This is a genomic window from Hadarchaeum sp. (SeqCode), assembly GCF_038871235.1.
GTDB lineage: Archaea > Hadarchaeota > Hadarchaeia > Hadarchaeales > Hadarchaeaceae > Hadarchaeum.
In genome coordinates, this window is sequence record NZ_JAVZIN010000006.1 from 57,192 (window position 1) to 107,315 (window position 50,124).

Sequence of the window (50,124 nt, forward strand, 5' to 3'; positions counted from 1 at the left end):
GGTCCGTGGTTTCTCTCAACCTGCTGCAGAGTTCAGTGAAGGCATCGTAAGAGGCATAGGATGATTTGGTCGCCTCGTGGATGTCCATCAAATCTCTGCCCAGAACCGCACGCACCCCAACATCAGTTACCGCCTTTGCCGCCGAGTCCTCCATTGTCTGAATGGTGCCGCAGTCGCAGAAAGTGGTTGTTCCAGTCTTGAGCCCCTCGATCAGGTTCTTAACTGCGGCGTAGTAGTAGTTCTCCTTGGTCAGGTTCATGTAGGTCCAGGAGAAATATCGCTCACACCAAGGTACAACCGGAACATCGTCCAACATGCTCTTGTCGTAGGCAGATTCCAAGTGGATGTGGCCGTTGATCAGTCCCGGGGTCACAAGATAGTTCTTGGCGTCGATTACGCGGTCCGCCCTATATTTCTTTTTCAGCGCCGCCGTGTTGCCGATGTCGATGATTTTTCCGTCGTCAACGGCAATGGCGGCATTCTCAAGAAGTCTTCTCTTCGGGTCCATGGTAAGGACAAATCTCGCATTCACGATAAGGGTATCCACCATGTGTCTCAGTATGCTTAAGAGCCGACCGTTAAAAAGATTTTTGGTCAAAATTCAATTTTACCTTTCCGATAATCGGCGTTGAGATTATTGATATATACGAAAAACGAACTTTTCAAAAATAGCTTACTAAATACATTAAAGTTGGGCTGGGTTCGGACTGTCTGGCTTATATTGAACTAACCCGATAATTTCATGATGCTTAAAGATAGAGTCAGGAGGTTAGCCCTAAAACTGGGGGCTGATTTGGTTGGATTTGGGCCCGCTGAGGCCATTGAGGAGGCGCCCGCCGGACATAGGGCGCAGGATTTTCTCCCTAGCGCCAAAACCGTCTTTTCAACGGCGGCACGCATAAATTATTCCGCTGTTGACGGCCTCCCCCTGACAAGACGGGAATATATCAATGCCAATGATAGCTCCCGTGCTCTACTCAACGGTGTCATCTGCGGAATCTCGAGATATCTTGAGGAAGAAGGCTATTCTGCGATACCCTTCCTCCAAGGGACAGATCGTAAGGTGTTGATGGGAGACCTTTCCCTGAAACACGCGGCAGTAGTGGCCGGTCTGGGTGAGTTCGGATTGAACAATCTACTTCTGACACCTCGTTTTGGACCTAGAGTGCTATTGGGTGCCGTGGTCACAGATGCTTTGATTGTTCCAGATCCACCACTAAGAGAGCAGCTCTGCGATCTATGTGGGGCTTGCTTGAAAGCCTGCCCTGTTGGTGCGATAAAGGAATTAAAGGATTTTGATAGAAAAAAAGGTGGAGCCATGGATAAGTACAAATGTTCTCATTATATAAACGAAATTTTGGAGCCAGAGTACGGCCACCACAGCTGCGGCCTTTGTATCAAAGCTTGCCACGTTGGAAAAGTGGAAAAGGTGCAAAAAAGTATACAGGCGAAGTTAAAATGAGGACATGAAGAATATTATGAGCGAGAACGCAAGGAAACTCTACCGAATTTAGCCGTTTAGTAAATTATTTTTTCTTTGGCTGGTACTGTTTTCTCCTCTCAAGAACCTCCGGAGTGATCTTCGTCGCTAGGTCGATGATTTTCTGCTCGTCAACATTTTTCAGGACACGATTTTCCATCACAATCTTTCCATCCACGAAAACAGTATCAACATCATCGCCGTGGCAGGCATAGACGAGGTGGGAAATCACATTGAAGAACTCCCCGAACAGGACGGGCGTGGTGCGCAGCTTATTCAGGTCGACTAGAATCAGGTCTGCTTTTTTGCCTACCTCTAAGGAACCGATTTCCTTGTCCCATCCCAAGGACTTGGCGCCCTTAATCGTGGCCATCTCGAGAACTTGGTAGGCTGGCAGCACGGTGGCGTCTAGCCTAGTGACTTTCTGTAGTAGCGAGGCGAACTTCATCACTTCAAACATATCAGCAGTGTTGTTTTCCTTCAGGCCATCTGTGCCCAAGCTTACGTTTGCTCCGTATTCTATCAGCTCCGGTACCGGACAGACACCGTCGGCAAGCTTCTGGTTGCTTACAGAGCAGTGGGCGATGTTGGTCTTGGTTTGACCCAGCAGCCGCCTTTCCCTTTCGGTGAGCCAGCAGGCATGGGCAATTAACGTGTTCTTGCCCAGCAGACCAAAGTCGGCAAAGGCCTCTATGGAGTGTTTACCGAACCTTTTCATTGCCAGTTCCCACTCGTCCTTCACCTCGCTGGAGTGAATGTGTATCCCTGTCTTGTATTTCCTGGCGCCCTCGACCACCTTGTGGATGTGATCATCAGAACTGTAGAATGCCCACTCCATCCCAAACCACACTCTCACCCTGCCTTGAGCATACCCGTTTCTGGACTTGACCAGTTTTTCATTATCCCCGTACGACTCATATTTGTGAACCGGTGAATCGGCAGCCATGGGGGCAAGGACAGCCCGGAGCCCGATTTCCCTTGCGGCGTCGGCGCACCGGTGCATGTATCGGAACATGTCCGCAACACAGGTTGTCCCCGACTTCAGGGCCTCGGAGTAGGTCAACATGGCAGCAGCATGAGCTATATCTGGAGTGACTACCCAATGCCATGGTGAGATGTAGTAGTCCAGCCACTCGATTAGGGGCATATCGTCTGCGGTGCCCCTGATCAGATCTGAGTGAATGTGGGTATTTACCAAACCAGGGATGACAGCTTTCTTTCTGGCGTCGATAACCCGATCAACTTTATACTTCTTTTTCATAATCTCGTAAGTCTTTCCCAAATCAACTATTCTGTCGTCCTTGATGAGTACGGTGCCATCTTCAAAAATTCTTCCGCGTTTGTCCATGGTGACGACGATACCGTTTTTTATTAGGGTAGTTTCTGACACAGTATCAACCTCAGGTTTCAACAAACATTACTGTTCACAAACTTTTATCGTTGACTCTGTCATAAATCAAACCACTCCCGTGTTGCACAGTTGTTTCATAAAAGTTTAATAGCTTCGCCACCCATCCTCAACAGAGGTGGATAGTATTAGCGAAATCGTGGCAATTGAGAATATAGGTAAGCTAGTTTCTGGAGACATAAATCAACCCATCTTGGATGCCGACACGATATTGATCAAAGATGGGAAAATAGCTGAGGTTGGATGGAAGGGAGAAGTTGACGTAGAAGCTGCCAAGACGCGCATCGACGCCATGGGACTGGTGGTGACGCCGGGTTTCATCGACCCACACACCCACATGGTCATCGGCGATTGGACCCCGATTCAGAAGGCGATCGGCTGGATGGAGGGTGCTCTTCTGGCCGGAGTTACGACGATGATCTCCCAGGGTGAAAACAATATCGGCGGTCTACCTATGGACCCAGCGGGCAACAAAGCGCTGGCAATTCTCGCTGCCAAGACCTACAAAAAGTACCGCCCCGGCGGTGCCCTGAAGGTCCACGGTGGGGCTTTGATGCTGGTCGAGGGGCTGACGGAGCAGGACTTCAAGGAGATGGCCGAGGCCGGCGTCTGGTTGATTGCCGAAATAGGCGGCTGTGGCCTCTATAAACCGAAAGATGTGGTGCCGATGGTGAAGTGGGCCAGGAAATATGGTTTCAAGGTATCGGCCCATCTGGGACCGGTTTCAATACCGCTGTCCGCGCCGCTGATGGCTGACGAGATAATTGAGATAAACCCGGATCTGGCCGTACACGTGAATGGCGGCTCAACCTCAGTTCCCTTCGCCGAGGTGAAAAAACTCGTTGACAACGCTGATTTTCATCTTGAGGCAGTCTTCAACGGAAACCCAAGAGCGGCCGTGGAAATGGTTGATTACATGAGAAAAAAGGATGCACTGGATAGGCTGGTTATAGGTTCTGACACACCCACTGGAAACGGCATGATCCCGGTGGCGATCCTTCGAATGGTGGTCCAGATAGCATCTCTGAATCGGCTGCCAGCCGCGGAGGTCATTGCTGCAGCCACGGGAAACACCGCCGATACTTTTGGTTTGAATGTGGGCAAAATTGAGGTCGGCCGGGAGGCGGACATAATAATACTGGATCGTCCGGCGGGGTCTCAAGGAAGAGACGCACTGGAGGCCATAGAGATAGGCGACATTCCAGGGACGACCTTGATAATGGTTGATGGTCAGATAGTTGCCCTCAGGGGGAGGGATACTAGGCAGACGGCGGGCTGCGTCAAGATCAACGGCGTCGAGAGAAAGATAACCACGATGGAGGATTACCTCTGGGGTCCATGGAAGTTTGCCATCGACAGGCTGATCTGAACGCAGTGAGTGCGCAAGCTATAAATCAAATGGGACTTAGAAAGGTTGTGGTGGAATGGCTGAGGTGAAGAGAACCATCTGTATGGGTTGCCACTGTGAGTGCGGCGTCTTGGTAACAGTTGAGAATGGAAAGGTAACTAAAATAATTGGTGATCCGGATCATCCCCAGAATGAAGGGGCCATTTGTGTAAGAGGAATGTCTTATCAGCAGCTTCTTTATCACCCCGACCGGCTGCGCCACCCGATGGAGCGTCAGCCCAACGGAGAATGGAAGAGGATCTCTTGGGACGAGGCGATGGATAAGATCGCCAGCAAGTTCAAGGAGCTGATTGACAAATACGGTCCGGAGTCGCTGGCCTTCGTTTTCTGCGACGGCGACCGGGATAACATAGTCTTCAACGTCGATTGGTTGACAGCGATCCAGAGCCCCCATCTGTTGGGAACCGACGCCCAGTACTGCATTCGGCCCAACTGGATTGCCGATGGCGTGACGTTTGGCCAGGCGCTGACTTGGGAAAAAGGGCCGGACTACAAGAACAGCAAATGCATCCTGATCTGGGGCGGAAACCCGCTTGAGACTCACCTCGGTTCCAAAGGACAGGAGATACTCCAAGCAAAATACAACAGAGGTGCCAAGCTCATAGTTGTCGACCCGCGATTCACCAATCTGGCTTCCAAAGCTGACATCTGGCTACAGGTGAGGCCGGCGACTGATGCGGCTCTTGCCTTGGGAATGCTCAACGTTATCATCAACGAGGAACTTTACGACAAGGACTTTGTCGCCGAGTGGACGGTGGGATTTGATAAACTTCGGGAGAGAGTTCAGGAATATCCTCCTGATAAGGTTGCTGAGATCACTTGGGTGCCGGAGGAGAAGATCAAGGAAGCGGCCCGGATGTATGCCACGAACAAGCCCGCTTCAGTACATCACAGAATGGGCGTCACCATGAACACCAACGGGCTCCAGACCTGCCGAGCCGTGGACATGTTGATAGCGATCACCGGCAACTTGGATATTCCTGGAGGCAACCTCCTGCCTTTTCCGTCACCCACCAGCAGGGTTAGGTCGGCCTATGTGGAGTTTCCCAAACTTTACGCGGAAAGATTGCCTAAGGAAGTGAAGCAGAGGAGATACGGGGTGAAGGAGTTTCCCTTCGGTTATGATAAGGCCAATCCCTGGAACGATTCCCATCCTGTGCTAGCTTTTGACTCAATTCCTCAGGGAGGAATAAGGGGTATGTTTATCGTCAACGATCCAGTAATGGGCATGCAGGGGAGCAAGCAGACGGCCAAGGACTTAGAACATCTGGAGTTTCTGGTGGTGATGGACTTCTGGATGACACCCACCGCCAGCTTTGCCAACATTGTCCTTCCGGCCGCGACTTGGCTGGAGAGGGACTTGGTTCATGAGCTGCACTACCCAAGCTACGTCGGCGTGGCACCCAAGGTAATTGACCCAATCCCCGAGTGCCGAGACGAAAGGGAGGTTTCGATCGAACTGAGAAAGAGGCTAGGTCTGAAGAGCGCCTATCCGGTGGAAAGTGTGAAGGAATGGAACGATTACCGCTTGGAAAGGCTGGGCGTGACCTTCGAGGAATTTTATCAGAAATATGGCACAGTTTTGAAGTTCCAGTTTGAGACTGAGAAATATAAGAAGTTCAAAAAGTTCCCGGGGACTCCCAGCGGAAAGGTCGAGCTGTATTCAAAGACGCTTGAGGAAAATGGAATAGATCCACTTCCCCACCACGAGGAGCCGCCAGTTGGTCCAGTAACCACGCCGGAGCTGATGGAAGAGTATCCTTTCATCTTCATCTCTGGAAGCAGAAAGGTGCTTTACTTCCACGGCTATGGGAGGCAACTGCCCTGGCTTCGCGAGATACAGCCGGATCCCGAAGTTGAGATAAACCCTGAGGCCGCCGAGAAGCTAGGAATCAAGGATGGCGATTGGGTCTGGATCGAGACCCCACAGGCCAAGGGAGAGCGGGTGAAGTTCAAGGCCAGGTTGACGTGGGGGATTCATCCCAAGGTAGTCAACGCCGATTCCCACTGGTGGTTCCCCGAGCGGAAGGACGATCCACATCGGGCCTGTTTTGAGTCCAACGTTAACGTGGTAGTGCCCAGATATCCACCCTATGACCCCGTCTTCGGCTGCCCGATCATTCGCGGGGCCATCTGCAAGATCACAAAGGTGGAGGCGTAAAGATGGCAAAATACAAACTGCAGGCCGACGTAAAGAAGTGTATCGGCTGTCATTCCTGTGAGATCGCCTGTAAGCAGGAGTTCAACCTGCCTGTGGGCCCAATGCCCATCCGCGTGGTTAAGATAGGGCCAAGGAAGATCGATGGCGGGCTCAGGACTGATTATGTGCCTGTTTTCTGCAAACATTGTGAGGACGCCCCGTGTATCAAAGCTTGTCCTGAGCACGCGCTGTACAAGAGACCTGATGGCATTGTTATGGTGGACAAGGAAAAATGCATCGGCTGTCAGCTTTGCATTGATGTCTGTCCGATAAACGCCCCCCAGTTTAATCCTGAGCTGGGGAAGATTGAGCTCTGTAATCTCTGCGCCCACAGAATTGACCGCGGCGAGAAACCTCTCTGCGTTTTGGTCTGTCCAGCCAGGTGTCTTTACTTCGGCGAAACAACGGAGATCAACAAAAAGATGCAGGAGATAAAGGTGAAGGACACCCTCGCCATTGAATAGTCAAGTGATTTAGACGGTCGGTTCATTCCAATAAAAGCAGCACAAAGCTCTTGTAGGGTTCTCTATCCTTTATCACGTTGATTTCAAACCCTGCTTTTCTCGCCGTCTTATAAACATCGATTCCAACGGCTTCCATTGATGGCCTAGCTTTCCGCGGATACAGACAATCGGCCTTGCTCAATAGGCTGCGGTTCTCCGACTTTTCCGCCACACAAGGGTTGCAGTATCTGCACGGTCCTGAGACGAGCAGCAAAGCCCGGTAGAAGCCCATAAAGAAGGCTTCCCTCTCCAGCTCCAAGCTTTTTTCGTGGACCTGCCTCTGGTCTTCTTCATCTTTCATGTTTCTAAACTCCATGAGCAGACCATATTTGTAGCCCCTCAACCACTTTCTGGTTTCTTCAGGGGTTGGTGTGTGGGGCGGGCAGGTGAGGCGAATTCCGTACATCCTGCAACCGTACTGGCATTTTATTCTTACATAATCCTCGATGAAGACATTGTCAGTTGAGATCATTTTGACGGAGCTTGCCCCCGTTTCCTTTGCCCTTTCAATCAACACCTGCAATGGCTCTGTAACATCTGCCATATGGAATCTACCAGCTGCCAAAAATCATCATCGGCCCTTGATAAAAATCTTGTCCTGAAAGTGCTGGGAATTCATTGGTACTGTCTGGGGTAAAATCTTCCGAAGCCCTCCCTGCCCCAGAAACTTCCCTCTCTTGCCACTATTTCTCCTCTGAGCATAGTCAATCTGGGAATGCCCTTGACCTTGAAACCTTCGAACGGTGACCAGTCGGCCCTATGGTGTAGCTTCTCAGCCCTTATCGTCATTTCCTCGTTCAAATCGATTATCGTGAGGTCGGCGTCTGATCCTATCTGAATCGCACCTTTAGCGGGATAGAGTCCGAATATCTTCGCTGGCATGGTGGAGATTACTTCGACTATCCTCTCCAATGGTAGTTTTCTCCTGTGATAGCCCTCGCTGATCATCAGCATGACTCTAGTTTCAACTCCTGGGACTCCACCCTCGACCTCCCAGATGTTTTCCCAGCCCTTTTCTTTCTCTGCCTGCAGCGGTGCATAGTGATCCGTGACTAGCACGTCCAAAACTCCATCAGCCAATGCCTTCCACAGCGCTTCAGAATCGGCCTTGGTCCTTAGAGGCGGGTTTACCTGAAGATAGGGGCCGAATTTTTTCAGATCTTCTTGGTTAAAGATGAGATGGTGGGGGCAGGTTTCCCCGGACACCGGTAATCCCATTTTTTTAGCCCCTCTGATTAAGTCTGCCCCGGGACCAGACGAGACGTGGAAAATGTGGAGCGGCGTGCTCGTTTCCGAGGCCAGAAGTATTGCTCTAGAGATGGCCTCGACCTCAGCAATGATCGGTCTAGATAGTGCGTGTGCGATGGGATCGCTTCTTCCCAGTTTCTTGAGTTCATTCATCTGACGGAGTCTAATGCTTTCATTTTCGGCGTGAACGGTGGCCAATGATTTGGCTTCTCTGATTTTTCTGAAGGAATCAAACATAATCCCGCTGTCCAAGGGCTGCAGACCATCAGGGTTGGCCATGAAATGTTTGAAGGAAACGGCACCCATTTTTGAAACATCAGGTATTTCTTCGATGTGTTTTTCCAGACAAATGGCAGCGTGAAGGGCGAAATCTATTGCACACATTTTTTCCCCATCTGCTTTCATCTGGACAAATGTTTTTTCCAACTCGCCCTTTCTAGGTACGGCAAAATCGATGACCGTGGTAGTTCCCCCAATTGCGGCCGCTTTAGTACCGTTGGCAAAGTCTTCCCTGTGCAGGCTACCCGGTATGTGTAGATGAACGTGAGCATCCACGGCACCAGGGATTACTATGTTCCCTTTCGCGTCGATTTTCTCATCGGCTGGTGGTAGGCTGGGTTCCTTGGCTATCGAGATAATTTTGCCCGCGTCGATGGCTAGACCGGCTTCAAAGAAATTCCCTTGACTGAAGATTTTTCCATTGATCACAACGGTATCTACCGTCATCGTTGTAGCCTCTTTGATGATGCTACCCCAGCAAGCAGATATAATATGGTCCAAGTGGTGATCCAGTAAAGGGGCCAAGCAGGCAACTGGTAGGGCTGCCAAGCCGGGGTCGGGATCCACTCTACGTTGAAAGCGGTCACCATATTTTTGCCGACTTCATGGACGATTTTGAGCAGATCGGTTGTAGTGATTCCCAGTGGCTCATCAAGTCCTGGGGCGGCCCCGAGATCCAAGACGTCCAGATCCAAGTTGAGGAAGAGGTGATCAACTCCTGCCCCTGCTTTTTTAATAGCTTCTCCAGTGATAGCTATGATTCCATTTTTTTCTATTTCAGTGTAAGTATATACAGTAGCTCCCTTCTTACGGTACCATTCCATCTGTTCCCTGAAGTTCCTCGGCCCCCTCATACCGATCTGGATAAAATTTTTCATGTTCACTCCATCTAGCTCTGACACACGGGCTACCCAGCAGGCGAGAGACCATTTACTATTTTGGTGAGATTCCATGTTGTCAGCGTGGGCGTCCAGATGGATGATGCCTAAATTACCACCAAGCCGGCATATGGATTTTGCAACAAGGTACGGGTGTGCCCCGACTGTCAGCGGGATGCATCCGGCTTCCAAAATTTCGAAAATTCTCTTCTCCGCAAGTTGAAAGTATTCTTCGATGTCCACCTGGTCTAAGGGATAAAATCCGGTAACGTCGCCGCAATCGACAAGGTTAACCTGGCCGAGGACATCCATGTCAAGTTCGGGCAGATACCCTCCATATTTTATAGAGGCCTTTCTCAAGCGCATGGTGTCCATTATATTTACGCCAACTTCCCTACCGACCAGCATCTCGGCGCCTTGAGATGGCAAGCCTAAAAATGCCGCATCTGCACCCTTCAGCTCTCCCTTCTTCCTTGCTGCTGGAACCCCAAGAAAAGTTGGAACATCGCCGTAAATGGTGGGGATGAGCATTTTTTGAAATTTTTCCATGGATTTCCTATACTTGATTTTACTCACAAAACCACGCCTTAATTTTGGGCGGTTATCATAAAAGTTTTCAGTTTTAAGCCGAATGTTTAAAGATACCTTAGTTAGAGTTAATTCTCAGGAGTGAGATTTTTATGCAACAGATAGAGGTGTCAGTAGTTTACCTGTCTTTTTTCCAGGAGCTCACAGGGACAAGAGAGGAAAGAGTGAAGGTTCAGAAGGGGATGACGCTAAGAGAGTTTCTGGAACTACTGTGCGTCAGACACGGTGAAGTCTTTAGAAAAACCATTTTTGATCCGAAGACCGGTCGTGTTTTCAGTCATAACCACATAACTCTGAACGGGCAGCTGGCCCATCTCTTGGATAAAAACCTCGGAGTTAACCTGAGAGAGGGAGACCGCGTGGTTATAGCCCACGCTGTTTCTGGCGGCGAGTAGTCCCGGTTCAAAATGGAATTTTGCCCAGCTTTTCCAGCTCTTCAGCCACATAGTCCAAGGCGAGTTCTTCCAGCTTTTTCCGGGGGATAAAACCAGTTTTCGGATCCCATCCTCTCAGGTTATAGTATTCATCTAACATTTTATCCAGTTCTACCACGTGCCCTTTGCTTACACCCTCCGGGGCAGGCGTTTTCGTAAATCTTTCAGGCAGAGTGTCGTCCTCCTTGCTCAAACCTTCTCGGATATTGAAGGCCCTTTGGAGGTTGACTATCCTCTCGCCAATTCTTCTCAAATCCCCGCCGTTTACCTTCATCCCAGTAGCCAGCCTCAGGATTTTAGCCATATCTTCAAAATAAATCTGCCCCGTGTACAGCGGCAGGCAGGTTCCGGAGCTTTTGCATAGCGATAAACTGTCGCAGAGGGCGCAGAGTTCCTCGCCGTCTTTTACTTCGTAGGCCTTGTATTTAGGGCTCAGCGGCCGGGCCATCTCGGGAAGATATTTTTCGCCGAACCTTGCCTTGATTGGCTCCTCCCTGCCGAGTTCGTCCAGCAACGGAAAGGCCTTGAGATGATCGCCCCCACGATTGGCAACCGCGTGAGCCAGACCCATAGATTTCTGAGCCCTGCCATCCTGTGCGGCTATTTCCAGCTTTTTCACGGTCATCAGATATTTTTCCGAGCCACGGCCAATTTTTTGTGCCGCCCGGTAACTGCCCTCGGCTAGAAGGGCGCCAAATCCTTCCCTATGAGCAATTTTAGGAATCAACTTAATCACTGCCTCGTAGTTACCCCAATTCAGCTCTATGCCATCGGTGTCCTCTTTGGTGAGAATGCCATTTTCGTAGCATTCCATGGCCCAAGATATAGTTCCTCCAGTGGAGATGGTATCTAAGCCCAGCTCATCGCAAAGCTCGTTAGCATAGATAATCGCATCCAAGTTTTTGATCCCCAACCTAGCGCCCAATGCTGATAGGGTTTCATACTCTGGCTGTTTACCATATATTCCAGCGTAAGGCGGGTTTTTGACACGAACCGGTTTTTCACAGGTGGCCCAGCAACCGAACCCGCCCCGATCCTTTATCCGGTACTCCTTTCTGATCCTTTCCCCGCCGATTTCCTTGGCGAAGGGAAATACACCGGTTTGAAAGTTCCTTACAGGCCACCGAGCGATCTCGTTCATCAGCTCCACAAGAATGGGAGTGCCGAATTTTATTCTGTCGAGAATGTAAAAGTCGTTCTTATAAACTTCGATAATACTTTTCATGAATTCATAAAACTCTACTGGATTTTCCGTTTTCACATCTTTTGTGCCTCTAACCGCAACGGCTTTTAAGTTCTTAGATCCCATCACAGTGCCGAGCCCGCAACGAGCCGCGGCCCTTCTCTGGCTGATAATTGAGGCATACTTGACCAGATTTTCGCCAGCGGGTCCGCAGCAAGCAACTTGAATTCTGTAGTCACCAAGGTCCTTTCTTATTATCTCCTCAGCTTCGCCGGTGGTCTTGTTCCAGATATCTTCAGCGTCCATGATCTTGACGTTGTCATCGTCAATCCAGAGATAAACAGGGCTACTGGCTTTCCCTTGAAAGACGATGGCGTCGTAACCAGCAAACTTTAGTTCCGGACCCCAGTGGCCGCAGCAGCTGGAGTCGCCGTAAATCCCGGTAAGCGGGGACTTGGCGCCGACCTCAAATCTGCAGCTGACTGGCCAGCCCGTGCCGCAAAGCGGTCCCACGGCAAAGATGAGCCGATTTTCAGGGGAGAGTGGATCGATAGCTGGGCCGACTTCATCCCACAAAATCTTGGTGACGAATCCCGCACCACCGAGAAAGCTTTCGGCAAGTCCAGCATCCAAAGGCTGCTTGGTGACCACTTTGTTCGTCAGGTCCACCCGGATTATTTTTCCCCCATAGGCTTTGTACTTAAAGCTCATTTTTTTCCTCCGTTATCTCCTTAAGTTTCAACGCACGTTTTATTCCTGTTTCATAGGCAATGTCGTTAGGATCAACAAATCTCAACTTCCCCGGGGGGCAGTGTTTCACGCAGTTTCCGCACTGATCGCACTTTATCGCTGTTCCCTTGTCCGGGTGAAGCCAGATGGCACCGAAGGGACATTCTTGAACACAGACGCCGCAGCCGATACACTTTTGGGAGTCGACCACCCACACCCGGCCTCTTCTTTCTATGGCGTCCACCGGGCAGCTTTGGGCGCAGGGCGCGTTCTCACATTGCCGGCAGACGATCGGGTTGTCGTAGGCGGCGCCGATTCTGACGACGCGTATTCTGGATTTCTGAGGATTCATCAGACCTTCCTTGATGTAGCTGCAGGCTATCTCGCAGTTTCTGCATCCGGTGCATTCGAGCGGGTCTATATACAATATTCTCCTTGACATTTTCAATCAACTCAAATTTATCGCGTTGACTGGGCAAAGCGTGGCGCAGAGACCGCAGCCGAAGCAGGCAGTTTCATCCACCCTCGCCACGCCACCTTGCACTTTTATCGCCGCATAGGCACAAGCCCGTTGGCAGAGACCGCAACCGTTGCACAGATCGTGATTAATGCTTGGAATTATTCGGGAAAATAACGGTTCTTCATTGAGAAGTTTCAATGATAAGCCTCGAATTTCCTCCAAACTATTATAACCAAGCGCTTTGATTACCTCACTAATTTCTTCTACTATTTTTGAGAAAACCCCCAATCCTCTGAGGATTGCCGCGGTGTGAAGGTGAATGCAGGTGGCTCCCGCCATCAGGAATTCGATTGCGTCCTTACCGTTGCTGATGCCCCCACCCCCGACAACAGGTATTCTTACACTTTTGGCCATTTCAGCGACGCATCTCAGCGCCAGCGGTTTTATGGCTGGTCCGGAGAGATAGCCGTACCCGAATTTTGAGCCCAGCAATGGTCTGCCCGTCCTCGCGTCGATGGCCAGCACCGGCCCCAGCGTGTTGATTCCGGAGATATAGTCTGCCCCAGCTCTTTCAATCCCCTTAGCGTATCGCGGGATGTCTGATATATTTGGGCCAATTTTGACTCCGAGGGGGATGACAACCGCTTCCTTGATTTTGCGGATGTTTTCCTGTAGCTGTTCAAGCGAGGGGTTGCTGATGGGCAATTCCAGCATGTCGGCGCCGGCCTCTTCCAGAAGCTTGGCCATTCTCACTTCCTCATCAATGTCACCAAGAATGCTGACTATTACCGGCTTCTTTCCCTCTTTGGCGATCTTCATCTGTCTGCAAATCTGTTCGGCGCTGAGGGCGGACCAATCGTGATTGATCATGGTACCTCCTTGGAGAGCAATCATGCAAGGTCGGGGGGTATCCTCCTCTCTTGGATACACAGTTTTAGCCACGATTGCTCCGATGCCATAATGTTCCGCGGCCCTCTTGATCGCAGGACCATCCTTGCTCAAAGGTCCCGGTGCCAGAACGGTTGGGAATTCCAGCCTTAGGTCCGCGAGTTTTACCGTAAGATCCAGCGTTTTTTCACCCTCAGCGCTCGGGCAGTGTCCAGACGGGATTTATCGGCGTTTCGATGGCGCGCCTCTGATACTTCTCTGCTTGGCGCTGTGCTCTTTCGAGCAGTTTTTCCTCATCGACGGTTAGAATCTTTTTGTTGTCCACCACAATTTTACCATCCACGATGACGGTATCAACATCAGAACCTCGGCAACTAAAAGCTAAAACTTCAAGCTTGTTCAGAGCCGGAGTCAGTTTTGCCTTACCAGAAAAATCAACGATAATTATGTCGGCTTTCTTGTTAGGTTCCAAGGATCCGATTTCCTTCTCCCGGCCCAGAACCTTGGCGCCGCCCATAGTGGCCAGATGGAGGGCTTGTGTAGCTGGCAAGAGCCCGTCGTCGAGGTAGTAAAGACGGAGCATGGCCATCGAGAAGGTCATCAGCTCAAACATGTCATAGATGTTGACGCCGTCTATACCGAGGCCGACTTTGCCGTTCCTTTTGATCAGCTCCACAGCCGGGGCCAGCCCATTGGCGTAAAAGGCATTACTTTTGATGTTGAAGGACAGGCCAACGTTGTTTCGCCGCCAGATCTCCAGTTCATTCTTAGAAATGTAGATTCCGTGGGCGGCATCAACGTCCGAACCCAGAAAGCCGATTGAGTCGAGAAACTCAACTGAGCCACCAACTTGGTATTTCTTTTTTATCATCTCAACCTCATAGGTGCTCTGGGCGATGTGAATCTGGATACCACAGTTGTGCTTATCAGCTATCTCCCGCGCTTTTTTCAGCGTTTCCGGAGTGCAGGAGAAGCAGGTGTGTACCCCCATCATTCCTTGGACGCGGGCGTCTTTCTTGTAATTTCTTTTTTTGATGAAATTTTCATTTTCCTTGAGTCCCATTTTCCCTTTGGCGAGACTTACCCGGTCGGTGGTTTCAAAGGAAAGGAAGGCTCGAATTCCGGCTTCGTCGCAGGCCCTGCCCGCCGAGTCAAGCGCCCCAGGAAGAAGATTCTGTCCTTCTTGAAGATCCGCGGTGCAGGTAATTCCATTTTTCAGCATCTCCACCGAGGCGAGGAGGATTCCGGTGTAGACATCCTCCTTGGTGCATGTATCCTCAATTTTAGGCCACCACCAGCGCGTGAGAAGGCTGCCGAAATCAGAAGCTATCTCTGGTGGTAAAGGGATATTCATGTAACGGGTTAAAGAGTTATACATGTGGTTGTGAGGTGTTACGAAACCGGGCATTATTGCTTTACCCTTGGCGTCAATAATTTCTTCAGCATGATATTTTTTCTTGATCTCCGAAGTCGTACCCACGGCCAAGATTCGGTTTCCCTCAACGACCAAAGCGCCGTCTTCTATAACCCTGTTCATCTGATCCATGGTGACCAAAAATCCATGCTCTATGATGAAATCTGCCATAGTTCCTGTTGAATATAAGCAAAATTCAATAAAAACTTTTTGAAAATCAGCATCTATGAATAATTGGTCAGAACCTGTGTTGTATCGAAAGATAGTGTTCAAACAAAAAAGTAAAAAAATCCTCTAGAGGTTAGAATTTTCTCTAGAGGGTGATGCTCTGGACTAGTTCTTTTACATTTATTTTGCCGGATATGATGTCCTGTTTTGCCTGTTCCATTTCATCCAGAACGGTTTGTGGTATTTTGTCCTTGAGGGCATAGAACGGAGTCAACGTGACACCACCTGTCTTTAGATCAGCCGGGTAAATCGACTTGAATTGACCTGCTTTGATATCGAGCATTATTGTCTTGTAGTGTGAGTATGAGTCCCATATTGCGCTGGTCACGATAATGTTGGGGTTGATTGAGTGGGTGTCTCCTTCACAGCCAAAGACATAAGCCTTACCAGTTTCTTGCGCGGCCATGATGGCTCCCAGCACCGGACCGTCGGTCATGGGGGCGAGAAAGTCCGCACCTGATTCGATCTGCGCCATTGCTGCTTCCTTACCCAGAGTTGCGTCCATGAAGCTACCGGTGACTGCATAGAGGACGGTAGCGTGCGGGTTCACGCTTAGGACCCCTGCCTTAAACCCTTTAGACCATTCGACGATTCCCGGAACTTCAAGTGGACAAAGGGTGCCGACAATATTGGTCTTGGTCATTCTGCCTGCTAGAATTCCAAGCAGGTAGTAGGCCTCTTCCAAGTATGACCAGACAACCGAAGCATTTGACGGGAAATCCGGAGCCAGCAAAGCCGTGGTGACAAAGTACGAATTGGGGTATTTTTGGGCAGCTTCTCTAGTGGTGTCAACAAACTGAGCGCCATGTTGGATTATCAGATCATAGCCTTCCGCAGCATATCCGCTTGCAATTCTCACGGCGTCTGGTACCGCAACCTGTTCCGTGTAGGAGAATTTGTCAGCTACTCCCTCGGCCACCAGCCTCGAAACGGCCTGGTAAGCAGGACCGTTCCAGGTAAGATCGGTTATCACGTCCGGCAGCAGTAGGGCTATTTTCCACTGCTTGGTCGGTTGCGAAGTTGTGGTAGTAGTGCCTCCGGGCTGGGTTGCAACGTAAGCGGCTGCCACTGCGATAATTGCTATCACTAAAATAACTCCGGCAATCATTCCAGTTTTTGGCATTCTTAACCTCCACCTGGAAACTTAAAGTTAAGTCAATATAAATGTTTGGCTAATTTTTAATTTCAGCAACATGGGTTAGTTAAGTTGGTCTATTTGCAAGTAGCTTTTGAGCTGGGATTAGACTAGAAAGTAATCGTTTATTAGCATGTGGAAGAGTAGATAGGGGGTGAATCGTGTTCAAAAATATGGTTCTCTGCATAACCGAAGCGACACCGGAGGAAGTGGTCCAGGTTGCCATAAAGCTCTCTTCAAAGGAAACTAAAGTTTACGCGTTACATGTGGTGCGGCTCCTGACTGAGTTCTCCAAAAAGGAGGCCCTTGAAAGATTTTCTTGGGTCATCGATGCCTTTGAGAAGAAGGGATTGAAGAGCCAGCTGGAAATTATTGAGTCCACGGACGTTGGCCGGGCCATCGTTTCCTTTGCCAAGAAAAACTCATGTGACGTGATCGTTACCGGTACCATTCCAAAGAGAGGGCTGCTCGGCGCTTTTTCCGAGAGCATTTCGGATTATATAGTAAAGTATGCTCCCTGCACTGTGATATTAGTGAGAAAAGCAAGCCTCCCGGTATAGTTATAACTTGATGATGACCAACAGCAGGTAATCTTATGAACTTGCTTTCGATAGCGCCCATCTTAGTCTTTGCTGCAACAATTTTTCTTGTCTTCAAACATCCCATTGTCAGAATTCCCTTTACTCGGAGGCATATCCACATAGATTATGGTTTGGCCCCGCTGCTGGGTGTGCTTGTTTTATTGGTGGTTGGTTCCATCAATCTCGATACCATTTCTCGAGGAATATTTGGCTCGGATATGGTGACTCCGTATGCGATAATAATACTGATCATCACGCTGTCCTACATCTGCGTTTCCTTGGACTATACCGGGCTTTTTGAATACGTTTCGCTTCACTTCGCTCGCGCTTCAAAGGGATACGGAAGGAGGCTCTTCATCTATTTTTTCCTCCTCAGCAGTTTGCTCACCTTGGTAACCGACAATGATATAGTGATACTGACAATGACGCCGATAATATTTTACTACAGCCAGCGCGCAAGAGTGAATCCGGTTCCCTATCTCATCGCTCAGTTCTTTGCCGCGAACATCCTGAGCATGACTTTATACATCGGCAACCCGGCCAACATCATAGCAGCCGATTCCGTAGGGGTGACCTTCTTGGAGTTTTCAAAATGGATGCTGATTCCTTCGGTTGTGGCGATGATTACCTGCTTGGCTTTCCTGGTCTTGGTTTTCTGGAAGAATCTACCGGTGAAGACGGAGATGCCCGATGTAGACCCAAAGTTGGCCATAAAGAACAAGTGGGGAGCAATTTTTGGCACGGTTCTGTTTATCACCACCATTGTTTTGATGAGCATCCCTACCAGTATTCTTAGGATGCCGCTGTGGGTATTAACTTCTATCTCAGCAGGAATAATGGTTCTCTTTGACATTTTGTACTATCATTTCGTTGGACCTAATATGGCTGGGCATCGATCCAGCATTTCCATCATAGGTTCAAGGATGCCTTGGAAGACGATACCATTTGTCCTAGGCCTGTTCATAATTGTTGAGGATCTGGTTTCAAAAGGGTGGACAGATTTCCTCGCCTCACAGTTTACTCCGTTCACCGGAAACCTGTTTGCTTCAGTAGTGGGGTTCATGTTTTTGACATCCTTTGCCGCGAGCTTCATGAACAATCATCCGATGACCATATTTTTTGTAAGGATATTCCAGAGTTCTTCATTCAACGGTTCAGCCGTGGCGCGGATGGGGTCAACCTTAGCATTGATAGCCGGGGCCAATTTTGGTGCCAATTTGACGTTGGTGGGGGCGCTCGCAGGAATCATGTGGGTCAGCATTTTATCTGAAAAGGGCATCCAGATTTCATTTTCACAGTTCTCCAAATACGGTGTTTTGGTGATGCCATTTGTCATCTTTTCAGCAGGATTGGCCCTGGCTCTTGAACTAATGTTGTGGACTTGATTATCATCGGTGTGCTAGCGGTAGCAGGGCATCACGAAGCAGGGTAATATTTTATATACTATTTCGCAATTTGGCAGTTGAAAATTTGCCTTGTTTTAAACACGTGTTGTTCAAATTTTTGGCGGGTGTGATGTCCTCTGGTTTGGCAGCGTCCGATGTTGTAAGGGCAATGATGCGAGCCGGTTATCAGCGAGGGGAAATATACGATTTGTTGGTTGAAACTGGTTTAAAAGGGGAACAGGCCCAGCTCTTGATAGAAAGGGTAGCGGTTGAGCTTCATCAAACAAACATAGAATCTAGGCCATCACGCATCGCAGCGGAGGTAAGCAAGTTGTTTTTGGATTCATTTAATAACTTTGTCCAAGAAACACGATCTCGGGATGACTTATTTTCACTAAAGCAGGACATAATAAAAAATGAGTTAGAGAAACTGGAGCAAGCCTTAACCCAGCTAGCGCAACGAGCGCGGAAGAAAAATCGAAAGAGAACGAAAAAACCAGCGAAAAGATAACAGGAGCCATGTTTATAGGACAATTATCAGAAAAGGTTCGGGACTGACGATGGTGATGACGGTGGTAAACTTCTTTTCTGAGAATACCCAGCGATAAGCGAGTGGAAGGTGGGCACAAAAACTACCGTAAATAACGGGGATGGTTGGGTAATCAAAGTCGAATATTTCCTCGATCGGTTCTTCCTCGGTTTCAAGGGTAATTTCCCATTGGCCCCACCAGACAGTGGCTCCAGAGGTTCCCAGAGGAATTGGCGTGGCGGTGGGCAAGCCCATCAATCCTGCAGGGTCTTGGCGTTGAAAGATAATGTCCTTGGACCTGAGGTCGCGGTAAACCGATATTCCTGGAATTTCTTTCAACGGAGCAGGTGGTAAGAGTTCGTAGATATTTTCACGGCAAAGGATTCCAAAATTATCACCACGCCCCGCCGACGAATCGATGCCAGTCAGGATTTCAGTGAACACCGTTGCCCAGTAGTCGGTTGATCCAAAGGTTTCGAGTTCTTGAATGGCCCAAGCGGCTTCAAACGCCGTTTTGGTTTTGGAGCGGTCAAGTACTACTTTTTTAGATAAGATTAAATCAGTCAAAACTTTGGAGTACTCCAGCGTTGTCCAGAGTCCAATGAGGTTTCCTTTTTTCTTGACAAATTCATCCATCTTTCGTGCCAAAAGAAAATATCTTGAGTCCACCAGAAGATCAACATTATCAAATGGAATTGAAATCTTGGCGTTGCTGTCCCACGTAGTAATTTTTATCCTCGCCTCTTTGGGCAGAGAGACCGTGGCGTGCACGAAGCCACCAGCGGCCTCTGAAATTTTTACCAGAGACCGCTCCGCTTCTTCAGGGACAATGAGTTCAATTCTGGCGTCATGTTCACTGAATTTAATCTCCGATATTAGTGTGTGAAAATATTTTGTCGCCCGGATTTCGATTTCCTGCAGCCTGTTTTCGGGGTAATCACTGGCTACCTTGCTTACCTCCCATAGGGCTTGATAAACCGCACGTTTGGCAATCAATTGCAGATTGCCGTGAATCTCCGCGGCAGTCGTAACAAGGAAGGACAGCGAGGAGTCATAGGCGATGCCCAGCGATTCTTGATGCCGGAAAAACTCTGCCTGAGCAACTACAGCGATGATGACAATCACTATGATTGCCCCAGCAGCGCTGAAGGGGACGAAGCCCTTTTCTTTCATCAGGACCAAAGCTCCAGTTTAACTTCGATGGTGGTGTCCGTTTCCAGCGGCAATGATAAGGTGAACCCAACCCTATTCCTGAGTAGATTCATCAGCTCAGCCCCTGAAACGGGCAGTGAAAGCAGCACGGTTTCGGAGCATAGTCTGACCCCAGATGGGGAGAGGTTCTCGATAGTGAGGTTAAAATCAAGCCCGAAAAGATAAGCTTCTGCTGGCTTGGCTGCTGCCGAAAATCGATATCCAAATCTCTTGCCCACGATGTTGTCGAGCGTAGATTTAAGAAAAGCGGTCAGCAGCTGGTGCATACCTTCGTTGGACCAAATGGTGACAGTAGTTTTATCACCGATTCTCAGTTGCATGTTTAGCATGACATCTTCGATTAGCAATTGGCCGATGCTTTTGTGGCGAAATTTTTTCAGGATTAAATGTTGGATCATCGGTAGCTCCGGTTCCGGGTGCTGGAAACCGGCACGGTAGCTGAATCCTCCGAATTGATCAGCGGTACAATTCAGCAGGGCGAGAAGAGTATTTCGGGCAAAGCTGGCAGCATATCTTTCTGTAATTATTCCAGCATCCGCTTGGTTGAAGTTTAATAGGATCACAAAGGACAATGAGACCAAAATCGCGAATATTAACAAGTCGGCGGTATATCCCAGTCCCTGCTCTTTCAGGTTATTCCCTCCTGAAGTGAACAACCATTTCGCAGAGCTGCACTGATTCATTATCGCAGTAAAGGGCAACTGGAATACTTACATTTAGTTTGAAATTTCCGTTCAGTCCTTGGGATTGATGCTTTTTGGGATAGAGCAATTCACCAGTAAGTGAGCGGATCTCGACCTGTATCTCTACACCTCTTGAAGATAAAATTTTTGAAAAGTTTTCTAGGCGTTCTGGTAAAACTGCGATTAGGCCGGGGCTGTTTTCAGGTGCAGCCAGAACGCTGCTGATGAGCGTTTCCGCCGTGTTCAGCGCCAGTTCGAAGTCTTCAATTTCTTGCCTTTTTTCCGAATAGTTTTGATATGAATTGATCATCGCTGTCGTCAGCATTAGCAGCAACATGGTGGTGAAAAGGGTGGAGATTAAATCCTCATCCACCTGAAGGGTCATCCAACCAACTCTAGCTCCACCACATCAGATTTTCGGATGATAATCCCCTGAGGGCTTCGCATCGAGAGATGAAAGTTCCCATTGTTGACGGTTGAGCTTAGGACAAGTGAGCGCTCAATTTTATCCACTGAGATGAGTTGAACGGAGATCATTTGGAGACCGTCGATTAGCTCTCCAGTAATTGAAACTTCAACTTCTTTCGCAACTTGGGGAAGTTCTCGGTAACACTCCGTCTCGCCGGGAAAATCAGCTATTTTTTCTATAGTGTTAGTCAAGGTTTTTGCGATCAACTCCAGATCTTCCCTGTCAGTCAATCGACCGGCAGCCGAGCCTATCGCGAGGGCAAAACCGATGAAAGCGATGGCGGCAAAACCGATGCCCACCTTACCTAGAAGAAAGACGACCGATGATCCATTCCTTTCCATTTCAGACCGCCTCAATTTTTATAAAGAAAACTCCGTTCTGTTGACAAATTCTTAAAAGGTAACTGCCGCTCCTGAGTTCATTTTCTCCCCCAAATATTGGGAGCGGTAGCAGCTCGGTCCTGACCGTTCCTTCAATGAAAAGCTGAACCAGATTTCCCTTTAGCGCGATTTTTCCATCCCCCAGTTCTATTTCAACCAACCTTGAGTCACTCAGTCCGCCAGCGCAGAGGAGACGGCATTGTTCCACGAAGAGATCGAAGCTTTCAACTGCCCGCTGGAAGTGAGATATGCGTTGCGCCCTGCTAATTGTCTCAATTCCAAGAGCAACAGTGCCTGCGGCCATGATGGCCCCGAGCATCACAACCACCGGCAGAGATTCCACACCACGACTCTCTTTCCCATGATGGATCATCTTACCGCGACCTGACCTTGCCAAGGAATGTAACCGTTTCTGGTGACCTGGACCGTGACGAGGACGACCTTAGCGCCGTTCATCGGGATGGTGAAGGTGTATTGGTTGGTTTCCTTTCCCAGTGTGCGGGCGTCAGTTCCTCCGGGATACTTCAACACAATCGTCACACCGCCCAGCGCATCACCGCTGGCTGCATCGTAGACCTTCACCGTGAGCTTTTTGCCGGAAATTGAGAATCGGACATCCATGTCACGGAACACGTTTCGTTCCGCCGTGCCGACGAACTGCATCAGGATACTCATCGTCATCGCTCCGATTACGAGCGCCATAATCAATTTGATCGGGACGCCCATCAGCTGACCTTTTTCCTCCACCTAACCCGCCGGTCAGTTGCGGGCAGCTTCTTTATATCAAAATAAAAATCGTGGCTCAAAATCACAGCGGAGGTCGCAATTGGGGTTTGTTTTTATAAGGAGGTAATTTTGTTTTTAGAAGTGAGCACGATGGCAAAGACATACTATGTGTATATACTGCGGAGCCTGAAGGACGATAACTTCTACACGGGACACACCGCCGACCTCAAGGAGCGATTGGCCCAGCACAACCGTGGCGATGTCCGATCGACTAAGGCGAGAAGGCCGCTGGTCCTGATCTACTGGGAATCTTTCAAGACGCGCAGCGAGGCGATGAAACGGGAGCGCAAGATAAAGTCGATGTGCCGTGAAGCCAAGTTGAGGCTGATCGAGAATTTCAAGAAATTGGAATAGTCTTTTTAGTATCTTTATTATAGCTTTATTGGGATTTAATGCGAGATGGAGCGCTGAAGTGGTCGTTGAGGCTGCTAGGAATCGCTCTGGTGGTGGTCCCGATACTCGTGGCCTTTTCTGCCAGCAATTGGGACCCTAAGGAGGCGGTGCTGCCCAGCGAGCAGGAACTAAACCAGATTTCAGGAAGAGTAGGTGAAATCTTCGGCGGCGGATTCTCTGAGGATACCATAGTTCTTGGTCAACCTACTTTTAGCGGAAATAGCGTCAGCGTCCCAGCGACTTTCAAATCTCCCTTCAAAGTGCCGGTTAAGCTTGAGGAGTTCACCCTGACAGTTTCTGATCAGGGTATGCAGCCCATTAAGCTTCAGATGGAGGAGGACGAGTTGGAGATCCCAGCGAACGGGACGGTTACTTTCACGCTGGTTGGGGCCATTCCAACGACTCCGCCAAGTAATCCACGAGTGACTGCCGTCAGCGTTACCCTTGAGATTTATGGAGTCATTATAAACTTTAGCCGAGGTTCGGGAGGCCAGCTATGAAGCCCAGCAGTACTTCAGCCACGCGTTCCATGAATTTCATCGGCCTAGCTGCCGGGGTTCTGATGGTGGCTCTTCCTTTTCTCGGTCCATGGTGGATGGCCACCGTGGGAACAGGGGCGATGGAGATAGCCCTTTCTCCATTTGATTTATCGATATCGGTACTGGGACAGCCCATTCACTCGCAGCTGGTGGACCTCTTTCTGCTGGCGAGCAAGATAGCTATGATAATCGCTGGGGCCTTCTTGGTCTTGGGGTCGCTGTTTCCGAACAGCTGGTGGTCCAGTCGCCTGGTGAGGTTTGGAGTGATGAAGCCTTTCTGGGCGGTTGTAGGAATAGTTGTTGTGCTGATTGTGGGGTCGTTTTTAGTTAATAATGTTCTGCCCCACCTGCTGGCCAACATCATCCCTGATGGAGCCTCAGTGGAGATAATGGTTCCTTACCTAGTTGGCTCAGCAAGTGCTACAATTCAGATAGGTTCGCAGGCATCAATAGTTGCCCCCATCAATCTATCGTTAACGCCTGCTTTCTGGGTAGCCATTGTCGCCGCGGTGCTAGGCATCGCGGCTAGGATCAGTTACCGTCGCTTCAAAAAGCATAGAGAGCAGCAGTGAATAACGGCCCCCCACGGCTTTTACTGTGGATTTTTGTGGTGCTAGTTTAAGTCCGGCTAGTTGATTATTTCAGGTTTTAAATCGATTTCGCTGTGTAAGAAGATTTTATTGTAGTAGATTCAGTGTGAAATCTTCTTCAGATTTCAACCGAATCGAATTCACAAGTTATTTAAATAGAATATAGTAAGAAAATCTGTATGACTAAAATTTCTCAGGAAGCTGAACAAGAGCGCTGCGTGGTACAAGAGAATTCAACTAAAAATTTATTTAACTTTCATATCAAAATTCCCAATCCATTTTTAAGACATGATAAAAGCGGTGAGGGTGGAGATGGCAAGGGCAGATTTCGGATAGTTAGTTCTCGTAGATCAAGAATCGTTTTCCCCGTGTTATCAGTAGTGGGCGCACTTCTATTGGGAGCATTTTTCATCGCTCTGTCGGGCCATGATCCGGTGGCGGCCTACGCCTCGCTGTTCATGGAGGCCTTTGGGAGCGTAAATGGTATAACCGACACATTGGTTAAAGCAGCCCCGCTGTTGTTGGCCGGAGTTGGTCTGGTAGTGGCCTATAAATCGTCCATCTGGACTATAGGTGCCGAGGGTCAGATTTTATTTGGAGCGCTTGCGGCCGTCTGGTTAGGCCTGAACTTTAAAGGAGTTCCGAGTTTTCTGCTGATTCCCACTATCATGGTGGCCAGTTTTTTGGCGGGAGCGGGGTTGGCTATGATAGCCGGAGTGCTCAAGGCAAAGATAGGTGTTAACGAAATTATCACCACGCTCATGTTGAACAACATCGCTTCTTACTTCATCCTTTACTTGGTCAGCGGTCCAATGAAGACTCCGGAAGTCGGTTACAACCAGACCCGGATTATCACCTCCGAGGCCTTTTTGCCGATATTAGTTCAGGACACGAGGCTACATGCAGGAGTCTTGCTGGCAATTCTGGCTGCTATCTTTGTTTACATTCTGGTAGAAAAGACATCTTTGGGTTACAAGATTAAGGCCGTCGGACACAGCCCCAAGGCAGCCAAGTATGCAGGGATTAGCATGTCGCGGAATATCTTAATAGTAATGTTTGTGAGCGGAGGTCTCGCCGGCCTAGCAGGCATGGGCGAGGTCTTGGGCGTCCACCACCTGCTGATGCTCGACATCTCTCCTGGCTATGGTTACACCGCCATTCTGGTGGCCCTGCTGGCTAGGTTGAACCCCATCGCAACCATTGCCTCGGCCTTTCTCTTTGCCGGGCTGCTGAACGGCTCGGTGGCCATGCAGCGTGGGGCTGGGGTACCGTCTTCTCTGGTACTGATTATTCAGGCCCTAGTCGTCGTATTTGTGCTGGCGAGCGAATATGCGACTCGGGAGAAAAGGTGAGGTGGGCAGATGGTCACTGAGGCAGAAATCATCACCGGGCTCTTGTCGAGCGCGGTGAAGCTGGCCGTACCCCTGCTGCTGGCAGCCATTGGTGAAATTTTCTCCGAGCGTTCCGGTGTCCTTAATCTCGGGATGGAGGGGATGATGCTGGGTGGAGCCTCGGCCGCCTTCATCGGAGCCTATTTCTTCAACTTGTGGGTCGGTCTGCTGCTGGGGATGCTGGTCGGCGGAATCATCGGAGTGATCATGGCTTTCATGAGCGTAATCCTGAGGCGGAACCAGATTGTGGTCGGCGTGGTGCTGACGATTTTCGGCGCTGGGTTGAGTTCTTTCTTGTTTCGAATGTGTTTTGGTACCGCGACTTCCTATCCTACCATAAGCGGCTTTCAGGGAGTGGAGATACCGGTTCTGGGCCAGATACCTTGGCTGGGCCCGATTCTCTTCCAGAACAACATCTTGGTTTACCTGGCCCTTTTAGCGGTGCCCGTGGCGGGAATTTTCCTTTACAAGACGACGCACGGCTTGAGGATCAGGGCGGTTGGTGAGAACCCGAGGGCCGCCGATTCCCTCGGCGTGAACGTGGTTCGGATCCGCTTCATTTGCGTCGTCTTCGCCGGCGTGATGGGCGGGTTGGCTGGGGCTTATCTCTCCATAGGGCACATGAATATATTTCGGGAGGGAATGACCGCGGGCAGGGGCTACATCGTCCTCGCCCTGGTCATCTTTGGAACTTGGTCTCCCTACCGGGTTTTGGCGGGCTCACTGCTCTTCGGAGGAATAGATGCGCTGGGCTCACGCTTTCAGATTTTCAAAGTGGGTATTCCCTACCAGTTTGTGCTGATGTTGCCCTATGTGTTCACCATCATCGTTCTCATTCTCGTCTCGTTGAGAAAGGGCCTGACCAGAGGTGCACCGGCGGCCCTAGGAACTCCCTACGAACGTTGAGGGAAAGTTTTATTGTAATGGATGATTTCCGGTATCTATAGATTGGCATGCTTTTTCTCATACCTTATCTCTCCACATACCTCGATCTTGATAATTCTATGATAGGGGATGTAGGTCTCGCCTTCGGGCATCATTACTTTCATGAATCCGGAGCCCAGCTCTATGATGTTCTTTCCGTGAATTTCACGCCTGTTTTCGGGTGCGCCGCGGTGGATGATTGTTATCCTGACATCACCGAGTTTTTCCTTACCAGCCCATTTGATTTTATTTAGAACTTCTCTGGCCCCCATAGGATCACCCGGGCACTGCTAGTTTCAAATCAATTCAATAGCTGAAAGGATCACTTCGTGGGCACCGTCATCCGCGGACGGGCCGTGTCCTGGATAGAGACTTTTTGGTCTTAGCTCGGCCAGCTTTTTCAGAGACTTGGCGAGGGCACGGTAATCCCCTGTGGGCAGGTCGGTTCTACCCACATCTCCGTAGAAGACGGTGTCTCCGGAGAAAAGTGCGCCGAGGCGGGGCTCGTATAAGCAGATGCTGCCCTGCGTGTGGCCGGGAGTGTGGATAACCTCGAGCACAGAGCTTCCCAGTTCTATCCTATCACCATCGTGGAGTTCCCGCGCTACCTCCAGTGGTTCGGGATGGACGCCAAAAAAGTGAGCCATTGTGACATGCCGGTCCCCCTTCCGAAGCAAAGCGGCTTCGGATTCATAGATGGCTATCTCGCATCCCGCCTTGAGGAAATCCACATCCCCTCCAGTATGATCAAAATGACAGTGGGTATTGATCAGGAGCTCGATATCGCTCGGCTTCAATCCCAGTTTCTCCAGATTTTGGCGGACGATTTTAAAGTTCTGTCCCGTCCCGGCATCTATTAAGGTGACGACATCATCGATAATCAGGTACATGTTGGAGTCATAACCTAGGCCGCCAATTTGATGCAACATCATAGAAATCATCTTTGATCATCGCCAGTAAAAATAAACTCCACGAGATAAAAAATCAATCGGGCAGCAAGTTGATGAGATCGTGGGACTTGCAGAGAGGACAAAAACGAGGGGCAGGTAATCCACATCTCTATGAGTGATAGCTGTATCTTCTGCGGTCTTCCTCTAAATGTAGCCCAAAAACAAGGCAAATAGAGAGGATTGCGACTAAGTGATCACGTTTTTCAGACCAACTTCTTCGGCAATTCCCAGCGCTTTGGAGAATTCTTCCCGCGTCAGATGTCTGTTTATTTCTTCAAACTGATCAGCACGGTAGCAAGGTCGATATTGATCCATGATATTGACTCTGACCATGGAGCCCAAGTTGTCGGCGATCCATTTTAAAACTGGCCGGGTGCAGCATTCGAGATGGTTGGGTAGCACGAGGTGGCGGATGATTAACTCCGCATCCTTAAAGGCCAGCCGGTGATTGCGTGCCACGATTTCAAAGTAGCGAGGAACTTTTGAGTAGCGTTGGGCACATTTATCGTTGCCATACTTGAAATCTGCTAAATAAATGTCCTGGGTCCCGGAGAGAAGTTCCATTGATTCAAGGGAGAGATACATGTTTGAGTTCCACACGCTCGGGATATTAGCTTGGCAAAGTTTCAGCGCCTCTAAGATGGTGGGTAGGTTTGGGGTTGGTTCTCCTCCTACAAAGTTTACGTTTCTGGCTCCCTCTTCAGCGGCATTTTCGATCAGCCTAGCTACAGAAGTTGGCGAAACCGGTACTCCCTCCTCCGGATACTGTGAGATGTCCCAGTTCTGGCAGTACTGGCATTTGAAGGTACAACCGTTAAAGAAGATGGTGTAGCTTGGTACAAGCTCCGGCTCCTCACCATGGTGCATGAATTCTGAGGAGATTCGAGAAGTTTCACCGACACCACAGGTTCCCTTTTCCCCAGCAACTCTATTGGCCTCGCATCTTCGCTCGCAGAATCTGCAGGATTTCAGAATTCTGCGGGCCAGCTCTATTTTTAGGTCCAGAAGTGAAATCTTCGGCTTGTTCAGAGTTTCCAATTCCAGCTGGTTTGAGTCTAACTTGGACAGGATAGCACGCAGTTCCTTCAATCCTTGGGCGTGGGCCTGCCAGAGATCATCCGTGTCTGAGGAGAGATCCACGCCAACATCCACGTGTTTACAAACTTGGAACCTAGCGGGAAGCTTTTTTTCCATCACGGCAAAATAGCGGTGCAGCGCTGACCTCGCTCTCTCGTCCTTGAGCACCTCGACAGCATCAGGTCGAAGAATGCGCCACAAAGGAGCCACCAATTAGCATTAAATAAGCTACAGTGTTAAAGAATTTCGCAGAGGATGATATGATCGTCATATCCGGTTCTGCCTCGCCAAAGCTCTCGGCAAAGGTGGCGGACCTGCTCGGCGCCGAGTTGGTCAGTGCTGAGGTTAGACGTTTTCCTGATGGAGAAATTTACGTTAGGGTGGATGCGGAGCTGAGGAGAAAGCCGGTAGCGGTCATCCAGTCGACCTGCCCACCCCAGAACGATAATTTGATTGAACTGCTGCTTCTGCTGGACGCTGCTAAGGATCTCGGAGCGAAGAGGATCATAGCGGTCGTGCCCTACCTCGCCTATTCCCGTCAGGACAAACGGTTCAAGCCCGGGGAGGCCATAAGCCTGCGCACGGTGAGCAAGTTAATTAGCCAGTCTGGAGCGGAGGAATTGATCACCGTGGATATTCACCAGGAGGAGACGCTCGGCAATTTCTCCATTCCGGCGTTCAACCAGAGCGCCATGCCCTTGATTGGACGTTACCTGAGGGGTCTGAATCTCAAGAACCCACTCATCATCGGTGCCGACCAGGGATCCATAAAGCGTGCTACTAAAGTTGCGCTTGAGCTGGGGGCCGAGCATTATTTCCTAGAGAAGCGGAGGATCTCGCCAGAGAATGTGGTGGTTTATCCCAAGAATCTGGAAGTTCAGGGACGTGATGTCGTGATGGTCGACGATATTGTCAGCACTGGCGGAACCATAATCGGCGCGGCCAAGATTCTCCAAGAACAAGGAGCCCGAGATGTTTACGTTGCCTGCGCGCACCCGGTCTTGGCTGGAAATGCTGCGCAGAGGTTGAGGGAGGCCGGCATTAAGCAGATAATCGCCACCGACACCATAGAGAAGGATGTGAGCGTGGTTTCGGTTGCGCCCTTGATCGCAGAGCTTTTGAAGTAGGGTTTTTGGATGTCAAGACTAATGTTCGTGCTCTCCGGTGAGCATAGGACGTTGCCGGCGGCGGAGGTTGAGGCAGCCATCAAGGCCGAGCGCAGGTCTTTCAAGGAGGTGGAGCAGCTTGATCAGGTCCTCGTGCTGGAAACGAAGGCAAAGCCGGAAATCTTGGCGTCGCGTTTGGCCCTGTGTCGCGAGATCTGCTACCACCTTTGCACCTCTGGAGCCGCCGAGAAGGAGATACTGGAGGCGGTGGGTAGCTCTGACATAGTCGACCTCCTTCCCCATGGAAAGAGCTTCGCGGTCAGGATTGAGCGGGTGAAGCGAAGTGCCCCATCAATTGACACAGTTGAGCTGGCAAAAAAAGTTGCTGGCATGATTGCTGCGGAGATTGATTTCAAGGTTGATCTACTCAACCCTCAGCTGGAGCTACTTGGTGTGTTAACCGAGGATTCCTGTGTTTTCGGAATTACTGTAGCGGCGGTGGATAGGAGACAGTTCACCAAGAGAAAACCCACGGCAAGGCCAGCTTTTCATCCAGGCACGCTAAAGCCAGCGTTGGCTAGATGCATGGTGAACCTAGCCCGTACACCCAGAGGCGGAACCTTTTTGGATCCCTTTTGCGGTGTTGGCGGCATATTGCTTGAGGCAGGCATCATCGGCGCTAGGCCCATTGGTGTGGATATTGATGGAGAGATGGTCAATGGGGCTAGGGCCAACCTTGAGTCCATGGGCATCAAGGATTTTCAGCTCATGGTTGGTGATGCCCGCAAGCTGCCGGCACTGGAGGCGGATGCTGTCGCGACCGATCCTCCATACGGTCGTCAGTCAAGCACCGCCGGGATGAAGCTTGAGGAGCTCTACCGCGAGGCGCTGCCATCGATCGCCGGGGCGCTGAAGGAGCGTGGATACTTATGCATAACCTCGCCTGCCGGACTTGAGCTGAATGATCTAGCTGCAAGCGCTGGTTTGGTTGAAGTGGAGCAGCATGAGCAGAGAGTACACCGTAGCCTGACGCGGCAGATTTATGTTTTCAGAAGAAAGTAGCCGTACCTATTTAGCCCTATGCCGCGCTTTAATTTTCAGGTAGCCATGAAGTTAATCTTTTTGGGAACCAGCGGTAGCATCCCGACTTCGAGGCGCAACATTCCATCGATAGCTTTGAAGATGAACGGAGAACTGTTGCTTTTCGACGTTGCCGAGGGAACGCAGCGCCAGATGGCCATTGCCCATCTCAGCCCCATGAAGGTATCCTCAATTTTCATTACACACCTTCACGGCGATCACTTCCTTGGACTGGCTGGCTTGGTGCAGACGATGGCACTACTCTTTCGTAGCGATCCGTTAGAGGTCTATTGTCCAGCGGGAGAGCGGGAGAGACTGGAGACTTACCTGAGCATACCACACTATACCCTTACTTTCGATGTTATCGTTCGGGAGCTTAACCCGGGTGATGAAATCCGCCGCAGAGGCTACCGGATACTGACCTCCGAAGTCGACCATCCTGTGCCTTCCTTGGCTTATGCGGTAGTCGAGGATGACCGCCCTGGCCACATTGATGTTAAAAAGGCAGAGGCGTTGGGGCTGAAACCCGGCCCGGATTTTGCGCGTCTGAAGGCGGGACAGAGCGTTAGGTTGAAGGACGGAACAGTAGTGAAACCGGAACAGGTGGTGGGACCACCCCGTCCCGGCAGGAAAATCGTGTATACTGGAGACACTAAACCGACCGAACGAATAGTCAATTTAGCTAGGGGGGCCGATGTTCTCATTCATGACTGCACTTTGGACGATGAACTCGCGGACAAAGCCGAGGAGAATTCCCACTCGACTCCGAGCCGCGCGGCCGAGGTGGCCAAGCGCGCTGGAGTCAAGCTGCTAATTTTGATGCACATCAGCCCGCGGTATGAGGATGATTCTACCTTGCAGGAGCAGGCAAAAAAGATCTTTCCGAATACATTGGTGGCACGTGATCTAATGGTTATTGAAGTCCCGTTTCACAACAATACTTAGGCAACCTCGTTTTTAGGGACAATTTTTTCAATGGGGTAACTTTATATGCTGGCAGCTTAAATAAAATGAGAAGTTCTAGGATGTTGCGGGAAAAGTTTTTGGAGGGCCTTTCTACCGTTTTTGATTTTCTAGAACTTGGTGAGAAGTATGAAAAGCAGAAGAACAGGGGGCACAGGCAAGCAGTCCGGTTTACCTTTAGTTCTGAATCTCATAAAGACTACGCCGCTGTCCATCGTAGTCCATGATCCCAAAGGGAAAATCGTGGCATGGAGCCGGGGAGCTGAAAAGCTTTTGGGTTACTCGGCAAATGAAATGGTTGGCACCAGTTTTTACAACCTTCTCTCCAGCGATGCTGGAGTGAAAGAAGAAAAGATTGTCGCTAAGATGTCATGTGGCGAACTGGGTCGCTGTGAGTCTCGATTGGTTACAAAGGATGGCCGCATTCTTGACGTATGGACAATAGTTTCACCTTGGTGCGACGTTTCAGGTCAAGTGATTGCTATCTTTAGGTTTATCGAGGACATCAGCGAGCGCAAGGAAATTGAGAGTAAAATTATGATGTCCGAGAAGGAAAAACGTTTGATTCTAGACGGAATTCAAGAACTGATTGCTTACCAAGATCTGGATAACCGCGTTCTTTGGGTAAACGCGGCGGCGGCTAGATCGGTTAGCCAGACGTCAGAAGAATTGGTGGGAAGGTTCTGTTACGAGATATGGCACCAGCGAAAGGCGCCCTGTGAGGGCTGTCCTGTGGTGATGGCCAGAGTAACAGGACGGCCACAGGAGGCCGAAATAGCTTCTCCCGATGGTAGGTTTTGGCACATCCGTGGCTATCCGGTTCAGGATAAAAGCGGCCAAGTTTCTGGAGTGATTGAAATTACATCGGAAATCACCGAGCGCAAGCTGGCTGAAAGGGAACGTCACGAATTTGAGAAAAGGTATCGGGACATCATTAACGGCACTTCAGATGTCGTGTTACAGATAGATTTGGAGGGCAACTTTATCTACATGAATAAAAGCTTCGAAACGGAAACCGGTTATTCCTTTGAGGAGATTAGAGGCAGAAATATCAAAGAGTTCCTCGTTGGGGAATCTTATCAAAAAGCGATGGAAAGATTGGAGAAGAGGAAAAAGGGAGAGAAGTCTTTGCCTCCATTTGAAGTGCAGGTAAAGGCCAAAGACGGCAGGATAATATTTTTCGAATTAAACACCTCACCAATATTTAAGGAAAAAAAGCTTGTTGCTATAAATATCGTAGCCAGAAATATCACTATGCGCAAAGAGATGGAGGAAATGTTGCGCGTGAGCGAAGAGAAATACCACTCTTTGATCGAATCGTCAGGCGATCCGATATTTCTGCTCGACAGGGAGCTAAAATTTCTTTACGCCAACAAAGCATTTTTGGCTCGTTTGGGCCTTTCGTGGGACGAAGTAGTAGGCAGATCCTTTGCTGACCTTTACCCAGCCCAAGCGGTGGAAAGACTTAGTGAGGCCGTAAACAATATCTTGGAAACGGGAAAGCTGGTACAACAGGAGTTTTGGAGCGAGAAACTTCAAGGAGTTTTCCTCCGGACGATTAGTCCGGTTAAGAATCCAATGACGGACGAAATCACAGCATTTACCGTTGTTTCTAAGGACATAACAGCACTCAAGACGATGGAGGCTTCCCTGCGCGAGTACGGGGAAAAATTGAGAGCGATAGTCGATTTCTCCCCTGATGGCATTCTGATCACTGATTTAAGGCATAAGATAATTGATTGCAACCGAGCCGCGCTCAAAATGCTTGGAATTACAAATAGGGATGAGCTGATCGGTAAGGATATTCTGGACATGATCTCACCAGAGACAAAAAATAAGATGGAAGGCGATATTGAGGAAACCAAAAAATTGGGAATTAAACGAGATATGAGGTATGGTTTAATGAACGGCATTGAAATCCCTGCCGAGATTTCCATTTCCACTATCCCCGATTCAACAGGCAAACCGCAGTCCCTATTGTTCGTGATAAAGGACATCACGGAACGGCTGAGAATGGAGGAGAGGATGAGGGAGTTTATCTACAAGGTGAACAACATCTTGCCCGGAGATCTTTGCCTTCACAGCTCCCATAGAGCGACCTACAACATCTTCACGCAATTAGTGATGCATGGAATCGCTGGGCTCTGTTTTACTAGAGAGAAACCTGATGAATTAGTCAACTATGGCATCCCTAAGGATAAGATCATAGTTATCTCGACGATTCCTGTGCAAGGGTATGAGAACGTTGATGGACTTCAGCAGGTTAGTCTGAGGATTTCTGAATTTCTCAAGGAACATGAAAATTCCGTGGTCTTGCTAGATGGCCTTGAGTACTTGGTTAGTAGGTCGGGATTTGATTTGGTTTATCGGTTCCTACAGGAAAAGCGCTTCAACTTCCTAGAGAGCAAATCAGTAATGCTCATTCCTGTTAACCTATCCGTTTTCACCGACAAGGAACGTGCTCTCATTTCTGCCGAGGCCAACATAATCGGATAGAAGAAACATGAAGTACTGGGCGGGCTCAGGCTGAAGTTTCCGTTCATTATTTTCACGTAACCCTCTTTTCTTCATCGCCCATTGTTATTGAAACTTAGTTATTTTTTAGCATTTTGATCAATTTTCTTGGCGGTTTACTCTGGATAAGGGATTCAGATAAAGCGTTAATGTTTGGCTCTTCCTCTTTTTCTTAGACTGCCACCCTTGGAGAGGTAATCATCGATGGCCCTTGCGGCCCTCTTCCCATCGCCTATGGCGGAGATTACCGTCGCGGAGCCCCTGATGATGTCGCCACCGGCAAAGATTCCCTCGCGGCTGGTCGCGCAGGTTTTTTCATCGACCTCAAAGTAGCCCCACTTGTTGGTCTTAACTCCGGTTGCGCTCCTAGCCACCAGCGGGTTGGCCGTGGTTCCGATGGCGTCTATCACCATGTCGACCTTGATAATGAAATTGGAGTTCTCGATGGGGATCGGCTTCCTCCTTCCCGACTCGTCCGGCTCGCCCAGCTTCATTCTGATGCACTCCATCCCTGTCACGTTGCCTTTCTCATCACCTAGAATTCTCACCGGCAGCGTGAGAAAGTCTAAGATCACGCCTTCCTCCTCAGCGTGGACGATTTCCTCCTTTCTTGCTGGCGCCTCTTCTCTGGTTCTCCTGTAGACGATGCGCACCTCCTTGGCCCCGAGCCTGAGCGCGGTCCTGGCGGCATCCATGGCCACATTGCCCGCGCCGATGACCGCTACCTTTTCTCCAATTTTTATGGGAGTATCGTATTCCGGAAAGAGGTAGGATTTCATCAGGTTCGATCGGGTCAGAAATTCGTTCGCGGAGTAGACATCGTTCAGGTTTTCTCCTGGAATCTGGAGGAACTTTGGCGCCCCGGCCCCGTTAGCGAGGAAGATGGCGTCAAACTCCTCAGCGAGTTCATCAACACTTTTTGTCAGCCCCACCACGAAGTTGGTGACGAATTGAATGCCTAGGTCCTTTGCCTTGTTAATTTCCCATTCTACGATCTCCTTAGGCAACCTGAACTCAGGGATACCATACATCAAGACCCCACCCAGTTTGTGCAGGGCCTCGAAGATCGTTACCTCGTAGCCCTTCTTGGCCAGGTCGGAGGCGCAGGTGAAGCCCGCGGGACCCGAGCCCACAATTGCCACCCGCTTTCCATTTTTGATCTCAGGCGGCCTTTCCTTGATGTTGTTTTTTCTCGCCCAGTCCGCCACAAATCGTTCCAGCTTCCCAATGTAGATGGGTTTTCCCTGTTTGGCATAGACGCAGGTCATCTGGCATTGTTCCTCCTGAGGACAGACCCTTCCGCACACCGCCGGCAAGCTGTTTGTTTTCAGTATTTCGAGGTAGGCGCCAGCGAAGTCCTCCTCAACTATCTTTTGAATAAATCCCGGGATGTTGACCTCAGCGGGACAACCTTCCACACAGCTCGGTCGTTTACACTGCAAGCACCTCTGGGCCTCGTAAATGGCATCCTCCGGAGAATAGCCCAGTGGCACCTCATTGAAATTTTTGATTCTTTCCTCAGGCGGCTGTTCAGGCATCGGCCGTGGTGACCTCTTCATTCGTTCTGGGAGGGGAATAGGTTGGGCCATGTTTATTCACCGAAACTCTTTTTGTAGAGATCGTAGGCGATCTTCTCCTGCTGTTTGTATCGGGAAAGACGATTGATGAACTCGGCCCAGTCAACCAGGTGCCCGTTAAATTCTGGCCCGTCGACGCAGGCAAACTTCGTCTGGCCGCCGACGGTAACTCGGCAGGTGCCGCACATCCCCGTTCCGTCCAGCATGGTCGCGTTAAGGCTGGTGATGGTTTCCACACCATAGGGTCTGGTTACCTCGCAAACGGCTTTCATCATTACTGCCGGACCTATGGCCCAAATCCTTTTTACGGGTTCGCCGCTGCGAAGCACCTCGCCGAGCGGACCGGTTACAAATCCTTTCTGTCCATAACTGCCGTCGTCGGTGGTGACCAGCAGCTTGTCCGTGACTTTTCTCATTTCATCCTCCATTATCAACAGTCCCTTTGTCCTAGCGCCGATGATCCCAATTACCCGATTACCTGCCGCCTTCAGCTCCCGGGCAATCGGATAAACCGGAGCCACGCCGATGCCTCCACCGACGACCACAACGGTTCCATAGTTTTCTATTTCCGAAGGTATGCCCAAAGGACCAACCAAGGAGAAAAGTTCCTCACCCTCCTTCACCTTTGACAGCATTGCGGTTGTCTTTCCTACCACCTCAAAGACCATCCTGATGGTTCCCCTCTCCCGATCGTAGTCGGCGATTGTCAGCGGTATGCGTTCTCCCTTTTCATGCACCATTAAAATTAAAAACTGTCCTGGCTTGGCCTTCTTTGCGATCAACGGTGCCTCGATCAACAATGAATAGATGTGGGGGGCAATTTCCTTTTTCGAGATTATTTTGGCCATGTTCAGCACCATTGTTGGTAATTAAAAGTAAACGATGCACGAGATGCTTTAAATTTTATGCTTGCGGTGGGGCCCGAGTTTTATTAGTGGATATCTCCGCTGTTTAGCTCCTGGACTGGCTTTCCTTCGCGAGTGCGCGGGGCGAGATAATCGATGAGCCGTTCAATGTCCGAAGCTTCGAGGTGAACTTTGATGGGTCCAAGGGGCGACTCCCCGTCGGTAAAGCTGATTTTGCCGACAAAGGCGACCTGTTTGTTCAGCAGGAATTCAGTGGTATTGTCCTTTCTGTTTGCAAACATGGTTGCTCTGGCCGTGTCTAGTATGGCTTGCTGTCTCAGCAGCTGGTGGAGCTTGGAGAGGGCCGTGACGTCGGTGGATTCTCCTATCAGTTTTCGCCCGACCAGCTCTAACTTCAGGGTCGGAAATATGTTTTTTACTGCAGCTTCAACCTTTTCGCGTGACTCGGTTGCCCTGACCTCGGTCTCCACCCGAAGTTTCACAGGCTTTCCCCCAAGATCTTTTTTAATAATTCTTCTGCTTTTTTCTGCAGCTCTTGGAGGCTGCCTTCATTCACGATGAGGAAGTCAGCCAGAGCGAGGGCATCGCCTAAGCCCCAGCCCAATTCTCGTTTATCCTTCTGGTGAAAACTTTTGATGTCGACGGTGTCGTCCTCTCTTCCTCGGGACGATGTTCTCAGATATCTGGTCCTTTGGCTTGACCAGCAACCGATGAGATGAAAATTTTTACCGAAGGATTTTCGAAATACCTCAACCTCAGCCATGCCTCTAATACCGTCAACGATGACTGCCCGCTGATCCTTTCCTATTCTTTTGATGACGGGAATACAGCGCTTGGCGATAGTTCCCATGCCTTCCCTCTTACGCAGCTCGTTGGAGAGCCTAGCAACGTTCCGCTCAGTTATCCTTTTTCCGCGGTTCCTCAATTCCTCCCAAACGACATCCCCCATCCTAACACTGGGAACGCCGAGTTTGGCAAACACCTTGGCAACTTCAGTCTTACCTGATCCTGGCAGGCCGACAATGCCGATTACTTGCGGAGCCATTACAATTCGACCACGATCAGCGTAGTGGTATTAGTAACACCAGGGATGCTTCGGATGTCACCGAAGATGGCCTTCGTCAGCTTTTCCAGCGAGTCGACTTCAATCCTAGCCACAATGTCGTAGGGGCCGGCGACGGCTTCGGCCTTCTTCACCCCTTCAATGAGCTTTACCTTTTTGAAAACTTCGGCAGTCTTTCCAGGCTCCGCCGAGATCAGGCTGTATGCGTTTACCATTTCGATACCTCCAATTTATATCTTCACATTTTCCTTAAAAAAGCCAAGGGAAAATTTCCATCTATGCTTTCAGGTATTCTTTGATCTTTTTCAGTACGATTTCCCTAAGCCTCTCCAGTTCCGCTTCGTCGCGTCCCTCAACAACCAAGCGCGCCTTGGGCTCGGTCCCAGAGGTTCTGACGAGGATCCAGCTGCCGTTTTTCCTGTTGATCCTGACCCCGTCAACTTCCACGACTTCATGAATTTCGTCCACGCTGGACAAAAGGTAATCGCGCATCTCATGCATGAATTCATCCTTAATCTCGTCGGGGCATTCGAAGTCGTTGTAGTATGTTGGGTAATTAGGGACTCTTTCCGCGATTATCTCCGACAACGGCTTCGACTCGGTAGACAGCAATTCCAGTAGCTTGGCAGCGCTAAAGACACCATCCGCCCATGGCCCAAGCTCCAGAAAGACAAGCTTCCCGGGCTCGGCGGCAAAGCAGGCGTGGCGCTCCAGCATGGCTTCGGTGAAATCACCTAGCCCAGTTCTATAGACCTTACCACCCGCCCTCGCCACCACCTCGTCAATGGCCACGGAGGTATTGATGCTCGTCACCACCGTTCCACCGTTTGATCGCGCCACGGCAAGTTCTGCAAAAAGGGCGATAATCGTGTCAGCTTTCACAAAGTTTCCCTGTTCATCAACTACAGCAATCCTGTCAGCATCACCATCGTGCGCCAAGCCGATGTCGGCATTAGCCTCACGCACCGTGGCCATGAGGTCGGTCAGGTTCCATGGCTGCGGCTCCGGAGGCCTGCCTGGGAAGTGACCGTCCGGATGGGCGTTGAGCGTAACAACCTTGCAGCCCAGCTCGCGCAAAAGCCGCGGCGTTACCAGAGAACCAGCCCCGTTAGCGCAGTCAACTACCACCTTAAGACCGGGCCTCACTTTCACCAATTTTTTGATGGCGTTGAGGTAGGGGGTAATCGGCTCGTATCTTCGCACAGTGCCAAGTTCATCCCACTTGGAAATCTTACCCCCACTCCCGAAGAATATCCGCTCTAGGGAGACCTCGTCTTCGGTTAGAAATTCGGTTCCGTCCGAGCGGTAGAAGGCGATGCCGTTGTCCTCGGGCGGGTTGTGGGAGGCGGTGATGATGGCACCGGCTCCAGCTCCCAGAGATCTGGTGGTGAAGGCTAGGCAGGGCGAAGGAACAGTGCCAATTTCAATGACATTCGATCCACCCGAGATGAGGCCGGCGGTGAAGGCACGGGTCAACATCTCGCCAGAGGTCCGCGTGTCCCATCCGACCACCACCTCTCCACCGTTAACGTATTCCGCTAGGGCGCAGCCAAGCCTCAGCATGAGTTCCGGGGTTACCTTTGTTGATAGCGGCCCACGGATGCCCCTAGTGCCGAAGAGCTTTTTCCCGATCATGGTTCGTCCTACAAACCTTCTGCAACCTTAGTTATTCTTTCTTTCGTTTTACATTATATAGCTCCAGGCGACCATGTGTTATGGGCAAAGATCTTGAGCGGCCGGGTTGTGAACGCAATTCTTTTTAAAAGCAAATCCTGCTCAGCAAAGCGGAAAGGAAAATTATCTCTGAGATTATGGGCTGGGATGAGGAACTGAAACAGATAAGGGAGAAAAAACTTAAGAAACTGATGGGAAGGGCGGGCAAGGGTGGACAGAAGGCGATGCCGGGTAAACCGATGGAACTTAACGCGACTTCTTTCAGGGAACTGATTAGGGCTCACCCTATTGTGGTGGTAGATTGCTGGGCCTCCTAATGCACCCCGTGTCGCTTGATCGCATCAATTGTTGAGGAATTGGTCCAGAAGTAGGGAGAATAACCTTCGGGAAATTCAACGTGGATGAGAATCCAGAGATCGCCTGAGTTCCAGATAATGGGAATCTCCATACTATTGGTGTTTAATCAGGGTAAGCTGGTCGATCGCATCGTCGGGGCCATGCCAAAGAATGCCTTGGAAGTTAGGATTGTCCGCCTGCTCTGAAGCGGTCCTTCAGCTCCGGTAGTGGTAGGGCCTTTTGATATAGCCGAAAGCGTCAATAGTGGCTATGATCGCCTGACCCACCGCCACGCCAACCTGCTTAACCGGTGCCGCGGTCACATCACCGGCAGCATAAACGCCAGGGATATTGGTCCTCTGCCGGCTGTCGACGATAATGTAACCGTGTTCGTCAACCTTAACTCCCGCTTCCTTGGCTATCTGGCTGTTTGGGATCTCCCCTACTTGAATGAAAACGCCATCAATTTTCAACTCGCTGGTCTCGCCGGTTTTGTTGTTGAACAGAACCACGCTTCGGACTGAGGTGTCTCCTTTTATCTCCTTTACCTCAGTATTCCACAGTATTTCCACGTTTTTGTTCAGCAGATCTCTCACGTAGGCTTCCTCAGCCCTCAGCCTGTCCCGCCGGTGGGCCAGCTTGACGTTAGCGGCGATGTTTGATAGGTAGAGGGCGGAAACAGCTGCCGAGTTGCCTCCACCCACGACCAAGACGTTTTTTCCACGGAAGAAAGCGCCATCGCAGAGGGGACAATAGCTCACACCCTTACCACGGAACTCACTTTCCCCCGGCACACCGAGTTCTCGAAGGCTGCAGCCCGAGGCGACGACGACGGCCTTGGCCTCGTATTCTCCACTTTCAGTCTTAATCCGCTTTTTTTCACCCGCCAAGTCAAGCGCAATAACCTTTTCAAACTGTTTGATGGGAACGCCAAATTTTTGGCAGTGTTCCGTCATCCGGGCCATCAGCTCCTGACCGCTGATGGAGGGGAAGCCCGGGTAGTTTTCTATCAACGGAGATTCAGCGGCAGTGCCTCCAGGAATTTTCTCCTCTATGACCAGTGTTTTAAGCCCGCTGCGAACCCCGTAGAGGCCGGCGGTCAACCCAGCTGGCCCGGCGCCTATTATCACCAGCTCCCATTGCTCCATTTTTATCACTTTAATCTCACATTATCTCGTCATGAATGTTGAACAGATTCATTTATTTTATTAGCGCCTCAGCCAGGATGAGCACCCCGATAATTAGAAACACCGCACTGGTGATTATTTTAAGATATCTCTTCGGCATGAACTTCATCAGCCTGTAGCCTATCAATACCCCCAATCCCATGAGAAGGGCAAATGCGGCCGCCATCCCCACAAAAATGAACAATGGGGTGTTGTATTTGATGGCCAGCGCGATCACCGAGAATTGTGTTTTATCACCAAGCTCCAGCAGAGCCAGCATCGAGAATGAGGTCAGCAATGCCGGCTTGCTTTTTTTAACATCTATTTTTTCCTCGTCGTTCGGGATTAGATTTTTTATGCCGAACGAAATGAAGATGGCCGCGCTGATCAGTTTCAAAAGCTGAAGGGGAAGCAACCCTGCCAGCGCTGTGCCTATCAGTATGCTTATTCCATCTATGGCGATAACGGCCAGCATGGCGCCGACAAAAACCGACAGGGGGCGATATCTGCAGGACAGCGTTATGACGGCGAGCTGGGTCTTGTCGCCCAATTCTGCCAGCGCTATTATGCCAAAGGTTGTTACTAATGGTGTTAGGTCCATTTAAATCTCAATAATATACACACAACGGCAATAAAACCGTTTAATCTCTTCTTGTACACGAAATATTTTAATGATTGACCTCGTTCTTATTCTTTCAGCTCGTTTTGGATTTCCTCAATGGATTTGTCGATCCCGAATGTGCGCAGCAGACTGTTCATCTCTTGGTTCGCTTTTTCTCTGGCGGATTTTTCGTCAACTCCGGAGTTGATGAGTTCCTCTTCAATCAGGTCGCGGTAGATGGCAACGTTGGCCATGAAGTCCTCAGGGCTAATGCTACCGATGGCGATCCCAGCGTGGATCATGACCAGCTGTCCCGGAGAAATGCCCTCAAAGCCGACCAATACACCCCTCCTCACGCCGCCGAGGTCCACTGTGGCTATCTGGCCACTTACGCTGATCACTTTAGCAGGTACTCCCCAGCACATGTTAGCCACCTCTTCCCTGCCTAGCCCAGACGTTGCAGGTGCCTTCTGAGGATACCATACATGGGCCCCATGGCTTGGTCGGTGAACAGCCCTTCATGAACATCGGACACTCCACTGGCTTTGAGATGCCGACAACTACCTCGCCGCACCTGCACCCAGCTGGTAGATCATCCCCGGTTCCATCGGGGACATTCGACTTTAGTTTTAGTTCGGGTAGGCCGAAGTATCTTATTGCATCAAACCTGTCGAAGAATTCACCTTTTAGCCTCAGCCCGCTCTGCGGTATGGTTCCTAGCCCCCTCCACAAGGCATCAGTTTTTTCAAAGACAGACTCGATGGCGTCTTTAGCGTAGAGGTTCCCTTCCCACTTAACCAGCCTTTTGTACTCTATCCTTGTTTCCGCGCGCTTTTCTTTAATCATGAGCAATAGCTGGGCCACGGCCATGAGCACATCGATGGGTTCAAATCCGGCCACAACGGTAGGTAAGTGGTGTTCCTTCGGAAGAAAATCCCATGCGGAGGCCCCTGTTATTGCTGAGACATGTCCGGGCGCAATTATCCCGCGGATGGGGAGCAATCCTCTATTCTGGTGGAGCTTAATGGTATATTTCATGGCCGGAGGTGTCAGCCTGATGGCATTGAGAAATTTTAGGTTTTCCGGGACCAAACCCTCCTTGAAGGACAACGCATAGCTCGGAGCAGTGGTTTCGAACCCGATCGCGAAGAAGATGCTGTCCCTGCCGCTTTTACCTGCGTCGGCAACGGCATCGAGGTAGCTGTAAACGACCTTGACCTCGCCGCCGCAGGATTTGGCTTCCTCCAGACTGCTTGGATATCCAGAACTAGGTCCCCGAAGCTTCAGGACGTCCCCATAGGTGTAGACTCTCACCCCTTCCATCGCCAGTTTAATAGCGGCCTCAACATAGTGGGCAGGGGTCACGCAGACGGGGCAACCCGGTCCAGCCACTAGGTCCAAATAGGGCGGCAATAGTGACCTAATTCCATACCTCGTGGTGGTCCACTCGTGAGTACCGCAGAAATTCATTATTTTTATCGATTCAACATTTTCCCTTGTTTTGATTTCCCGGGCATGGGCATGTATGGTTTCCTTGAGCTTTTCAGCTAAGGACAGGTTTTGTCTGAATATCTGTCTTATCCGATCTTGGTTAAAGGACGAAACCATGCCGCAGCACCATCTGGCTTATCTAGGCAGCGGTTAATAAAAGAGCACACCCATTGTATCTCGTGGCAGATGAGTCATTTTTCCTTTTTTTAAATTTGATGGCAAGGTTTAAATTCACTCGTTCATTAGTCTGAAAGAAGTGGACCTGTCTTGGTGGTGAAAGTTTGGAAAAATACCTGGTGGCAAAGACGAGCTTCCTCAAACGAATAGACCAAGAGATCAGGGAGGGCAATGAAGTTGTGGCACCGGTGAGGCAGGAGAACCAGGCTAATTTCAGGAGGTTAAAGTCAACCGAAGAAATTCTCTGGGGAGGCCCGCAGACGGTTATTTCGGCCAAGTCGTTTGTTTTTCCCCAGAAGGAGGAGTTACTCAGGTATGAGATGAATGATGAGATTAAGGTTCAGCCCAAGGTTGAGGCGAGACCGCTGATCCTGCTGGGCGTGCATCCCTGTGACATCAATGGGATCTCGCTTTTGGATAAGGTTTTCACGGAGAAGAATTTGGATGAGAATTATATTAAGAAGCGAGAAAATCTGACTATCATCGGTGTCGAATGCTTGGAACCCTGTAGTCCGGAATCTTTCTGCTACCGCAAGGGTTCCGTGGTTCCATCGGATGGTTTTGATCTCTTTCTGACGGATATGGGTAGGAACTTTTTCGTTGAAGTTGGTTCCTCAAGAGGAGAATCATTTATCTCTGGCTTGGGAAAGAAAGCCACGCAGGCCGATTTGGAGAAGGTTAAAAAGATCAGAAGGGAAAGGGACGCGCTGTTTGACCGAGAACAGCGGAAATTAAAGCCCAAGCTTTCGGAATTACCCCTGTTGCTGAAGGAAAACTACGATTCAGCTGTGTGGGCCGAGCGCGGGGTCAGATGCTTTGGATGCGGCTCTTGCAACATGGTCTGTCCCACCTGCTATTGTTTTGACGTTAGGGACTGCGTCGAGCTAGATCTGAGACACGGCAGCCGTTTGAGGTGGTGGGATGGGTGCATGCTCACCGATTTCACTAGGGTGGCCACCGGCGAAATCTTCCGGGAGGATCGGGGGGCAAGACTTCGCCACCGAACTTATCGCAAGGATTGTTATCTGTTTGAAAAGTGGGGGAGAAGCTTTTGTACCGGGTGTGGCAGGTGCGGGAAGGCCTGCCTGACAAAGATCGTTGATCCCTTGGACATCGCCAACGAGATCTATGAGAGGAGCCGATCAAGATGACGATATACAAACCAGAAATTGCTGTGATAAAAAAGGTGGCGACGCTGACCGAGACGGAAAAGCTGTTTGATCTGGAGATGCTCTCAGGAAAAGGTCTGAACCACAGGCCGGGCCAGTTCATAGAGTTGTCCGTCTTTGGCGTCGGTGAGGCCCCGATTTCCATCTCCTCAGCTCCCTCTGAGGCCCCGACCTTTCAACTCTGCGTCAGGAAAATTGGGAATGTGACCACGGCCATGCACGGAAAGAAGCCCGGCGACAAGGTCGGGATTCGAGGACCTTTCGGCAACGGCTTTGATTTAGAGGAGTTCAAGGGTTGGGATGTGATGTTGATCGGAGCTGGTCTCGGCTTGGCCCCGCTACGTTCGCTCATCTGGGCGGTTCTGAATTCAAGGAAGGACTTTGGCAATGTTTATATCATTCATGGTGCTAGGAGCCCCCAGCTGCTTCTCTTTAAGGATGAGCTGAAGGAATGGGAGGAGAGGAGCGACGTTGAGTTTTACTCAACGGTTGATGTGGCTGATGAAACTTGGCAGGGTCACGTCGGAGTCATCAGCACAATTATACCTCAGGTGAAATTCGATCCCGAGAACACCCAAGCCGTGATTGTGGGCCCTCCCGTGGTCTACAAATTCATCATTAAAGAACTGAAGAACCGAGGCATGGCGGATAAAAATATCTGGGTGGATCTCGAGAGAAAGATGAAATGTGGGGTTGGCAAGTGTGGGCACTGTCAGATAAACAACCTCTACGTCTGTCAGGACGGTCCAGTTTTTCGATACGACCGGATTAGAAACCTACCGGAGGCGATATGATGGTGAAACCAAAGGTCGCTTTCTTTGACTTTACCTGCTGTGAGGGATGCCAGCTGACCGTGTTGTCTATTGGTGATAAGCTTCTGGACCTCTTTGAGTCGGTTGAGGTGGTGAACTTTAGGGAAGCTTCCAGTTACAAAGGACAGGATTATGACATCGCCTTCGTTGAGGGGTCGATTGCCACCCCGAAGGACATCGAGAGGATCAAGGAGATCAGAAAGAAGGCTAAGGTGGTGGTCGCTCTTGGCGCCTGCGCCCACATCGCTGGCGTCAACGCGATCAGAAATTTCCACAACCAGCAGGAGATCAAAAAGATGGTCTATGGGGACAAGGCCTGGGTCTTCGATTCAATATTGGCCCAGCCGATTGACGCCATCATTAAGGTTGACTATTATATCCCTGAATGCCCGATCGACAAGGAGGAGTTCATCCGATTCGTCTCCCAGCTCCTGAACAACATGAAGCCATTTATCCCGGATTATCCCGTCTGCGTTGAATGCAAGATGAAGGGAAATGTCTGCAATTATCACAAGTCGAATCCAATCATCTGTATGGGCCCGGTGACAAGGGGAGGTTGCGGAGCAATCTGTCCCTCGGCTGGTAATGCCTGCGAGGGCTGCCGGGGTTTAGTCCCGGATGCCAATCTGGAGGCGATGGAATGGCTCCTGAATGAATACGGTATTTCCGTGGAGGACAAATTCAGGTTCTATCGTATGTACAACGGCCTGATGGGGATGAAAAAATGAGCGACAAAGACCTAGACATATATGTCCATCATATCACCAGGGTGGAAGGGCACGGTAACATCGTGGTAGACGTGAAGAAAGGAGAGTTGAAGGAAGTTAAGCTGGAGATCATAGAGTCACCAAGGTTCTTTGAGGCAATGCTGGTCGGCCGGCGCTTCCCTGAGGCGGTCCACATCGCTTGCAGAATTTGCGGTATCTGCTCCATCTCACACACGGCTGCCTCGATAAAGGCAGTTGAGGATGCACTGGGAATTAAGCCGACTTGGCAAACGGAGACACTAAGAAAAATACTGATGGATGCCGAGATGCTGGACTCACACGCCTTGCATGTCTTCTTCCTCGCCGCCCCTGATTTCTTCGGAGTTCCCTCAGTTATCCCGATGGCCTCTACCCATCCCGATATCATTAAAACCGCGATTAACCTCAAGAAGCTGGCCCATGATATTTGTGATGTTATAGTGGGCCGGCATACTCACCCGATTTCAATGGTGGTTGACGGCTTTACCAATCTGGTGACTGAGGAACAGATGGAGGAGTTGCTGGCGAAGATAAAACAGGCGCAGAGGGAAGATGTCCCTCGGATGCTGGATTTCTTCTCTAAGCTGAAGTTTCCTGATTTCCAGAGAAAGACCAACTATAACTGTTTGGTCAGCCACGAGGAGTATCCATTTTATGATGGGATGATAAAATCCTCCGAGGCTGGTGTCTACAAGCCCCGGGATTACAAACAAAAAATTGCCGAGCGCGTTGTGGAGCACTCCACGGCCAAGCATGCCTTTGGTCCGGTGAAACCGTACATGGTCGGAGCACTGGCTAGGTTTAACACCAATTACAAACAGTTGCTACCGGAGGCTCAGAAGGCCGCCAATCTCTTAGGGCTGGAGGCACCGAGCTATAACCCATACCACATAACCTTGGCCCAAGTGGTTGAGATCGTTCACGCTTTGGAGTCGATGTCTTGCCTCATCGAGCAGCTTTTATCCCGTGGTATCAAGGATGAGAGAACCGAGAGGCCGCCGCTCGCGGGCTGGTCGGCTAAGCTCCCCGCTGTTAAGAGGAGCTGGGGCGTTGGAGTGGTCGAGGCACCGAGGGGCTTATTGATTCATGAGTACCGGATCAACGGAAACGGCGCAATCGATGCAGCTAACTGCATCATACCCACAGCCCAGAACTTGGCTAACATCGAGGCTGACATGAGGGAATTGGTGCCTCAGATCCTCGATCGGCCAAAGGATGAAATCGTCAAGCTTCTGGAGATGTTGGTCAGGTCCTATGATCCCTGCATTTCCTGTTCTTGTCACCTGTTAAAGGTAGATTTTGTTGGTTGAGAGGAAACTCGTCGTCGGTCTGGGGAACATCCTTCTTAAGGATGATGGTGTTGGGGTGAGATGCGTCGAGTATCTGAGGAGCCAAGGACTGGTCAGGGACTTTAAAGTGATTGAGGGAGCCACGCTGGGGTTTGATCTTCTGGAGGAGATGAAAGAATTTGATCGCGTGGTTTTGGTCGACGCCGTGGATATGGGCAAGGAACCGGGATACATAGCCAGCTTCGGGGCCGAGGAGCTGCTAAAAATTGTCGGCGAAAAAAAATTTTCTTTGCACGAGTTCAGTCTGGTTGATGTAATCCAGCTGGGCAAGCAGCTGGGCTATCGCTTGGATAAGGTGAGGATCGTCGGCATTCAACCCAAGGAGATCGGTCACGGCGATCGTTTGAGCAAGACAGTTGAGGAGAAATTGTCCGAGCTGGCAGGTAGAGTTTTAAGCGAGATAAAAGATTAAAATTTGGTGGCTAAATGGCGGTAAAGCCGGAAGTCCTGAAGGGAATGGATATTTTTGAGTTTTTGAAGCGCGATGAGCTGAAGGACATCGCCGAGATGACGGAAGTAGAAGAGTTTGAGCAGGGTGACCTCATCTTTAAGGAAGGAGATCAGGCCGAGAAGATCTACATGGTGTTGGAAGGAAGGGTTTCGATTGAGCTGGAGGCTGGAGCTGGCAAGAGGATTTCAGTTTACACGTTGACTAAGGGCAGATTTTTCGGCTACCCGGCGCTGCTCCGCACCAAGAGGTACACCACCTATGCCCGCTGTTTGGATAAGGTCAAAGTCGCCGCCATAGTCGCCGATGAACTGGTCAACAAAGTCTTTAAGAAGGACTGCAGGCGGGGCTACCTCGTTATCAAGAAGGTGGCTGAGATAATTGCCAACGAGTTGTCCGACACCCGCGTACAGCTCTTATTCTTGGCCCAGCTCTGAAAGGCTAGGGAAAAGGATAATATTACAAATGTTTTGATTTGTGGTGGAGGCATGGCGAGGGATCCTGTCTGCGGGATGTTTGTGGATGAAAAAAAGGCAAAGTTTAAGTCGAGCCATGAGGGCAAGGAGTACTTTTTCTGTTCATTTGGATGTAAGAACAACTTTGACAAAAACCCGGACAGGTATCTAAAGGGTACTCTGGCTGGTTGTTGTAGGGACTAAGCAGTAAGGTAAAATAGCAGTTGAGCCGATTCATCAAAATATGGTGTAATCATGAGGATCGGCGTCATCGGTCTTCAAGGTGCGGTCAGCGAGCACATCGAAGCGGTCAAGCGAGCCCTTGCCGGGAGCGGTCTACGAGGAGAGGCCATCTGGGTGGCCCGGCCCCAGCAGCTTGAAGGGGTAGACGGCATTATCATCCCCGGCGGCGAGAGCACCACCATCGGTAAGCTCATGAAGATCACAGAGATCTTCGACATCGTGAAAAGGTTGGCCGAGTCCGGGGTGCCGGTGCTGGGGACCTGTGCCGGGATGGTAGTTCTGGCCAAGCGCGGTGATGAGCAGGTAATGAGAACTAAACAACCGCTGTTGGGTCTAATGGATATTTCTGTCGTGAGAAACGCCTTTGGTCGACAGCGCGAGTCCTTTGAGGCAGATATTCAAATCCGGATCTTGGATGAAAGACCATTTCCCGGGGTTTTCATCAGGGCGCCTGCGGTCAAGGAGGTCTGGGGGGATGCCGAGGTCATTGCCGAGTTTATGGGTAAGATAGTGGGGGTTAAACAGAAGAACATTATCGCGGTGGCTTTTCATCCCGAGCTGACATCGGATACTAGACTCCATGAATATTTTTTGAGAATGTGTTATGAATAGCCCTTGGGGAGGTGCAAAATTCGTCTGTTTTCTGCCACTAATGGTCGCTCATGCAGGAAGCGGTCGAATTGGCAAGGCCAGTTAACAATAAGACCGTCGTATCCGAGTGAAGGAGAAGTTGAAGAGGTTACGGTGCGCGGTCGATCGGCACCTACGCAAAACAGCTTAGGCTTTTGATACCTATTTAATTTTGCACACCTCTATATATTAAGAAATTTAACATAATTACCTATCAAAATAGTCGCGTTTTATAAAATGAGGAAGAGAGCAAATACTTTCGGTGACCCCTTTGGCAAAATCGCTTAAAGACATCAGAAGATTTTCATTTAAATCCTATGAAAAGGCTAAATGCTACTCAAATTAGTGAGGTTATTAAAGGTGCACAAACAGGCGCTTCATTGAGTCAATTAAGCACAAAGTTTGGGCTCCGCAAGACAACGATCTACTATCATGTCAGAGGCTACTGCCGCAAAATGGGAAAATTTGACGGAAGCCGATTGTCTGAGTGGGAAAAGGGATATCTCGTCGGGGTTTTCGTCGGCGATGGCTGTTTTAACTTTAGACAAAAGTACTATTCATACATGACTAAACTCACCTTAAACGCTAAAAGCGAACAACCAATCGTGGATTTATTAATTACTATTTTACGAAAAGCAAACACGAAACCATGGATTACTATAAATGAGAATAGATTTGAAGTTCGCGTATCCTCAAAGGGTTTTTGCTCATTTTTAAAAGGATATGCTGGTTACGGAAGTGAAAAAGGCAAATTGCGCAAGCGGCTTTTCTTAAGAGAGGGCCACGCAGAAAATTTTTTGTTCGGTGTTTTGGCTGGCCTGATAGATAGTGACGGGTGCGTCGCATTTGATAGGAAAAAGTACCTTCGTGCCATGATATCAACTAAGTCAAAAGTCCTAGCCACCACCATGCTTCAATTGGTAAATATATTAGAAATCCACGCTACAGTTCATAGATCCTCGGGTTTCACTGTCCGTATTTCAGCACCGTTCTTAAAGACGAATGCGCAAAATATACGGTCATTGAAGTTGAAACAAAAATTTAATTGGGGGTCGCACCAAGTAGGAATGGTGGGCCCATAGCTCAGCGGCAGATTGAATGCTAAAACATTCAAGCCGAAAGCGTTCGCTTCGCATGGGCGACCTGAAAGGGCGAAAGGTCGCGGGTTCAAATCCCGCTGGGTCCACCAGAATTTTATACTTCAAAACTTGATTTTCAAATAGTAGTGATAGTGATCGTGGTAGGGGCAGCAGTTTGGATTGTAGGTCAACCGTCACCAGCGGCAGAGAAACCATCGAGCATTATC

General features: G+C 49.9%; 57 protein-coding genes and 1 tRNA gene (1 of these 58 cut by a window edge). 29 read left to right on the forward strand and 29 right to left on the reverse strand.

Going from position 1 to position 50,124, the window contains the following annotated elements; genetic code table 11:
• Window positions 1–550, reverse strand: partial view of an amidohydrolase family protein gene (locus QXT02_RS03870; protein ID WP_342812037.1) — the beginning only. 929 nt of this gene lie to the left of the window's left edge; 550 of the gene's 1,479 nt are visible here — the first part of the coding sequence; its start codon is at window positions 548–550; its stop codon lies off the left edge, out of view.
• A gap of 243 nt (window positions 551–793) precedes the next feature.
• Between QXT02_RS03870 and QXT02_RS03875 the strand changes: the two genes are divergently transcribed.
• Window positions 794–1,462, forward strand: a complete 669-nt coding sequence (locus QXT02_RS03875) for a 4Fe-4S double cluster binding domain-containing protein (protein ID WP_342812038.1) — start codon at window positions 794–796, stop codon at window positions 1,460–1,462.
• Between the two features lie 64 nt (window positions 1,463–1,526).
• Here QXT02_RS03875 and QXT02_RS03880 read toward each other — a convergent pair whose 3' ends face one another.
• A complete protein-coding gene (locus QXT02_RS03880; protein ID WP_342812039.1) occupies window positions 1,527–2,870 on the reverse strand; it encodes an amidohydrolase in 1,344 nt (447 codons plus the stop codon).
• 157 nt (window positions 2,871–3,027) lie between these two features.
• Between QXT02_RS03880 and QXT02_RS03885 the strand changes: the two genes are divergently transcribed.
• Genes QXT02_RS03885 through QXT02_RS03895 form a run of 3 tightly spaced genes read left to right on the forward strand, consistent with a single transcriptional unit; the run spans window position 3,028 to window position 6,960 of the window.
• On the forward strand, window positions 3,028–4,257 hold the full coding sequence (locus QXT02_RS03885; RefSeq protein WP_342812040.1) for an amidohydrolase family protein: 1,230 nt from the start codon (window positions 3,028–3,030) through the stop codon (window positions 4,255–4,257).
• 55 nt (window positions 4,258–4,312) lie between these two features.
• Window positions 4,313–6,457 carry a molybdopterin-dependent oxidoreductase gene (locus QXT02_RS03890; RefSeq protein ID WP_342812041.1) on the forward strand — a complete coding sequence of 715 codons (2,145 nt, stop codon included), beginning with the start codon at window positions 4,313–4,315 and terminating at the stop codon, window positions 6,455–6,457.
• 2 nt (window positions 6,458–6,459) lie between these two features.
• The gene (locus QXT02_RS03895) at window positions 6,460–6,960 is read left to right on the forward strand and encodes a 4Fe-4S dicluster domain-containing protein (RefSeq protein ID WP_342812042.1); all 501 of its coding nucleotides are present in this window, start codon (window positions 6,460–6,462) and stop codon (window positions 6,958–6,960) included.
• A 22-nt stretch (window positions 6,961–6,982) separates the two neighbouring features.
• Here QXT02_RS03895 and QXT02_RS03900 read toward each other — a convergent pair whose 3' ends face one another.
• From QXT02_RS03900 to QXT02_RS03910, 3 genes are all read right to left on the reverse strand, one after another.
• Window positions 6,983–7,543 (reverse strand): DUF2284 domain-containing protein, encoded by a 561-nt coding sequence (locus QXT02_RS03900; protein ID WP_342812043.1) that lies wholly within the window; start codon window positions 7,541–7,543, stop codon window positions 6,983–6,985.
• A gap of 71 nt (window positions 7,544–7,614) precedes the next feature.
• Complete coding sequence (locus QXT02_RS03905) at window positions 7,615–8,973, reverse strand: dihydroorotase (protein ID WP_342812044.1); 1,359 nt, start codon at window positions 8,971–8,973, stop codon at window positions 7,615–7,617.
• On the reverse strand, window positions 8,970–9,980 hold the full coding sequence (locus QXT02_RS03910; protein ID WP_342812045.1) for an arginase family protein: 1,011 nt from the start codon (window positions 9,978–9,980) through the stop codon (window positions 8,970–8,972). Before QXT02_RS03910 ends, QXT02_RS03905 begins: the two co-directional genes overlap by 4 nt.
• A 104-nt stretch (window positions 9,981–10,084) precedes the next feature.
• Between QXT02_RS03910 and QXT02_RS03915 the strand changes: the two genes are divergently transcribed.
• Window positions 10,085–10,387, forward strand: a complete 303-nt coding sequence (locus QXT02_RS03915) for a MoaD/ThiS family protein (RefSeq protein WP_342812046.1) — start codon at window positions 10,085–10,087, stop codon at window positions 10,385–10,387.
• Between the two features lie 7 nt (window positions 10,388–10,394).
• Here the strand turns inward: QXT02_RS03915 and QXT02_RS03920 are convergent, their stop codons facing one another.
• From QXT02_RS03920 to QXT02_RS03940, 5 genes are all read right to left on the reverse strand, one after another.
• Window positions 10,395–12,320, reverse strand: coding sequence for an aldehyde ferredoxin oxidoreductase family protein (locus tag QXT02_RS03920; protein WP_342812047.1), 1,926 nt, complete (start codon window positions 12,318–12,320; stop codon window positions 10,395–10,397).
• Window positions 12,310–12,780 (reverse strand): 4Fe-4S dicluster domain-containing protein, encoded by a 471-nt coding sequence (locus QXT02_RS03925; protein WP_342812048.1) that lies wholly within the window; start codon window positions 12,778–12,780, stop codon window positions 12,310–12,312. Before QXT02_RS03925 ends, QXT02_RS03920 begins: the two co-directional genes overlap by 11 nt.
• A 6-nt stretch (window positions 12,781–12,786) precedes the next feature.
• Window positions 12,787–13,908 (reverse strand): 4Fe-4S binding protein, encoded by a 1,122-nt coding sequence (locus QXT02_RS03930; RefSeq protein ID WP_342812094.1) that lies wholly within the window; start codon window positions 13,906–13,908, stop codon window positions 12,787–12,789.
• Window positions 13,880–15,271: an amidohydrolase gene (locus tag QXT02_RS03935; protein ID WP_342812049.1), complete on the reverse strand. Its 1,392-nt coding sequence runs from the start codon at window positions 15,269–15,271 to the stop codon at window positions 13,880–13,882. The genes QXT02_RS03930 and QXT02_RS03935 overlap by 29 nt, the downstream gene beginning before the upstream one ends.
• A gap of 142 nt (window positions 15,272–15,413) precedes the next feature.
• Window positions 15,414–16,451: a BMP family protein gene (locus QXT02_RS03940; RefSeq protein ID WP_342812050.1), complete on the reverse strand. Its 1,038-nt coding sequence runs from the start codon at window positions 16,449–16,451 to the stop codon at window positions 15,414–15,416.
• A gap of 173 nt (window positions 16,452–16,624) precedes the next feature.
• Between QXT02_RS03940 and QXT02_RS03945 the strand changes: the two genes are divergently transcribed.
• The 3 genes from QXT02_RS03945 (at window position 16,625) to QXT02_RS03955 (ending at window position 18,940) form a co-directional block, all read left to right on the forward strand.
• Window positions 16,625–17,023 (forward strand): universal stress protein, encoded by a 399-nt coding sequence (locus tag QXT02_RS03945; protein WP_342812051.1) that lies wholly within the window; start codon window positions 16,625–16,627, stop codon window positions 17,021–17,023.
• Window positions 17,024–17,058: 35 nt separating this feature from the next.
• A complete protein-coding gene (locus QXT02_RS03950; protein WP_342812052.1) occupies window positions 17,059–18,429 on the forward strand; it encodes an SLC13 family permease in 1,371 nt (456 codons plus the stop codon).
• A 130-nt stretch (window positions 18,430–18,559) separates the two neighbouring features.
• On the forward strand, window positions 18,560–18,940 hold the full coding sequence (locus QXT02_RS03955) for a hypothetical protein (protein WP_342812053.1): 381 nt from the start codon (window positions 18,560–18,562) through the stop codon (window positions 18,938–18,940).
• Window positions 18,941–18,952: 12 nt separating this feature from the next.
• Here QXT02_RS03955 and QXT02_RS03960 read toward each other — a convergent pair whose 3' ends face one another.
• The 6 genes from QXT02_RS03960 to QXT02_RS03985 are packed head-to-tail and all read right to left on the reverse strand — an operon-like array spanning window position 18,953 to window position 22,449.
• Window positions 18,953–20,131, reverse strand: a complete 1,179-nt coding sequence (locus QXT02_RS03960) for a hypothetical protein (protein ID WP_342812054.1) — start codon at window positions 20,129–20,131, stop codon at window positions 18,953–18,955.
• Entirely contained in the window at window positions 20,131–20,826 is a 696-nt protein-coding gene (locus tag QXT02_RS03965) for a hypothetical protein (protein WP_342812055.1), read from the reverse strand. The genes QXT02_RS03960 and QXT02_RS03965 overlap by 1 nt, the downstream gene beginning before the upstream one ends.
• On the reverse strand, window positions 20,804–21,238 hold the full coding sequence (locus tag QXT02_RS03970) for a hypothetical protein (protein ID WP_342812056.1): 435 nt from the start codon (window positions 21,236–21,238) through the stop codon (window positions 20,804–20,806). Before QXT02_RS03970 ends, QXT02_RS03965 begins: the two co-directional genes overlap by 23 nt.
• Entirely contained in the window at window positions 21,235–21,663 is a 429-nt protein-coding gene (locus QXT02_RS03975) for a hypothetical protein (protein ID WP_342812057.1), read from the reverse strand. The genes QXT02_RS03970 and QXT02_RS03975 overlap by 4 nt, the downstream gene beginning before the upstream one ends.
• A gap of 1 nt (window position 21,664) precedes the next feature.
• The gene (locus tag QXT02_RS03980) at window positions 21,665–22,099 is read right to left on the reverse strand and encodes a hypothetical protein (protein WP_342812058.1); all 435 of its coding nucleotides are present in this window, start codon (window positions 22,097–22,099) and stop codon (window positions 21,665–21,667) included.
• Window positions 22,072–22,449 (reverse strand): hypothetical protein, encoded by a 378-nt coding sequence (locus QXT02_RS03985; protein ID WP_342812059.1) that lies wholly within the window; start codon window positions 22,447–22,449, stop codon window positions 22,072–22,074. The genes QXT02_RS03980 and QXT02_RS03985 overlap by 28 nt, the downstream gene beginning before the upstream one ends.
• A gap of 129 nt (window positions 22,450–22,578) precedes the next feature.
• Between QXT02_RS03985 and QXT02_RS03990 the strand changes: the two genes are divergently transcribed.
• The 5 genes from QXT02_RS03990 to QXT02_RS04010 all read left to right on the forward strand — a co-directional run bounded on the left by QXT02_RS03990 (window position 22,579) and on the right by QXT02_RS04010 (window position 26,307).
• Window positions 22,579–22,842, forward strand: a complete 264-nt coding sequence (locus tag QXT02_RS03990; RefSeq protein ID WP_342812060.1) for a GIY-YIG nuclease family protein — start codon at window positions 22,579–22,581, stop codon at window positions 22,840–22,842.
• 38 nt (window positions 22,843–22,880) lie between these two features.
• Window positions 22,881–23,381: a hypothetical protein gene (locus tag QXT02_RS03995; protein WP_342812061.1), complete on the forward strand. Its 501-nt coding sequence runs from the start codon at window positions 22,881–22,883 to the stop codon at window positions 23,379–23,381.
• Window positions 23,378–23,992, forward strand: coding sequence for a hypothetical protein (locus tag QXT02_RS04000; protein ID WP_342812062.1), 615 nt, complete (start codon window positions 23,378–23,380; stop codon window positions 23,990–23,992). Before QXT02_RS03995 ends, QXT02_RS04000 begins: the two co-directional genes overlap by 4 nt.
• 398 nt (window positions 23,993–24,390) lie before the next feature.
• Window positions 24,391–25,362 (forward strand): ABC transporter permease, encoded by a 972-nt coding sequence (locus QXT02_RS04005; RefSeq protein WP_342812063.1) that lies wholly within the window; start codon window positions 24,391–24,393, stop codon window positions 25,360–25,362.
• Window positions 25,363–25,371: 9 nt separating this feature from the next.
• Window positions 25,372–26,307, forward strand: a complete 936-nt coding sequence (locus QXT02_RS04010; RefSeq protein ID WP_342812064.1) for an ABC transporter permease — start codon at window positions 25,372–25,374, stop codon at window positions 26,305–26,307.
• A 35-nt stretch (window positions 26,308–26,342) separates the two neighbouring features.
• On the opposite strand, the gene QXT02_RS04015 is transcribed toward QXT02_RS04010, so the two are convergent.
• From QXT02_RS04015 to QXT02_RS04025, 3 genes are all read right to left on the reverse strand, one after another.
• Complete coding sequence (locus QXT02_RS04015) at window positions 26,343–26,597, reverse strand: DUF504 domain-containing protein (protein WP_342812065.1); 255 nt, start codon at window positions 26,595–26,597, stop codon at window positions 26,343–26,345.
• 24 nt (window positions 26,598–26,621) lie between these two features.
• Window positions 26,622–27,257, reverse strand: a complete 636-nt coding sequence (locus QXT02_RS04020) for an MBL fold metallo-hydrolase (protein WP_342812066.1) — start codon at window positions 27,255–27,257, stop codon at window positions 26,622–26,624.
• Between the two features lie 204 nt (window positions 27,258–27,461).
• Window positions 27,462–28,553 (reverse strand): radical SAM protein, encoded by a 1,092-nt coding sequence (locus QXT02_RS04025; RefSeq protein ID WP_342812067.1) that lies wholly within the window; start codon window positions 28,551–28,553, stop codon window positions 27,462–27,464.
• Window positions 28,554–28,612: 59 nt separating this feature from the next.
• On the opposite strand from QXT02_RS04025, the gene QXT02_RS04030 reads away from it, so the two are divergent.
• The 4 genes from QXT02_RS04030 (at window position 28,613) to QXT02_RS04045 (ending at window position 33,997) form a co-directional block, all read left to right on the forward strand.
• Complete coding sequence (locus QXT02_RS04030) at window positions 28,613–29,479, forward strand: ribose-phosphate diphosphokinase (RefSeq protein WP_342812068.1); 867 nt, start codon at window positions 28,613–28,615, stop codon at window positions 29,477–29,479.
• Between the two features lie 9 nt (window positions 29,480–29,488).
• The gene (locus QXT02_RS04035; RefSeq protein WP_342812069.1) at window positions 29,489–30,520 is read left to right on the forward strand and encodes a methyltransferase domain-containing protein; all 1,032 of its coding nucleotides are present in this window, start codon (window positions 29,489–29,491) and stop codon (window positions 30,518–30,520) included.
• Window positions 30,521–30,565: 45 nt separating this feature from the next.
• Window positions 30,566–31,483: a ribonuclease Z gene (gene rnz / locus QXT02_RS04040; protein WP_342812070.1), complete on the forward strand. Its 918-nt coding sequence runs from the start codon at window positions 30,566–30,568 to the stop codon at window positions 31,481–31,483.
• 147 nt (window positions 31,484–31,630) lie between these two features.
• Window positions 31,631–33,997, forward strand: coding sequence for a PAS domain S-box protein (locus QXT02_RS04045; protein WP_342812071.1), 2,367 nt, complete (start codon window positions 31,631–31,633; stop codon window positions 33,995–33,997).
• 164 nt (window positions 33,998–34,161) lie between these two features.
• On the opposite strand, the gene gltA is transcribed toward QXT02_RS04045, so the two are convergent.
• From gltA to glmM, 6 genes are all read right to left on the reverse strand, one after another.
• Entirely contained in the window at window positions 34,162–35,604 is a 1,443-nt protein-coding gene (gltA, locus tag QXT02_RS04050; protein ID WP_342812072.1) for an NADPH-dependent glutamate synthase, read from the reverse strand.
• 2 nt (window positions 35,605–35,606) lie between these two features.
• A complete protein-coding gene (locus tag QXT02_RS04055) occupies window positions 35,607–36,440 on the reverse strand; it encodes a sulfide/dihydroorotate dehydrogenase-like FAD/NAD-binding protein (protein ID WP_342812073.1) in 834 nt (277 codons plus the stop codon).
• A gap of 83 nt (window positions 36,441–36,523) precedes the next feature.
• A complete protein-coding gene (locus tag QXT02_RS04060) occupies window positions 36,524–36,940 on the reverse strand; it encodes an RNA-binding domain-containing protein (protein ID WP_342812074.1) in 417 nt (138 codons plus the stop codon).
• Window positions 36,937–37,503 carry an AAA family ATPase gene (locus QXT02_RS04065; RefSeq protein WP_342812075.1) on the reverse strand — a complete coding sequence of 189 codons (567 nt, stop codon included), beginning with the start codon at window positions 37,501–37,503 and terminating at the stop codon, window positions 36,937–36,939. Before QXT02_RS04065 ends, QXT02_RS04060 begins: the two co-directional genes overlap by 4 nt.
• A complete protein-coding gene (locus QXT02_RS04070) occupies window positions 37,503–37,736 on the reverse strand; it encodes an Lrp/AsnC family transcriptional regulator (protein WP_342812076.1) in 234 nt (77 codons plus the stop codon). The genes QXT02_RS04065 and QXT02_RS04070 overlap by 1 nt, the downstream gene beginning before the upstream one ends.
• A 61-nt stretch (window positions 37,737–37,797) precedes the next feature.
• Window positions 37,798–39,156 carry a phosphoglucosamine mutase gene (gene glmM, locus QXT02_RS04075; protein ID WP_342812077.1) on the reverse strand — a complete coding sequence of 453 codons (1,359 nt, stop codon included), beginning with the start codon at window positions 39,154–39,156 and terminating at the stop codon, window positions 37,798–37,800.
• Between the two features lie 176 nt (window positions 39,157–39,332).
• Here glmM and QXT02_RS04080 point away from each other — a divergent pair, with 176 nt between their 5' ends.
• Both QXT02_RS04080 and QXT02_RS04085 read left to right on the forward strand, forming a co-directional pair.
• On the forward strand, window positions 39,333–39,512 hold the full coding sequence (locus tag QXT02_RS04080; RefSeq protein WP_342812078.1) for a hypothetical protein: 180 nt from the start codon (window positions 39,333–39,335) through the stop codon (window positions 39,510–39,512).
• 84 nt (window positions 39,513–39,596) lie between these two features.
• Window positions 39,597–39,737 carry a hypothetical protein gene (locus QXT02_RS04085; RefSeq protein WP_342812079.1) on the forward strand — a complete coding sequence of 47 codons (141 nt, stop codon included), beginning with the start codon at window positions 39,597–39,599 and terminating at the stop codon, window positions 39,735–39,737.
• Window positions 39,738–39,746: 9 nt separating this feature from the next.
• On the opposite strand, the gene trxB is transcribed toward QXT02_RS04085, so the two are convergent.
• The 4 genes from trxB to hypD form a co-directional block, all read right to left on the reverse strand.
• A complete protein-coding gene (gene trxB, locus QXT02_RS04090; RefSeq protein ID WP_342812080.1) occupies window positions 39,747–40,679 on the reverse strand; it encodes a thioredoxin-disulfide reductase in 933 nt (310 codons plus the stop codon).
• A 52-nt stretch (window positions 40,680–40,731) separates the two neighbouring features.
• On the reverse strand, window positions 40,732–41,298 hold the full coding sequence (locus QXT02_RS04095; protein WP_342812081.1) for a TMEM165/GDT1 family protein: 567 nt from the start codon (window positions 41,296–41,298) through the stop codon (window positions 40,732–40,734).
• A gap of 86 nt (window positions 41,299–41,384) precedes the next feature.
• On the reverse strand, window positions 41,385–41,723 hold the full coding sequence (locus QXT02_RS04100; protein WP_342812082.1) for a HypC/HybG/HupF family hydrogenase formation chaperone: 339 nt from the start codon (window positions 41,721–41,723) through the stop codon (window positions 41,385–41,387).
• A gap of 1 nt (window position 41,724) precedes the next feature.
• Window positions 41,725–42,906, reverse strand: a complete 1,182-nt coding sequence (hypD, locus tag QXT02_RS04105) for a hydrogenase formation protein HypD (protein WP_342812083.1) — start codon at window positions 42,904–42,906, stop codon at window positions 41,725–41,727.
• A gap of 164 nt (window positions 42,907–43,070) precedes the next feature.
• Between hypD and QXT02_RS04110 the strand changes: the two genes are divergently transcribed.
• The 10 genes from QXT02_RS04110 (at window position 43,071) to QXT02_RS04155 (ending at window position 50,007) form a co-directional block, all read left to right on the forward strand.
• A complete protein-coding gene (locus tag QXT02_RS04110) occupies window positions 43,071–44,117 on the forward strand; it encodes a 4Fe-4S dicluster domain-containing protein (RefSeq protein ID WP_342812084.1) in 1,047 nt (348 codons plus the stop codon).
• Entirely contained in the window at window positions 44,114–44,929 is an 816-nt protein-coding gene (locus QXT02_RS04115; RefSeq protein ID WP_342812085.1) for an FAD/NAD(P)-binding protein, read from the forward strand. Before QXT02_RS04110 ends, QXT02_RS04115 begins: the two co-directional genes overlap by 4 nt.
• Window positions 44,929–45,675, forward strand: coding sequence for an NADH:ubiquinone oxidoreductase (locus QXT02_RS04120; protein WP_342812086.1), 747 nt, complete (start codon window positions 44,929–44,931; stop codon window positions 45,673–45,675). The genes QXT02_RS04115 and QXT02_RS04120 overlap by 1 nt, the downstream gene beginning before the upstream one ends.
• Window positions 45,672–47,003: a Ni/Fe hydrogenase subunit alpha gene (locus tag QXT02_RS04125; RefSeq protein WP_342812087.1), complete on the forward strand. Its 1,332-nt coding sequence runs from the start codon at window positions 45,672–45,674 to the stop codon at window positions 47,001–47,003. Before QXT02_RS04120 ends, QXT02_RS04125 begins: the two co-directional genes overlap by 4 nt.
• Complete coding sequence (locus tag QXT02_RS04130; RefSeq protein WP_342812088.1) at window positions 46,996–47,454, forward strand: hydrogenase maturation protease; 459 nt, start codon at window positions 46,996–46,998, stop codon at window positions 47,452–47,454. Before QXT02_RS04125 ends, QXT02_RS04130 begins: the two co-directional genes overlap by 8 nt.
• 14 nt (window positions 47,455–47,468) lie before the next feature.
• On the forward strand, window positions 47,469–47,927 hold the full coding sequence (locus tag QXT02_RS04135) for a cyclic nucleotide-binding domain-containing protein (protein ID WP_342812089.1): 459 nt from the start codon (window positions 47,469–47,471) through the stop codon (window positions 47,925–47,927).
• Window positions 47,928–47,978: 51 nt separating this feature from the next.
• Window positions 47,979–48,149, forward strand: a complete 171-nt coding sequence (locus QXT02_RS04140) for a YHS domain-containing protein (protein ID WP_342812090.1) — start codon at window positions 47,979–47,981, stop codon at window positions 48,147–48,149.
• 48 nt (window positions 48,150–48,197) lie between these two features.
• Entirely contained in the window at window positions 48,198–48,800 is a 603-nt protein-coding gene (pdxT, locus tag QXT02_RS04145; protein ID WP_342812095.1) for a pyridoxal 5'-phosphate synthase glutaminase subunit PdxT, read from the forward strand.
• A 335-nt stretch (window positions 48,801–49,135) separates the two neighbouring features.
• Complete coding sequence (locus QXT02_RS04150; protein ID WP_342812091.1) at window positions 49,136–49,900, forward strand: LAGLIDADG family homing endonuclease; 765 nt, start codon at window positions 49,136–49,138, stop codon at window positions 49,898–49,900.
• Window positions 49,891–50,007: transfer RNA gene (locus QXT02_RS04155), tRNA-Ala, on the forward strand. The genes QXT02_RS04150 and QXT02_RS04155 overlap by 10 nt, the downstream gene beginning before the upstream one ends.
• Window positions 50,008–50,124: the final 117 nt, after the last annotated feature.

Excerpts from the sequence above, each read along its gene's own strand:
- glmM (WP_342812077.1), bottom strand. The coding sequence starts at position 39,156 with ATGATCGGGAAAAAGCTCTTCGGCACTAGGGGCATCCGTGGGCCGCTA.
- QXT02_RS04070 (WP_342812076.1), bottom strand. The coding sequence starts at position 37,736 with ATGGTAAACGCATACAGCCTGATCTCGGCGGAGCCTGGAAAGACTGCC.
- QXT02_RS03995 (WP_342812061.1), top strand. The coding sequence starts at position 22,881 with ATGCGAGATGGAGCGCTGAAGTGGTCGTTGAGGCTGCTAGGAATCGCT.
- QXT02_RS03900 (WP_342812043.1), bottom strand. The coding sequence starts at position 7,543 with ATGGCAGATGTTACAGAGCCATTGCAGGTGTTGATTGAAAGGGCAAAG.
- QXT02_RS04045 (WP_342812071.1), top strand. The coding sequence starts at position 31,631 with ATGAAAAGCAGAAGAACAGGGGGCACAGGCAAGCAGTCCGGTTTACCT.
- QXT02_RS03955 (WP_342812053.1), top strand. The coding sequence starts at position 18,560 with ATGTCCTCTGGTTTGGCAGCGTCCGATGTTGTAAGGGCAATGATGCGA.
- QXT02_RS03990 (WP_342812060.1), top strand. The coding sequence starts at position 22,579 with ATGGCAAAGACATACTATGTGTATATACTGCGGAGCCTGAAGGACGAT.
- QXT02_RS04000 (WP_342812062.1), top strand. The coding sequence starts at position 23,378 with ATGAAGCCCAGCAGTACTTCAGCCACGCGTTCCATGAATTTCATCGGC.
- QXT02_RS03935 (WP_342812049.1), bottom strand. The coding sequence starts at position 15,271 with ATGGCAGATTTCATCATAGAGCATGGATTTTTGGTCACCATGGATCAG.
- QXT02_RS04085 (WP_342812079.1), top strand. The coding sequence starts at position 39,597 with ATGAGAATCCAGAGATCGCCTGAGTTCCAGATAATGGGAATCTCCATA.
- QXT02_RS04100 (WP_342812082.1), bottom strand. The coding sequence starts at position 41,723 with ATGTGCTGGGGAGTACCTGCTAAAGTGATCAGCGTAAGTGGCCAGATA.
- QXT02_RS03920 (WP_342812047.1), bottom strand. The coding sequence starts at position 12,320 with ATGAGCTTTAAGTACAAAGCCTATGGGGGAAAAATAATCCGGGTGGAC.
- QXT02_RS04120 (WP_342812086.1), top strand. The coding sequence starts at position 44,929 with ATGGTGAAACCAAAGGTCGCTTTCTTTGACTTTACCTGCTGTGAGGGA.
- QXT02_RS04135 (WP_342812089.1), top strand. The coding sequence starts at position 47,469 with ATGGCGGTAAAGCCGGAAGTCCTGAAGGGAATGGATATTTTTGAGTTT.
- QXT02_RS04080 (WP_342812078.1), top strand. The coding sequence starts at position 39,333 with ATGGGCTGGGATGAGGAACTGAAACAGATAAGGGAGAAAAAACTTAAG.
- QXT02_RS04115 (WP_342812085.1), top strand. The coding sequence starts at position 44,114 with ATGACGATATACAAACCAGAAATTGCTGTGATAAAAAAGGTGGCGACG.
- QXT02_RS03970 (WP_342812056.1), bottom strand. The coding sequence starts at position 21,238 with ATGACCCTTCAGGTGGATGAGGATTTAATCTCCACCCTTTTCACCACC.
- QXT02_RS03925 (WP_342812048.1), bottom strand. The coding sequence starts at position 12,780 with ATGTCAAGGAGAATATTGTATATAGACCCGCTCGAATGCACCGGATGC.
- QXT02_RS04020 (WP_342812066.1), bottom strand. The coding sequence starts at position 27,257 with ATGATGTTGCATCAAATTGGCGGCCTAGGTTATGACTCCAACATGTAC.
- QXT02_RS03975 (WP_342812057.1), bottom strand. The coding sequence starts at position 21,663 with ATGGAAAGGAATGGATCATCGGTCGTCTTTCTTCTAGGTAAGGTGGGC.
- gltA (WP_342812072.1), bottom strand. The coding sequence starts at position 35,604 with ATGGCCCAACCTATTCCCCTCCCAGAACGAATGAAGAGGTCACCACGG.
- QXT02_RS03940 (WP_342812050.1), bottom strand. The coding sequence starts at position 16,451 with ATGCCAAAAACTGGAATGATTGCCGGAGTTATTTTAGTGATAGCAATT.
- QXT02_RS03950 (WP_342812052.1), top strand. The coding sequence starts at position 17,059 with ATGAACTTGCTTTCGATAGCGCCCATCTTAGTCTTTGCTGCAACAATT.
- QXT02_RS03905 (WP_342812044.1), bottom strand. The coding sequence starts at position 8,973 with ATGACGGTAGATACCGTTGTGATCAATGGAAAAATCTTCAGTCAAGGG.
- QXT02_RS04125 (WP_342812087.1), top strand. The coding sequence starts at position 45,672 with ATGAGCGACAAAGACCTAGACATATATGTCCATCATATCACCAGGGTG.
- QXT02_RS04065 (WP_342812075.1), bottom strand. The coding sequence starts at position 37,503 with ATGGCTCCGCAAGTAATCGGCATTGTCGGCCTGCCAGGATCAGGTAAG.
- rnz (WP_342812070.1), top strand. The coding sequence starts at position 30,566 with ATGAAGTTAATCTTTTTGGGAACCAGCGGTAGCATCCCGACTTCGAGG.
- QXT02_RS04035 (WP_342812069.1), top strand. The coding sequence starts at position 29,489 with ATGTCAAGACTAATGTTCGTGCTCTCCGGTGAGCATAGGACGTTGCCG.
- QXT02_RS04030 (WP_342812068.1), top strand. The coding sequence starts at position 28,613 with ATGATCGTCATATCCGGTTCTGCCTCGCCAAAGCTCTCGGCAAAGGTG.
- QXT02_RS03895 (WP_342812042.1), top strand. The coding sequence starts at position 6,460 with ATGGCAAAATACAAACTGCAGGCCGACGTAAAGAAGTGTATCGGCTGT.
- QXT02_RS04150 (WP_342812091.1), top strand. The coding sequence starts at position 49,136 with ATGAAAAGGCTAAATGCTACTCAAATTAGTGAGGTTATTAAAGGTGCA.
- hypD (WP_342812083.1), bottom strand. The coding sequence starts at position 42,906 with ATGGTTTCGTCCTTTAACCAAGATCGGATAAGACAGATATTCAGACAA.
- QXT02_RS04140 (WP_342812090.1), top strand. The coding sequence starts at position 47,979 with ATGGCGAGGGATCCTGTCTGCGGGATGTTTGTGGATGAAAAAAAGGCA.
- QXT02_RS03890 (WP_342812041.1), top strand. The coding sequence starts at position 4,313 with ATGGCTGAGGTGAAGAGAACCATCTGTATGGGTTGCCACTGTGAGTGC.
- QXT02_RS04055 (WP_342812073.1), bottom strand. The coding sequence starts at position 36,440 with ATGGCCAAAATAATCTCGAAAAAGGAAATTGCCCCCCACATCTATTCA.
- trxB (WP_342812080.1), bottom strand. The coding sequence starts at position 40,679 with ATGGAGCAATGGGAGCTGGTGATAATAGGCGCCGGGCCAGCTGGGTTG.
- QXT02_RS03915 (WP_342812046.1), top strand. The coding sequence starts at position 10,085 with ATGCAACAGATAGAGGTGTCAGTAGTTTACCTGTCTTTTTTCCAGGAG.
- QXT02_RS04095 (WP_342812081.1), bottom strand. The coding sequence starts at position 41,298 with ATGGACCTAACACCATTAGTAACAACCTTTGGCATAATAGCGCTGGCA.
- QXT02_RS04015 (WP_342812065.1), bottom strand. The coding sequence starts at position 26,597 with ATGGGGGCCAGAGAAGTTCTAAATAAAATCAAATGGGCTGGTAAGGAA.
- QXT02_RS03960 (WP_342812054.1), bottom strand. The coding sequence starts at position 20,131 with ATGAAAGAAAAGGGCTTCGTCCCCTTCAGCGCTGCTGGGGCAATCATA.
- QXT02_RS04010 (WP_342812064.1), top strand. The coding sequence starts at position 25,372 with ATGGTCACTGAGGCAGAAATCATCACCGGGCTCTTGTCGAGCGCGGTG.